General features: G+C 42.1%; 45 protein-coding genes. 4 read left to right on the forward strand and 41 right to left on the reverse strand.

Annotated features, from left to right (window positions below; all coding sequences use genetic code 11):
* On the reverse strand, positions 1–2,148 hold a 2,148-nt coding region (locus Q7S11_00050), incomplete at its 3' end, for a peptidoglycan-binding domain-containing protein (protein MDO8572146.1).
* A gap of 711 nt (positions 2,149–2,859) precedes the next feature.
* On the reverse strand, positions 2,860–3,672 hold the full coding sequence (locus tag Q7S11_00055; protein ID MDO8572147.1) for a DeoR family transcriptional regulator: 813 nt from the start codon (positions 3,670–3,672) through the stop codon (positions 2,860–2,862).
* A 341-nt stretch (positions 3,673–4,013) separates the two neighbouring features.
* On the opposite strand from Q7S11_00055, the gene Q7S11_00060 reads away from it, so the two are divergent.
* The 4 genes from Q7S11_00060 (at position 4,014) to Q7S11_00075 (ending at position 8,558) form a co-directional block, all read left to right on the forward strand.
* On the forward strand, positions 4,014–6,233 hold the full coding sequence (locus Q7S11_00060; GenBank protein ID MDO8572148.1) for a DNA translocase FtsK: 2,220 nt from the start codon (positions 4,014–4,016) through the stop codon (positions 6,231–6,233).
* Between the two features lie 126 nt (positions 6,234–6,359).
* Entirely contained in the window at positions 6,360–6,752 is a 393-nt protein-coding gene (locus Q7S11_00065) for a hypothetical protein (protein MDO8572149.1), read from the forward strand.
* Positions 6,749–7,762, forward strand: coding sequence for a recombinase RecA (recA, locus tag Q7S11_00070; protein MDO8572150.1), 1,014 nt, complete (start codon positions 6,749–6,751; stop codon positions 7,760–7,762). Before Q7S11_00065 ends, recA begins: the two co-directional genes overlap by 4 nt.
* Before the next feature lie 202 nt (positions 7,763–7,964).
* Positions 7,965–8,558: a hypothetical protein gene (locus Q7S11_00075; protein MDO8572151.1), complete on the forward strand. Its 594-nt coding sequence runs from the start codon at positions 7,965–7,967 to the stop codon at positions 8,556–8,558.
* Between the two features lie 99 nt (positions 8,559–8,657).
* Here the strand turns inward: Q7S11_00075 and rpsR are convergent, their stop codons facing one another.
* From rpsR to Q7S11_00270, 39 genes are all read right to left on the reverse strand, one after another.
* Positions 8,658–8,858, reverse strand: a complete 201-nt coding sequence (rpsR, locus tag Q7S11_00080) for a 30S ribosomal protein S18 (protein ID MDO8572152.1) — start codon at positions 8,856–8,858, stop codon at positions 8,658–8,660.
* Positions 8,859–8,962: 104 nt separating this feature from the next.
* The gene (gene ssb, locus Q7S11_00085) at positions 8,963–9,406 is read right to left on the reverse strand and encodes a single-stranded DNA-binding protein (protein ID MDO8572153.1); all 444 of its coding nucleotides are present in this window, start codon (positions 9,404–9,406) and stop codon (positions 8,963–8,965) included.
* Between the two features lie 104 nt (positions 9,407–9,510).
* A complete protein-coding gene (locus Q7S11_00090) occupies positions 9,511–10,020 on the reverse strand; it encodes a 30S ribosomal protein S6 (GenBank protein MDO8572154.1) in 510 nt (169 codons plus the stop codon).
* Positions 10,021–10,185: 165 nt separating this feature from the next.
* Positions 10,186–11,013, reverse strand: coding sequence for a TatD family hydrolase (locus tag Q7S11_00095; GenBank protein MDO8572155.1), 828 nt, complete (start codon positions 11,011–11,013; stop codon positions 10,186–10,188).
* A 3-nt stretch (positions 11,014–11,016) separates the two neighbouring features.
* On the reverse strand, positions 11,017–12,564 hold the full coding sequence (locus Q7S11_00100) for a class I tRNA ligase family protein (protein ID MDO8572156.1): 1,548 nt from the start codon (positions 12,562–12,564) through the stop codon (positions 11,017–11,019).
* A gap of 107 nt (positions 12,565–12,671) precedes the next feature.
* Positions 12,672–13,733: an AI-2E family transporter gene (locus Q7S11_00105; protein ID MDO8572157.1), complete on the reverse strand. Its 1,062-nt coding sequence runs from the start codon at positions 13,731–13,733 to the stop codon at positions 12,672–12,674.
* A gap of 130 nt (positions 13,734–13,863) precedes the next feature.
* Positions 13,864–15,132 (reverse strand): pitrilysin family protein, encoded by a 1,269-nt coding sequence (locus Q7S11_00110; GenBank protein ID MDO8572158.1) that lies wholly within the window; start codon positions 15,130–15,132, stop codon positions 13,864–13,866.
* 78 nt (positions 15,133–15,210) lie between these two features.
* On the reverse strand, positions 15,211–15,612 hold the full coding sequence (locus Q7S11_00115; protein MDO8572159.1) for a hypothetical protein: 402 nt from the start codon (positions 15,610–15,612) through the stop codon (positions 15,211–15,213).
* An 88-nt stretch (positions 15,613–15,700) separates the two neighbouring features.
* Positions 15,701–16,204, reverse strand: a complete 504-nt coding sequence (locus Q7S11_00120) for a hypothetical protein (protein ID MDO8572160.1) — start codon at positions 16,202–16,204, stop codon at positions 15,701–15,703.
* 86 nt (positions 16,205–16,290) lie between these two features.
* Complete coding sequence (locus Q7S11_00125) at positions 16,291–16,698, reverse strand: hypothetical protein (GenBank protein MDO8572161.1); 408 nt, start codon at positions 16,696–16,698, stop codon at positions 16,291–16,293.
* A gap of 29 nt (positions 16,699–16,727) precedes the next feature.
* The gene (locus Q7S11_00130; protein MDO8572162.1) at positions 16,728–18,032 is read right to left on the reverse strand and encodes a glycine--tRNA ligase; all 1,305 of its coding nucleotides are present in this window, start codon (positions 18,030–18,032) and stop codon (positions 16,728–16,730) included.
* Between the two features lie 58 nt (positions 18,033–18,090).
* Positions 18,091–20,022, reverse strand: coding sequence for a hypothetical protein (locus tag Q7S11_00135; protein ID MDO8572163.1), 1,932 nt, complete (start codon positions 20,020–20,022; stop codon positions 18,091–18,093).
* A gap of 326 nt (positions 20,023–20,348) precedes the next feature.
* On the reverse strand, positions 20,349–20,939 hold the full coding sequence (gene recO / locus Q7S11_00140) for a DNA repair protein RecO (GenBank protein MDO8572164.1): 591 nt from the start codon (positions 20,937–20,939) through the stop codon (positions 20,349–20,351).
* Positions 20,940–20,974: 35 nt separating this feature from the next.
* Complete coding sequence (locus tag Q7S11_00145) at positions 20,975–21,490, reverse strand: 2'-5' RNA ligase family protein (protein MDO8572165.1); 516 nt, start codon at positions 21,488–21,490, stop codon at positions 20,975–20,977.
* Between the two features lie 14 nt (positions 21,491–21,504).
* The gene (locus tag Q7S11_00150; GenBank protein ID MDO8572166.1) at positions 21,505–21,687 is read right to left on the reverse strand and encodes a hypothetical protein; all 183 of its coding nucleotides are present in this window, start codon (positions 21,685–21,687) and stop codon (positions 21,505–21,507) included.
* A 3-nt stretch (positions 21,688–21,690) separates the two neighbouring features.
* The gene (locus Q7S11_00155; GenBank protein MDO8572167.1) at positions 21,691–25,320 is read right to left on the reverse strand and encodes a class I tRNA ligase family protein; all 3,630 of its coding nucleotides are present in this window, start codon (positions 25,318–25,320) and stop codon (positions 21,691–21,693) included.
* Between the two features lie 84 nt (positions 25,321–25,404).
* The gene (locus Q7S11_00160) at positions 25,405–25,632 is read right to left on the reverse strand and encodes a hypothetical protein (GenBank protein MDO8572168.1); all 228 of its coding nucleotides are present in this window, start codon (positions 25,630–25,632) and stop codon (positions 25,405–25,407) included.
* A 52-nt stretch (positions 25,633–25,684) separates the two neighbouring features.
* Positions 25,685–27,322, reverse strand: coding sequence for an arginine--tRNA ligase (locus tag Q7S11_00165; GenBank protein ID MDO8572169.1), 1,638 nt, complete (start codon positions 27,320–27,322; stop codon positions 25,685–25,687).
* Between the two features lie 130 nt (positions 27,323–27,452).
* Positions 27,453–27,878, reverse strand: a complete 426-nt coding sequence (dut, locus tag Q7S11_00170; protein ID MDO8572170.1) for a dUTP diphosphatase — start codon at positions 27,876–27,878, stop codon at positions 27,453–27,455.
* Positions 27,879–27,949: 71 nt separating this feature from the next.
* Entirely contained in the window at positions 27,950–28,618 is a 669-nt protein-coding gene (gene tmk, locus Q7S11_00175; protein MDO8572171.1) for a dTMP kinase, read from the reverse strand.
* A 107-nt stretch (positions 28,619–28,725) separates the two neighbouring features.
* Positions 28,726–29,844 (reverse strand): 2'-deoxycytidine 5'-triphosphate deaminase, encoded by a 1,119-nt coding sequence (locus Q7S11_00180; GenBank protein MDO8572172.1) that lies wholly within the window; start codon positions 29,842–29,844, stop codon positions 28,726–28,728.
* 253 nt (positions 29,845–30,097) lie between these two features.
* Positions 30,098–30,520, reverse strand: a complete 423-nt coding sequence (gene rplK, locus Q7S11_00185) for a 50S ribosomal protein L11 (protein MDO8572173.1) — start codon at positions 30,518–30,520, stop codon at positions 30,098–30,100.
* A gap of 208 nt (positions 30,521–30,728) precedes the next feature.
* Positions 30,729–31,274, reverse strand: a complete 546-nt coding sequence (nusG, locus tag Q7S11_00190; protein MDO8572174.1) for a transcription termination/antitermination protein NusG — start codon at positions 31,272–31,274, stop codon at positions 30,729–30,731.
* Between the two features lie 9 nt (positions 31,275–31,283).
* Entirely contained in the window at positions 31,284–31,475 is a 192-nt protein-coding gene (secE, locus tag Q7S11_00195) for a preprotein translocase subunit SecE (protein MDO8572175.1), read from the reverse strand.
* 210 nt (positions 31,476–31,685) lie between these two features.
* Positions 31,686–32,489 (reverse strand): SIMPL domain-containing protein, encoded by an 804-nt coding sequence (locus Q7S11_00200; protein MDO8572176.1) that lies wholly within the window; start codon positions 32,487–32,489, stop codon positions 31,686–31,688.
* Positions 32,490–32,521: 32 nt separating this feature from the next.
* Positions 32,522–33,046, reverse strand: a complete 525-nt coding sequence (locus Q7S11_00205; GenBank protein ID MDO8572177.1) for a hypothetical protein — start codon at positions 33,044–33,046, stop codon at positions 32,522–32,524.
* A gap of 149 nt (positions 33,047–33,195) precedes the next feature.
* Positions 33,196–33,579, reverse strand: a complete 384-nt coding sequence (locus tag Q7S11_00210; GenBank protein MDO8572178.1) for a response regulator — start codon at positions 33,577–33,579, stop codon at positions 33,196–33,198.
* A gap of 205 nt (positions 33,580–33,784) precedes the next feature.
* Positions 33,785–35,524, reverse strand: a complete 1,740-nt coding sequence (locus tag Q7S11_00215; GenBank protein MDO8572179.1) for an ATP-binding protein — start codon at positions 35,522–35,524, stop codon at positions 33,785–33,787.
* A gap of 24 nt (positions 35,525–35,548) precedes the next feature.
* Positions 35,549–35,818, reverse strand: coding sequence for a hypothetical protein (locus tag Q7S11_00220; GenBank protein MDO8572180.1), 270 nt, complete (start codon positions 35,816–35,818; stop codon positions 35,549–35,551).
* A gap of 37 nt (positions 35,819–35,855) precedes the next feature.
* Positions 35,856–36,233 carry a hypothetical protein gene (locus Q7S11_00225; GenBank protein ID MDO8572181.1) on the reverse strand — a complete coding sequence of 126 codons (378 nt, stop codon included), beginning with the start codon at positions 36,231–36,233 and terminating at the stop codon, positions 35,856–35,858.
* Between the two features lie 191 nt (positions 36,234–36,424).
* Positions 36,425–37,750, reverse strand: a complete 1,326-nt coding sequence (locus Q7S11_00230; protein ID MDO8572182.1) for a hypothetical protein — start codon at positions 37,748–37,750, stop codon at positions 36,425–36,427.
* A 19-nt stretch (positions 37,751–37,769) separates the two neighbouring features.
* Positions 37,770–38,276: a hypothetical protein gene (locus Q7S11_00235; GenBank protein ID MDO8572183.1), complete on the reverse strand. Its 507-nt coding sequence runs from the start codon at positions 38,274–38,276 to the stop codon at positions 37,770–37,772.
* A gap of 143 nt (positions 38,277–38,419) precedes the next feature.
* Complete coding sequence (locus Q7S11_00240; protein ID MDO8572184.1) at positions 38,420–39,235, reverse strand: hypothetical protein; 816 nt, start codon at positions 39,233–39,235, stop codon at positions 38,420–38,422.
* Positions 39,236–39,253: 18 nt separating this feature from the next.
* Positions 39,254–39,676 carry an EamA family transporter gene (locus tag Q7S11_00245; protein MDO8572185.1) on the reverse strand — a complete coding sequence of 141 codons (423 nt, stop codon included), beginning with the start codon at positions 39,674–39,676 and terminating at the stop codon, positions 39,254–39,256.
* 42 nt (positions 39,677–39,718) lie between these two features.
* Positions 39,719–41,692: a peptidoglycan-binding protein gene (locus Q7S11_00250; protein MDO8572186.1), complete on the reverse strand. Its 1,974-nt coding sequence runs from the start codon at positions 41,690–41,692 to the stop codon at positions 39,719–39,721.
* Between the two features lie 13 nt (positions 41,693–41,705).
* A complete protein-coding gene (locus tag Q7S11_00255) occupies positions 41,706–42,326 on the reverse strand; it encodes a DUF2238 domain-containing protein (GenBank protein ID MDO8572187.1) in 621 nt (206 codons plus the stop codon).
* Positions 42,327–42,349: 23 nt separating this feature from the next.
* Positions 42,350–43,441 carry a DUF2914 domain-containing protein gene (locus Q7S11_00260; protein ID MDO8572188.1) on the reverse strand — a complete coding sequence of 364 codons (1,092 nt, stop codon included), beginning with the start codon at positions 43,439–43,441 and terminating at the stop codon, positions 42,350–42,352.
* Positions 43,442–43,547: 106 nt separating this feature from the next.
* Positions 43,548–44,393, reverse strand: coding sequence for a hypothetical protein (locus Q7S11_00265; GenBank protein ID MDO8572189.1), 846 nt, complete (start codon positions 44,391–44,393; stop codon positions 43,548–43,550).
* A gap of 151 nt (positions 44,394–44,544) precedes the next feature.
* On the reverse strand, positions 44,545–44,958 hold the full coding sequence (locus Q7S11_00270; GenBank protein ID MDO8572190.1) for a hypothetical protein: 414 nt from the start codon (positions 44,956–44,958) through the stop codon (positions 44,545–44,547).
* Positions 44,959–45,537: the final 579 nt, after the last annotated feature.

The raw sequence follows: 45,537 nt of genomic DNA on the forward strand, positions 1-45,537 counted from the left end.
ACCGGTGGTCAATGAAGTTGAGCCGTCATAGAGCTGACAACCTGACAAACCGGTGAATGCAGAAGTTGTAAGACCTATTGATGAGAAGCGAACATCCTCGCCAGACTGACTTGCGTCAAGCTGGTAATTTGCGAATGTTACTCCTGTACCACCAGCAACGATAAATTGTGCTGCAGGGCTCGTTGATTGAGACACCGCGAGAGCTGCTGACTTGACGGTCATCGTGTTCATTGTGACGATACCATTCGTAAGAGTAATTGTATTACCAGTAGTCTGGCCTGTTACGCTTGTCCACTGTGACGAGGGGGTTGTTGTAACAACATATGTTGAACCGTTACCAATACTAGCTGGAACTTTACCCTTTAAAGTGTAAGTGTGCTTGCCAACCGGATACGTAACCGTATCTGTGAAAGTAACAGTCTGTGTTGAGCCAGAAGTTGACAAAACAACTGCATCAACCGGACCTGCGACCACTGCGCCATTCTCATTATAAAGAGAAACGCTAGTGAGTACAGATGCTACGGTTCCAACTCCAGACGGAGTAGTTGAAGCAATAGTAAAGACATGGCTTTGAACTGAAATCGCTTCACCAGTAAGATCTGTCTCGTATCCACCGAGAACCTGATTTGCGAGGTTAATTGCAATATTCTGCGCTGCAACTGAAGTTGCCTTGGTAACTGAAGTTACCGAGCCAGCTGAAACAGTTACCGCGTTACCATTGAGTGAAGGAGTCGAAGTGGTAATTGTGCCACTTGCGATAATTCCATATCCATAGGTTTCGCCGGCAACATAGACATCGGTATTTTTCTGGATGTCAAAGTCGATCGTGCGGCCTGCTGAACCAGAACCAGTGATGTCACCCGCGATCCAAACGTCTTTTGCAAGACCTTTTGCGATCACAATACCTGAACCGAGGTTCGCAGCATAGTATTTACCATCTGCTGAAACCGTGGTTGGGTATGCGGTGCCGTCAACATAGACCATCACGTTTGAAAGATCGCCTGAACCCGCTGAACCAGCCTGGTAGAAGCGAATTGATTTCAAGCGTGTATCTTCAGCTGAACCAGCTGTGATGCGGACTCCGGTAAATTTATAACCAGTTGTTCCGATCGGCTTGGTTGCTGTTGTGCCTGGATCATATGATGAAGTCGAGCCAACTGCCGTACCAAGCGTAAGTGATGCATTGATTGTGTGCATTGCCCCTGTTATAGGGAATGAGCCAAGTATTGTTACTACTGGCGACGTATTTACGCCTGTAACAGTAAGGCTAGCAACTTGACCTGCGTAGGAAGAGAGGCTTGAGCCCATATTCCCCGCTACCGTCAAAGTTTTGGTCGTTCCAGCCTTAACGGTAAACGTACCACCGATTACTGCTTGGTGATTTGACCCAAGTGTCTTTGCGATATCAAACTGTGTACCGTCTTCATCCAAAAGGACGATTCCGGCAAACACAGCATCTTGAGCAAGACCACTTCTCTCAACATTGACACCGGTGATGGTCACATCAGATGCGCCTGCCGTTACCATAAATTTGGTGAATGGAATGCGTGATGCGCTTGTCGGTGCAAGTGAGTTTGATGGCTGTGAAGCCGATGAAACCGTAAGAGCGCCAACTGTTGGCGTCGTTGTTGGTGTCGTCGGGGTTGTTGGCGTCGTCGGGGTTGTTGCTACCGAGCACATTGCGTTAAGCTTTGCGCGTGTTGCGGCACCAACGAAACCTGTACCACTCGTGAGTCCTACCAGAGTAAGAACTTCAGCGGTGTACTTGTCCTGGAATTTTACGACTGCGGCTTTGGTTCTTGCACCAAAATAGCTCGTCTCATATCCGGGAGCTCCTGCGTCTACTCCTGAAGCTATTTGGGTAGCTGGGTCGAGATTAAGAAATTTTTGCAAATTCATAACATCTCCGCCAGTACTACCTTGTCTAAGATTTGTTGCAAAAGTGAATGTGCATGATCCAGTGCCTGTTGTTGCAGCAATTTGCGAGTTAAGCGAATTGATCTGCGCCATAAGGGCTGTGATCTGGGCTTGAAGGTCAGAAACAGCGTCTGCTGATGCGACCATTGGTCCCATCATCATGACTGCTGTAAGTAAACCGACAAAACCTGCAACTGCTTTTGCAGTTTTAGATTCTTTCAATTTATACATACTAAATAATTTACTTTTTAATTAATATAATTTTTTTCCGAATTCGCATTCGGTGGAAAAAATTATTCTGCGGTAATATGTTAGTTTCGACAAAAACCTAACGATACTTCCCGCATCTACTACTATTCCAGCGCCTCGCGATTTTTTTATAATCGTTATCACTGGACTAGCTGACAAAAAAGAATGAACGAGTACCTGCATTCTGAATAGTTCGACCACAAAGAAAACAAATTAACATTTGATTACAGTTTCTATTGCATCGAGCGAGGAGTGGCACGCAAGAATTACCTTGCATGACATCCAAGCGACGATGCAATAATAGAATTACAAATTCTATCTATTCTGTTTTCAAAGTCCTTGCTCCCTTGCTTATCACCCGTACTGAAATACTTTCTGAAATCTTTCCAGACTGACTCACCACTCCTACGATATAGAAGACGGTGTATTCGTTTTGATATGACATCCAACTTCATATTGGAGAAATCTCAAAACCTACGGTAATTATATCTGATTTCCGGAAAGACCTGCAAAATGGAGTGTGGATAACTTAAAATATGGCTTGCTTAATGCAAACCATAACTCAACCCTTATACTGCGGGTTTTTATCCACCTCAAGATAATAGCGTATATTGGGAGAGAAAACAAGCTTCATTTACGAGACAAGCTTCCAACCCTTTAAAAAAGCTATTGAAGCTCATGAAGCTCTTCTTGTTATGCCAGCGAGTATCTGCTCCATCTCCGCTCACCAACTTTTTTAAGGACATTTTTATCTACCAACGCAAGTAATTCACGCTGTATTGTTTTTTCACTGCAATCAGAGATTACCTGCGCGATGTCCTTTACGGTGAGATTATCCTTTTTCTTTAAAATCTTCAAAATTGTTTCCGAGCGGTCTCCTTTTCTTTTTGATGCGATGGAATGGAGCAAGCTTCTAGCTTCTTTAGCTTCAATAGCTTCGGGAGCCTTAGAAAGGAGCTTCATTGGCTTCATGGAAAGACTTTGTGGGTGTTGTTGGGAAGAGCTTCGGGAAATAGCTTTGTTAGGAAGAGCTTCTTTAGCTTCGATAGCTTCTGGAGCTTTTTCAAGAAGTTTGTCTTGAGCAAAAAAATCACTCGTGATAAGTATGTTTTGTCCCTTTCCACTTTTACTCAACGACTCAATAGTGTCTCTTATGGAAAGGAGTTCATTTTTGAGTACGGTAAAATTCATTCCCGATATAAGACTCGAGATATGGGCAATTTCAAAACGTACTATTAATTCCCCAATAATACCAATACTTTCTCGAAGGTAATTTTCCACATCAGACGTTTTAGTATAAAAGACAGAGGAACTTGCACCAAGAAGATCGATGCCGAGCTTCCGAACTTCCCAACGAAGAGGTTCTTTCTCGGGGAAAAAATTTGAGAGCATATAAACTGCAGTAACAAGCCTCTCCGTTTTCTTGTGAATGAAGTCTGGAGTTACAAAAGATTTATTATCGTTAGCTGTATTTTGTGTCTCTTTGTCTTGATTATTATTTTCCATAGTGTTCGTGAAGATATTCATTAGCTCCGTTGGGAAGAATTTTATGAGATTATAGGACTGTCCTTAAGGCGCAAATATTGGAGATGGTTATCAAAATCCCATTATGTCCTTTATGTATCCTGGGGAGATTTTCATCGTCTTTTATAAAAAGACATTATATAGAAGATACGGAAGAAAACAAGCTCCTTGAAATACCTTCATTGGCTTCTGGAACTTTTTGGGGGGAAGATTTGGAAGTCCTGCTTCCAAATTCTTAAAAAGCTATTGAAGCTCATGAAGCTTTTCCACGAAGCTAACGAAGCTCTCCCTGTGTGGTATTATGTGATAAACATTAAAAAACTATGGCAAAAAAAGAAAAAAATGGTGGAGATAGAAGGAGCAAGGGGAATATTATATCTGGTCTTAAACAAGAAACACGGCATGCGGTAATTTCAATAGTATTGTTTGTGGCCGCAGTTCTTTTCATTCTCGCATCATTTCACAAGTCGGGAGTTGTTGGTAACTATCTCTACACTGCTCTCTCTGCACTTTTGGGTGTAGGATATTTTATACTTCCCATACTTCTCATTCTTCTTGCTATATCTTTCCTGAAAGAAACACGTCCAAATTTTGCACTTTCAACAGGGGGTGGATCAATTCTTTTTATGCTCTCTGCACTCGGCATCATCGACATTCTCTCTAAAAATAGTTCCGGGGGGATCGTGGGGAAGATTGTTTCGGTCCCTATACTAAAACTTTTTGATCTCACCGCCGGCCTCATTCTCCTTACCGCGATTCTTGCCACTTCTTTTCTTATCATGTTTGACACGAGGCCGCGCATTGAGCCACTCGTTCTCCTCTTTAAAAAACTTTTTTCACGCACACCAAAAGTTGATGAGACAGTTTCTGAAGTTGAAATTGAAGTAACCACCGGAGAAGAAAGCGAAGAAAGGGATGAGGATGCCCCAAAGCCGGTGTTGCAGTCGGCTCAGTCTGAAAGCGTCGGAAAAATAAAAACCGTGCTCGGTATCGGCAAAAATAAGAACAAAGAAATCTCAGTTGAATTCATAGGCAAGGGAACATTTAACCCTCCCCCACTTTCACTCCTTGAGGGAGATCGAGGGAAGCCCGGTGTTGGTGATATCAAAGCAAATGCAAATATCATTAAGAGAATGCTCCAAAATTTTGGTATTGATGTTGAGATGGATGAAGTAACGATTGGCCCGTCTGTCACACGCTATGCACTTAAACCTGCTGAAGGGGTTCGTCTTTCAAAAATTTTAAGTCTCCAAAACAATCTTGAACTTGCCCTTGCAGCACATCCAGTGCGCATCGAGGCGCCTATCCCGGGAAAATCACTTGTTGGCATCGAGCTTCCCAATAATACAAAAACAACTGTCGGGCTTGGCACACTTCTCTCCGATGAGACATATCAAAAATCCGTAAAATCACTTCTCCTTGCGCTCGGGAAAGATATTTCCGGTCATGCGCACTTCGCCGACCTCGGGAAAATGCCTCATCTTCTCATTGCTGGTGCAACAGGTTCAGGAAAATCTGTCACCATACACACAATCGTCAATTCTCTCCTCTTTCGCAATTCTCCTGAAAATATGAGATTCGTCATGATTGACCCAAAACGTGTCGAGCTTACTCTCTACAACGGCATCCCCCACCTTCTTACTCCTGTCATTACTGACGCTAAAAAAGCCATATTGGCACTTAAATGGGCAGCGAAGGAAATGGAGAGGAGGTATAACATTTTGGAAGGAGAGTCGGTGCGAGACATATCTTCGTATCACAAAACAATCGTAGAACCAGCAATGAAAAAAGTCGGGAATAAGCAACCGCCAACAAATGACACGGACACGGAAAATGGCGTAAGTAGTTTGCCTGAGAAAATGCCCTATATTGTAATCATTATCGATGAACTTGCTGATATTATGACCAGCTATCCGCGGGAACTCGAGTCGGCGATCGTACGCCTTGCACAAATGAGTCGCGCGGTAGGAATCCATCTTATTCTCTCAACACAGAGACCGAGTGTTAATATCATCACTGGTCTTATTAAGGCAAACATCCCCGCACGCGTTGCCCTTCAAGTAACCTCGCAAATCGACTCGAGAACAATCCTTGACATGGGCGGAGCAGAAAAACTCCTCGGCGCAGGAGACATGCTGTATATTTCAGGCGAAATGTCTAAGCCGATACGCATTCAATCGGCGTACATTTCAGAAGCTGAAGTTAAAAATGTTGTGAAGTTTTTGAAAAGCGAGTATGGAGACGCGATACCAGAAGAAATTTCCCTTACGGCGTCTCCCGGGAAAAACAGTCTTTTTGAATCCTCGTTTGACGACGAAGAGCTTGAGGATGATGATGAACTCTATGAGGAAGCACGAGAAATTGTTATCGAGACAGGAAAAGCATCTTCTTCGTATCTCCAACGAAGATTAAAGGTTGGATACGCACGCGCAGCGCGACTCCTTGATGTACTTGAGGAGAAGGGTGTTGTGGGACCAGGAGAGGGATCAAAGCCACGAGATGTGCTGGAGAAGCGTGTGCCGCAGGAGGGGGAATACCACTAAAAAAAGGTTCGTTGGCTTCTATGGATTCGTTGGCTTCGAGAACTTTTTGGGGGATTTGGAAGCAAGGCTTCCAAATCCCCCAAATCTAACCCACTAAGTTACTAACATACTAATTCTACCAGCTCTATGCACTCTCGACGACTTCTCAAAATACTGCTGTTTTGTGCCATGGCTCTTGTGGTTATCGGCTACACATATCTAAAAACAAAAGATTATATCGCGGGACCGCAAATCCTGATTACCTCCCCTATTAGTGGGTCTTCTGTTTCAAATTCACTCATCGAGGTTGTGGGCGTAGCAAAAAACATTTCGTTCATAAGCTTGAACGATCGACCTATTTTTATAGATGAGCAGGGGAATTTCAAAGAAAAATTGCTGCTCTACTCGGGATATAATATAATAAGCGTTAAAGCAGAGGATAGATATAAACGCAGTGTAGAAAAAACAATTGAATTAATACTAACACCGCAAGAGGGCGGCGGGAATGAAAATCCCGAAACACTACAAAAGAATTCATGATCAAAAAACCAAAAAAAGAAGAAAAAACAAGTGGAGCAACGATTGACGAGACCATCAAGGCGATAGAAACAAAATTTGGCGAAGGAGCCATCATGAAGCTTGGCGATAAGCCGAGGGTTGGTATTGATTCAATTCCTACAGGGTCAATAGGGCTTGATGAAGCGTTGGGTGTTGGGGGGCTTCCCCGCGGAAGAATCATTGAGGTCTTCGGACCGGAATCATCAGGAAAAACGACGCTTGCGCTTCATGTTGTTGCAGAAGCGCAAAAAAAAGGAGGTGTGTGTGCATTCGTTGACGCAGAGCACGCCCTTGATCCGCTCTACTCGAAAAATCTCGGGGTTAAGATCGATGAATTACTTATTTCACAGCCCGATACGGGAGAGCAGGCGCTTGAGATCACCGAGAGTCTTGTGCGTTCGGGGAAAATCGATGTCATTGTTGTTGATTCCGTCGCGGCACTCACGCCCAAAGATGAGATTGAGGGAGATATGGGAGCACAACACATGGGGAAGCAAGCGCGTCTTATGTCCCAAGCGCTTCGTAAATTGACCGCAATCGTCGCTAAAAGCAAAACGGTGGTTATTTTCATCAACCAGATCCGTATGCAGATCGGTATGATGTTTGGCAATCCGGAAACAACTCCGGGAGGCAAGGCGCTCAAGTTTTACACCTCGGTGCGCATTGATATCCGCAGAATTGCGCAGATAAAAAAAGGAGAGGAGGTGATCGGCAATCGTGTGCGAGCGCGTGTCGTAAAAAATAAAGTTGCTTCGCCGTTTAAACTTGCCGAATTTGATCTCATCTACAACGAAGGAATTTCAAAAGAAGGAGAGATCATCGGACTTGGAGAGAAATTCGGCATCATCAGTAAATCAGGATCATCGTATGCGTTTGGCGAAGAAAAGATCGGCAGAGGATATGATTCGGCACGGCAGTTTCTCAAAGAAAATCCGAAGGTAACGAATCAAATTCTGAAGGCGATCAGGGAAAATTTTAAGGAGGCGGCGTAATAAGAGAGCTTCATGAGCTTCGGTAGCTTTTTAGGGATTTGGAAGCAAGGCTTCCAAATCCTCCCCCAAGCTTGCGAAGCTCATGAAGATAACGAAGCTATAGAAGCTTTCTCTTATGATTGTTGCCTTTTCCCGCTATTTAAGTAGAATGGCAACTAAAGGCGCGTTATTGCGCACTATTTAATTGTTTAGAAAGAACACCATGCTTGAATACAACGAAGTAAAACCGGGGAAATATATCATCTACAACAACGAGCCCTACGAGGTACTCGAATCTCATGTGGCGCGCACCCAAATGCGCAAACCGCAAAATCAAACAAAATTGCGCAGTATGCTTAATGGCCGTGTCATCCCCATATCATTTCACTCTTCTGAACGAATAGTTGAAGCCGATATCGACACCCGACCAATTAAATTTATTTATGAAAGTCGCGGACAGTATTGTTTTTCTGAAATAAAAGATGCGAGTAAGAGATTTTTTCTGGATTCTGCGCTCATAGGGCCACAAGTAAAATTCCTCAGAGGAAATACCGAGGTAAGCGCGCTTACGTTTACGCCGGAAGACAGCGATGAGCCAAAAATTATCGGCATCAAGATGCCGGTCAAAATGGAGCTCCTGGTGAAAGAAGCCCCGCCCGCAGTACGCGGCAACACGGTGCAGGGAGGAACAAAACAAGTCACCCTTGAAACAGGTGCGGTCATCAATGTTCCCCTCTTTGTGAATGAGGGCGACACTATTCGGGTCAACACCGAAACGGGAGAATATGTGGAGCGGGTGGATAAAAAGAGTTTATAAAGTTAAAAGTTCATAAAGTTTTTAAAGTTATTATGCCCAACTAACTTTTGTGTTAGAGGTTTCTCCTTTATAAACTTTTTACTTTAAGAACCTTATAAACTACCTTGCAACATAAGGAATAAATCCCATAAAACGGGCACGCTTCACAGCAAGCGCGAGCATTCTCTGGTGCTTTGCGCACACGCCGGTTTTCTTTCGCGCCATAATACGCGCGTGAGGATTGAGGAATTTTTTAAATGCCTCCGTATCTTTATAATCGATATGTTTTATATTATTTGCTGAAAAATGACACTGGTTCATGATAGTAAGTTTAAAAATTAAAAATCAAAGTTCAAAATTTTTGTATTCGCCTTTGGCGGATTCCGCAATTTTACATTCTGATGTTTACACTCTGATTATTGCCCTTAGAACGGGATTTCATCGGGGTTAATATCTTCTTGGGGATATTCAATGGTATCAATCTCTTCTGCTTGTTTACCTCCTTCTTTTGGCTTTCCTGCGACCGATGGCCCTCCTCCTTCCTTGCGTGGGCCGAATTGAACGCGATCGGCGATAACTTCGGTTCTGTATTTTTTGGTTCCATCCGCCGCATCCCAGCTTCGCGTCTGCATTCTTCCTTCAATCAATGCCGAGCTTCCTTTCTTGAGATATTGCGCAACGGTTTCCGCTTGTCGTCCGAATACTACAATATTGTGATAATCAACACTTTCCTGCTTTGCACCGTTTTTATCTTTCCATACTCGATTGGTCGCAAGAGAGAACGAGGTGACCTGCGACCCCGAAGGGAGCGCCTTGAGTTCAGGGTCTCGCGTCAGGTTTCCAATGATGATTGCTTTGTTGAGGTACATGATAAACAAGTTAAAAGTTAAAAGTGGAAAGTTTAAAGTTTTTGTATTCGCCTTTGGCGAATTCCACAATTTTACATTTTGATATTTGCATTTTAATATTGCCCTTAATATATTACCAGCTCTTCAATCGTTTTATCAAGCTCGGCTTCTGAAGCTGGTATTGCTTCTACTTTGGGCTTCTCGCCCTTTGTTTCAGTTGCTTCTTTCTTTTTTCCTCGTATCCCCATGAATGGACGCTTCTGGATGAGCGTGCTTTCTTTGACTGTCTTAATGATGAGGAATCTTAACACCGACTGATCTCCTTCCATATTTTTTTTGAGAGTAGCTATATGAGAAGGATCGGCGTGGAATTTGATCCATGCGAAGTAAGCGTTGGTAAAAGATTTCCTTTTCCCACTAACGCGTTTATCAATCGAGTACGCAAGGGTAATCGATTTGGGATTCTCGTCTGAAATAAGGAGCGCTCCGCACGATTCAACGACTCCCTTGATTCGACTTGCCTCTCCTGAAACGGCATTTTCGTCGATCGTGGGCACCAGAAGAAAGCCGAGCTCGTAGATTCTCGGATTGCTTTCTTTTTCATCCTCCATGTTTTCTTTTTCGGTGTTTGCCATATAAGGTTTCCATACTAACAAAACGGGCTTAAAAAGTCAAAAATTTCAAGGTTGAATAGGAAATTAGGTTCTAGGCTCTAGGAAAAATAGTTTATCCCCCCGTATGAATTTGGAAGAATTTGGAAGCAGGACTTCCAAATGTAAGGAGTGTCCTTGGAAAAGGCTCTATGTAAAGGAACTTGCGATATTCAGTGGAGAAATTTTAAATATTCTAAACGCATTTGAAACCAGGGCAGGAGCGACTGTTTCAAGCGGTTCTCTGCGTATCTCGGCTATTTTTTTGACCACCTCCTCAACATAGAGGGGTTCATTGCGCTTTCCTCTGAAAGGAACCGGTGTCGCATACGGCGAATCGGTTTCAGACATGATCATATCAAGGGGGATATATCTCACCGCATCGTCATAATCGCGCGCGAAGGTAATGACACCCGAAAACGACATACTGAATCCCAGTTCAAGATATTGTTTTGCAATATCGGGTCCGGCAGAGAAAAAATGAATGTTGCCCCATAATTTCTCTCCGTGCTCACGTTTTTTTGACGAGAGTATATCAACAGCGTCACGGTGTGCCTCACGGCAGTGAATCATCAAGGGTTTCCCGATGCGGACCGCAAACTCAATTTGGGTTTCAAAAAGATCTTTTTGCCGCTTCTTCTCACTCGCACTCGCGTCTGTTGCCCTTAGATAATCAAGGCCGCACTCCCCTACTGCCACCACCTTCCGAGACGAAGCAAGCTCTGTAAAATATTTTTCATTGAATTGCTCTTTCGTGTTATCGGTCGGGTGAATGCCGATCGATGAATACATGCCGTCGTAAAACTCTGCAAGCTCTGTAACCAGTTGCGAGCTTCTGCGGTCAGTCCCGACAGAAATCGTGAACACCCTTTCGCGAAGCGTGCGTTCGATTACCTCGATCCTGTCCTGATCAAATCGCGCATCATTTACATGCGAATGAACATCGAAAAATCGAGGGGCCTTTGATACTTCTTCCATATATTATTTTCTCTTAAACATCGGCTCGGTAACATTCTTCGGCTTGAAAGAAACCGGCTTGTCGTGTTCATCAAGAGATGCGCCTATGTGTTCCAAAATCTTTTCTGCGGTTTTTGGCATAATAGGATCAAGCATGGAGGCAGTGTAGTATAAGCCACAAAGAAGGTTCCAGATGATGTTTTCTGTTTTATCTTTGTCAGTTTTTACAAGCTTAAAGGGTTCGTAATCAGTAATGTATCCATCTAAAAGTCCCAGAAGTTTCCAAATAGTATCTGCACCGGCATTAATTTGAAATGCGTCCATGTGTTCAAAATATTTTGGAAGAATGTCGTTATGAATCACATAAGGAATACTGAAACTGTCAATTGCCCCACTTCCTTGTGTTGTTTCCAGTTTTCCCTTAAGTGGAGTATCATTTTCCCCTCGTCGTAAAATTGTACCGTCAAAATATTGCGTCGCCATAGTGAGCGTGCGTGACATGAGATTCCCTAATCCGTTTGCAAGGTTTGCATTATATGCGGCAATAAAATTCTCTCGAGTAATATCCCCGTCTTCCGTGGGTGAAATTTCACGCGCAAGAAAATAGCGAACTGCTTCACTTCCAAACTCCGTGATAAATTCATTCGCATCGATCACATTGCCAATCGATTTTGACATCTTGCGTCCGCCCGATGTGATAAAACCATGTACAAAAATTTGTCGAGGGAGAGGAACCCCGGCGGAAAGAAGTATTGCGGGCCAAATGATCGCATGAAAACGAAGAATGTCTTTGCCGATCATATGCATATCTGCAGGCCAGAACCGTTTGAAGTTTTCGTTGTCAGTCCTTCCATACCCGAGTGCGGAGATATAGTTTGAAAGCGCGTCACACCATACATACATCATTTGTTTTTGATCGTTGGGAACGGGTATCCCCCACAATACATCGCGCTCTGGGCGCGAAAAACTGATATCGTGAATATCCTCTTTCATCATCGAAAGAACTTCGTGTGCGCGGGATTCGGGGATAATATTAAGCTCTCTTGATTCGATAGCTTTTTGAATCGCAGGACCATATTTTGAAAGACGAAAAAAATAATTTTCCTCTTCTATCGTTTCCGGAACTGTGTTGTGGTTGGGACATTTTCCGTCCACAAGCTCCTTTTCGGTAATGAACGCTTCACACCCAACACAGTAAAGTCCTTTGTATACTCCTTTATACAAATCATTGGATACCAGAAGCTTTTGCCACAATGCCTGCGCGCCAGGCCAATGGTTTTTTTTGTCGGACGTGCGAATGAAGTAGTCGTATGAAATAGCGAGCGATTCATAAAGGTTTTCAAATTTTTTTGCGTTTTCATCGACAAACACCTGCGGAGCTTTCCTGGCGTCTTTTGCGGCTCGCAAAATTTTATCACCGTGTTCATCGGTTCCGGTAAGAAAAAAGGTTTCAAGCCCGCGCATTCGTTTGTAACGGGCGATAATATCTGTGAGCACGATCTCATACGCGTGTCCGATGTGGGGCGCCGCATTCGCATACGCAATTGAAGTTGTGATAAAAAATTTTTGCATCTCGATACTAATATACGAATTTATGCGAATGATGCAAATCGTGCGAATAATGAAGTGTCGTTCCTCTTAGTTGTAGGTTCGCATATCATTCGTAGATGGGCATCGCATTATCCAACCATTTCTTTTTCTTTCTGAATATCATTGGCAAGTTCCATTAATGCCGCTGCGGCAGGAACTGCGAGAATCACGCCAAGGAATCCGGCAACCTTGATACCGATAATAAGTGCGAGAATAACTAAAATTGGTGGTACACCAACAACTTTCCGCACCACGAGCGGATAGATGAGATGATTTTCAAATTGCTGAACAATCACATAAAAAAGTGTGACCATAACCCCCGTCGTAACTCCTCCCCCATCCATAAGAAAACCGAGTAAAACTGCCGGCACTGCTGCAAGTATCGGACCAAAGATAGGAATGAGCTCAAACACTCCTGCTAAAAGCGCGAGTAAGAGTGCGTAGGGAATGCCCAGTATGGTAAGCCCGAGAAATACTAAGACTGCGATTATAACAGCCAGGAGAATCTGCCCCTGCATCCAAAGTCCTATTTTAAGCTGCGAGCGCTTCCAGAGACCGATAACATATTTTTGATGTTTGAGCGGGGTAATAATTTTAAGAAAATCATCAACACCCGTCTCTTGAACTGCAAAATAAAACGATAGCACGATTATGAGAATGAATGAGAGCGCGCCACCGAATATGGAGCTTACTGCCTGGAAAAATCCGCCTGAAACACCGGCAACGGTGTTACGTATATTAGAAATAATTTCCTGAATTGAAAAAGCTTGCGATATCTTCCCTACTGCTTCTGCATTTCCTGCATTAAGAGGATTCCAAACCTTGAATGACTCTATATATTTGGGCGCAATTGATACAAATTGCGCGGCTTCATCGAGGAGTGGAGGAATAAATGCATAAAAAAGTCCAATGAGTGAGCCGATAGCGATGATATAAACAACGAGAAGAGCAAGAACTCTCGGAAATTTATATTTCAAAAACCATTTTACTGCGGGCTCAAGTGCGGACGCAAGAACAATAGAAGTTATAATCACCAACACCAGATCCCTCAAAAAATAGAGCGCGTAGAAAAGAATAAGAACGAGAACCGTCTTAATAATTGTTCCCGTGGTTATATTGATAGTAAATGTTTTTGGGTCGCCTTGGCTCATAGGAGTATTATGTACCATATTAGCGTAACGGGGGCTAGTAATCAACTGCGGACACAAAAAGCTTCCCTAGCTTCAACGATGAGAGCTTAAAAAGCTATTGGAGTTTTTTAAAGCTTACAAAAGGTGGTTGTTAAATCTTTAGAATTGAAGAGAATTTTCCCGTGTCTTTAAATGGTCCAATGAGCGCCATATTCAAACGTTCATCCTTAAAAATTTCTTGCGCAACACGAAGTATATCTTCGGGGGTGACCGCATTAATCTTTTGTGCAACCTCTTCTGGAGTAAGGATTTTCTTAGTAAGGGTTTCCTGAAGTCCGAAAAAATTTGCAAGAGAGTCCGTTGATTCAACATCGAGAAACAGATGGCCAATGAGATATTTTTTCACCTTTGCGAGCTCATCATGGGGAACTAGTTCGCTTCGCATTTTCTTAAATTCCAGAAGTATAGCTTTGACGACATCGAAAATCTTTGTATTATCGGAACCGACTGAAACTACAAGTGCACCATGATCAGTATAGGCGTCATTCCCCGCTTGCACATAATACGCCGCCCCCATATCTGCTCTGATTTTTTGAAACAATCTCGAGCTCATTCCCCCGCCCAATACTCCGGCCAAACAATCAAGAACATATGTATCTTTGTCAAAAATATCTTTTGAGCGTACGCCGATCATAAAATGGGTTTGGTCGGTATCTTTCCATTTCACCAATAGTTGTGGTTTATCTTGAGAATCTTTGACGGGAAGTTTTTCTTCTTTCTTTCTGTTCTGTATTCCTTTAAATTTTTCTTCGATGATCTTAAGAATTTTTTCTTCATTAAATCCCCCTGAAACAACCACGACCGTTGACGAGGCATGATAATGTTTGTCGCGGTATTCAATAAAATTCTCTCGGGTAAATTTCACCACTCCCTCCTTAGGTCCAGTGATATGCCACCCTGCCGGCTGATCTCCATACAGCACTTCCATAAAAATATCGTGAATATGCCGCATGGGATTATCTTCGAACATATTGATCTCTTGCACGATCACTCCTTTTTCTTTTTCAATTTCAGCAGAATCAAATAATGGGTTGACGTAAATATCAGAAATAATATCAAGGATCTGATCAAGATTATCCGCCTGCGCTTTTGCCCAATATCCGGTGAATTCTTGACTCGTAAACGCGTTTGACTGCGCACCAAGACCATCGAGTTCCTTGGTAATATCCATCGCCGTGGGTCGGTTCGTAGTACCCTTAAAACACATGTGCTCCAAGAAATGAGAAAGTCCGTTCAGGTTTTTGGTTTCATATTTTGAACCCGTCTCGACGAGCACGAGCGCTGTTATGGTGGGACTGTCTTTGAGCGGCGCGGTGATGATGCGCAAGCCGTTTGGAAGAGTTGTTTTTTTAAAATGCATAGAAATGTAGTGTACCACAAGAAGTTCTCCGACAAAAGAAAACGGGCGCATGTGGGCGCCCGTGAGAGAAATATTGAATTAAGCGGTTACAGCTTGAGGAACAGGAGAAGCTGTATCCCTTTTCCCATTGATGTGCAAAGAAACAATGATGCAAAACCCGTAGAGGCGAGATACATAACACTTGCTGATCCGCCGATATTTAATAAGCAAATCTAAATCATTTAAAAAGTTCTCGATGCCTTGAGCGTCACGTCGACGCTTGCAAGTATGGAAAAAAATGAATTCTTCCACGATCTCACTCAGTATCTTTTGCACATTTTGATCGCCTGAATTTTTGTGAAGATTTTCAAGCATCTGCCGAAATGCACCTATCTTTTCCCATCCCAACATATCTATTTCTCGATCCTGCGCCAAAAAACGTAATTCATCTTCAGCAGAACTTACCACGTGTGGATTAATATAAGATACGCCGTTATTCACAGTATAGTTCTCCTTATTTGCCCATAGCTAAAACAGTTTCCTTCTTTACAATAACCCCGCCACAAAAGAAGTCAACCCCGCCATACATTTACGAACGTATAAAAAAGAAAATGAGAAGATAGAGTGTTGCGAAGATCCACGGGACAAGGGGCTCAATTTTTTCTGACGGATATTTCCGAGGACTGGAGTGCGTATCTTCTACGATCTTCCATTCGGTTGTATAGGGCGCAAACGGCATGTGCGCCTCAATGCAATGAAGAATCCTGAATTTTACACGATTAATTTGTTTGTATACGTGCGTGGTATACCACCATGCAAATGACAAAAGAAGTCCTGCGGCAGGGACAACTGTGTGCCAAACAGCAGGATTAAAAAACTCCTCTTTGGTGAGTGACAACCCTGCTGCAGTAAGAAGAACGGTGTTGATGGTAAGAAGATAGCTGTTTGCCCTATGCTTGAGATCGCTTACGTAATTAATACTTTCAATATAGAGTCTGTACTGCTCCATCACGTGGTCTTGATATCGTTCTCCATATTTCTCCCGTGAGTTAGGAAAAAGATTTTGCTGGCAAATTTCTTTGTAGATATTCATATGCATATCATAGCAAAAACAACGGGAAAATAAAAAAGCGCGCAGATGACTCTGCGCGCTGTAAATGAATTCAAAAAAGATCAATATTACTGAGCGAGAACGTATTTTTCTGGAACGAAAAGTGTTTGTCCCACTTCCGTTTTTATTGATTTATAACCTTGTGGCGGAAGGTTTTTGAAGCGATAAACATATTCCCTGTCACCTGGAATATATAAGGTTGTGATGTGTGTCTTCTCGCCGTTCAATATGCTTATGGTATCACCGACAAAAACATACACCGTGCTTTTGTCCCCGTTGAGCTGATTAAAGGCAAACTCACTAGAAATCACTCCGAGGCTAAGCATCCAAAACCCCATAAATACCACGCCGGCGCTAGTGAAAACATAAGCACCCGCTACCCAGCCAAAAGATTTCCCTTCTTTTCCCGAGGTCCATGCAAACGTAATCGCACACAAAAGTGTACCAATACCTAATATCAGAAGACTGGTCGTCATAATCCACTCCTTGTCTAGTTTAGTCTATTTTAAATGATAGAACTTTTTAGTATTTTTGTCAACTCACCTATTTCTATACGTTCCTGTTTTCCACTATCGCGGTTGCGAAGAGTGACAGTATCCTTGAGTTCTGGATTTTCTCCAAGCGTATCAAAATCAACCGTAATACAAAACGGTGTCCCGATCTCATCTTGCCTGCGATAACGCTTTCCCACATTACCATTGTCATCCCACATCGTCTGTGGAATCTCTTTTTTAATCATTTCAAATACTTCCCGGGCTTTTTTTACCAACTCCGGCTTGTTCTTAAGAAGCGGGAACACCGCGACTTTCACGGGCGCAATGGAAGGTTTCAATTTGAGAAATACGCGCGTCCCCTCTCCGAGTTCATCTTCGGAATACGCATCGAGGAGAATCGCGAGAAGGGTGCGGTCAAGCCCAAGCGATGGTTCAATGACATGTGGAATAAATTTCTCTTTTGTTTCTTCATTCACGTAATCAAGGGTGACACCCGAGTGCTCGCCGTGTTTACGCAGATCGTAATCGGTCCGATATGCAAGACCATACAATTCTTTTCTACCGAACGGGTAATCAAATTCAAAATCAATGGTGCGTTTTGAATAATGCGCTCGTTCCCCGTCTTCGATCTCGTGCTCATGCACACTCTCTTTTTTAATGCCAATCGCCTCGATCCATTTCCACATGATATTCTTCCACATCTCAAAATATTTTTCCCATTCGGCGGGATGTATAAAATATTCTACTTCCATTTGTTCAAGTTCACGTACACGGAAAATGAAATCGCGGGGCGTTATTTCATTGCGAAACGCTTTGCCGATCTGCCCGATGCCGAACGGTAATTTTGGGTGAAACGAGTCAATGATATTTTTAAAATTCACAAAAATTCCTTGTGCAGTTTCCGGACGTAAGTATGAGGTCGCGGCACTATCTTCCATTGCTCCGATTGCCGTCTTAAACATCATATTGAACTGTCGTGATTCCCCGAGTTTCCCGTCACATTCGGGGCATTTGTCTCCTTTAACATGATCTGTGCGAAAACGGCGCTTGCATTTTACACACTCAACAAGCGGATCAGAGAATCCCGCCACGTGTCCCGATGCTTCCCATACTTTCGCATTCATAAGTATTGCGGCGTCCACTCCATACATATCTTCCCGCTCTTCCACGAACATCCGCCACCAGAGATTTTTTACGTTATTTTTAAGCGCTACGCCCAATGGTCCCCAGTCCCACGTACCCGCAAGCCCGCCATATATTTCCGAACCTTGATACACAAACCCCCTCCTTTTTGCGAGAGAAATGATCTTTTCCATACGGTCATTTTTTTCTTGATTTTCAGCCATAATTTTTTGTGGTTTTAACAATACTCGATTATGGCACAACGATGCCCTGGTTCTCAAGGAACATCGAGTCGGTACTTAGTTTGATGGTTAACGGTCGCTTGCTGTCGCGAAGGATTGTGCCAGTGAAAATATCTTTTGCAGACAAAACAATTTCAGAAGTAAGAAGCGGAATATGGTCCAATTGGCTTAAACTAGGCAGGAATGATATCTGGAACGCAACTTCTCTCGCTCCGCGAGCAATTCCCGTCCCTGCCGGAACTGTCCCTGCATTCCACGTAACCTCACCCCCAATCTCATTGTACGATACATCTTCGGAAGAAGGCGACACGACACCGAGCCATTTTACATATGTTGGAAGTGTCGTGCGCACAACCGCGGAGGAAACATCGTTAGACGAATTAGTGATTGTCCAAATAATTGTGTATGTTGTTTCTTGGTTTACTTTCGGAGGAAGCGCGCCGATGTTTTTAAAGGGTCCCGTATAATATACGGAACGTGATGCAAGATTCAGAATTGATTCAATTTTAACCTTCTTGAGAGCAACCGTATTAATCTCTTCGGGAACATTGGTATCAGAAACACGACGCCCATGGGCAGTAACCTCAATCGAAACTTCGGGTCTACCAAATGCAATTCTCCCATCTTTTGAAACCAGTGGAAGAAAGTTGAAACTGAAACCAACGCTTCCTTTTTCTCCGGGTTCTATTACCGTGAGCGGTTCGTTGCCACTTTTACTATCCCAAACGATTGTATCATCAAGAGATCGATAAAATCCCTTGTTCCCTGCCTCAATGGAGTATCGATCAATAACATCACCGAGAAGTTTTACTTGTATCTGTCCGTCTATAATTTTTGTTGGAAGATTGTTTTCCCACAACACGTCGACACGAACTATTTTCCCACTTGATGAAATGTGTTCATTGCTTGTGTCGCCGTCGATCACCATATCAATTGCGAGAAATGGTTTTTTTATGAAAATCGACTTCGAAACAGAGTTGTATGTTATACCGAGAGCTCGGGGGTCTCTTTCGTTTTGCGTCCCGGCATACACTCTGAATATTTTTTCCTCTTCATCTTGTCCCTCAAGCACTCCTTTTATTTTCACCACGTGCTCGGCAGAAGGTGCGAGATCCCCAAGAACCCACGTTTTATTGTCGTAGTGAGGTTTTGGATTAGCTTCTTTAAACTGGAATCCGAATGGGTAGTCAATCGAGAACACAAGACCTTTCAGCGGCACCGTACCGTTTGACTTCAAGTGAACAGTAATTTCTACCTCTTGTCTTGAGTTAGCCTCTTTGAGCATATCAATGGTGATATCAACAGGTGAAGAAATAATACCTATGCGATATTCTTTCTTTTTTTCCAGAGTGGCATTTGACCCTTCAAAACGAAATTCTAGGGTAATCAATATATTTTTTTCGGTATTTGACTCTCCAAATAAGACTGCGTTTGCACTTTCACGAATGGTCTCGTGTGCATTGATTTTCCCTAAGTGTTTTCTTATACGGGGGAGCGCTTCTTGGGATTCCGTTGATGTGTATGAGCCTTCCGGATATTCAATAAGAAGATCTGCTGATTCGATTGCCACGTCGTTATTGTTGGTTATAATCATGGCCATAGCAAGAACATCCCCTCCTGACAAGGAAACAGGTCCTTCAACGGAAATATCGACGTTATTGGCAGACAAAAGATTTGACCCTTTAAAGAAATATATGAGCGCGATAGATACCGCGATAATAAAAAATGAAAACGATAGGATAAGAATTTTCTTAAGCATTCGATTGTGTGATGGGTTATATGCAACAACAAACGGCGAATCTTCTTTTTTCTCAGTACTCCATGTATCGCGTACCTCATACTCCCGCTCTTTGAGTGTTTCAATAACCGGTCGATCTTTAAAATTCGGGGAGTATAATTTTTTATTAGTTTCCTCTATTCTACTTTTGGGTTTTTCGGGCATAAGGCGGATATTAAGATAATGTATATACAGTATACACTAAAGAGCTTTTAGCTTCATTAGTTTCTTAGAGCCCGTTCAACATCTAGACGTAAAATATGTTGCAAAACATTGCTTGCCTGTTAAAACTCTCGAATTTCGGCTACAAATCACTCATTCCTCCTCAACGTATCTCGCGGACTTCATGATTTTTCGCTCGAAATTCGAGAGTTTTAACGAGGCATTAGATGTTGAACCGGCTCTAAGTTTCGAAAATTTTTAAAGCTGTTCTGTTATTTGTTGTCGTAAAACATACAAAACAGTGACTTCATTTGTGTGGGGTCAAAAATTCACAGATGGCTTTCTTTAAGGGCGTTATTTATATATTTATTTGCTTCCATGCGAATCCTCGAAAACCTCTCAAGTCCTTCTCTATTCCATGTTACATCATTCAGAAATTCGTCGAATTTTTTTGTTTCTCCCCAATATCCCAGTTCATTGAGAACTCGAAGCACGATCAGGGCCTCCAGTGAACGCAGTTGTTCAGAATTTAATGATTCCTGTTCAAGAAATACGAGTCCGGAAAGAAATTCCTCATACAACTTTTCATGAGGACTTTCCCCGGGCATAAGGCGCCGAAGGAGCGATGCGAGTCGGGCATAGAGGGCAATCTTTTCTTGACTGTTCACGAGCGAAGTAAACGAATGGAGGCTCTGTGTGTTTGTCACCCGCCAAACTTCTTTTCCCCGCACCAGATCAATGTAGGTGTGGGAAAGTGTGTTGAGGCTGTAGCGCAATTTTGATTTCAATTCACGAATTCCTTGCGCCACAACACCAAGAAGGCCCAAGTCTTTGGTGAGAATAAAAAGAAAGCGGTTTGATTCGCCGATGGGGATTGAACCCAAAACAATTCCTTCTGTGTGGTATATGGTGTGCGACATAAAAATATAAATCTCACTCTATAAAAACTATGACTCTAATCCTTATTTTTTACGTGATATATAGCTTTTTTGACGCGTAAAAACTGGGGACCATTATAAGCGATTTTACTTGTATCAAAGTCTTTTTTTACAAACGCAACCGTGATATGTGGCACATATTCAAATTTTTGAAATTCCGCAAAATGAGGGAATTTTTTTAATTCTTCGTGATATTTTTTAATATTATTTTCTTTGTCTTTTACAGAAAGATACAAAACTTTGTATTCCTGGTCCATGGGAGAAAAGACGCCAACCTTATCTATTTCTATATTTTCTAAATTCATGCTATCTATAAAATCCTGAATATCATCTTTTTTATAAACAAGTTCTTCGTTAAATCCATAAAATAAGGTTAGGTGTAAATCGTCTGTCACATTACCACCATCAATTTTTTCTTTTTTTGAAATAAAATAAAAATCTCTATCTTGTATAATTTTCGACCAATCTCTAACTAAATTTTTTTCTTTATCCGCAAAATAAACGGCGATGTAACCAGTTTTTTGTTTATCCATATAATATAAATTAATTATGATAATACTAAAACTTGAGAAACGTCGTCAGAATCTTTTTTTGAAAAAACAGTGTGCCCCTTCTTGGTTTCAATGAGTAATTTTCCTGCATATTCCGGATAATTACTTAAGAGAATCTTTTCAACCCTTAAGATTTCTTTTGCTTTTTCTATGGTGGAATTTGTTGGTATTTTTTCCATAAATTATTTTCTCAAGCGCACCATGAACGTGAGATCATCGATGGTAATTCCTTCTCCCGCAGTCATTGCCGTAAACGCAATATCCTTAAGAAGACAGATTCGCTGTATGTCATGCGCAAACGACTTGATAAGGTCTCCCCCGTTGTTGTCTGTTTGCACTTCCAAAACCGCGCGGTCTTTTGTGCTCAATCCTTCTTTTTTCCGCAGGTCTTGAATATTTCTTACAAATTCACGGAATTGCCCTTCTTTCTTAAGCTCTGGGGTAATTGTTGTATCAATCTCAACTTCACTTGCGCTACGAGCATCAAAAAGGATTGCTTTTACATTCAATTCATCTTTAATCAACTGTAGCAATTCTTTATTATTTTTGATTTTTGATTTTTGATTTTTGATTTTGAGCGTAGCGATGGGTTGTCGCACCTTGATTCCCGCTTTCGCGCGCGCTTCGAGACCAAGCGATGCAATCGCCTTTGTTTCTACCATATCAACCACAAGACGTTTATCAAGAGTGGTCAACACACGTCCCTTGGGCCAGTTTTCAAGATGCACGCTTTGTGCGCTCTTTTTTTCTTTTACTTTCTGATACAGCTCCTCCGCAATAAAGGGCAAGGTCGGAGCAATAATTTTTGAGAACTCAAGCAAAACAAATCTCGTGGTCCCAAGCGCAGTTTTTCTATCGCTTGAAACATCGGACTTGAACCGATCTCGTGAACGACGTAAATACCACGTAGAAAGATCGTCAACAAATTCTCCGATAGGACGCGTAGCATTATCAAGCTTGTAATCATCAAGTGAGTGCTCAATGGATGATTTTGTTTCATTAAGGCGTGAAAGAATCCATCGGTCAAGAATATTTTTACTCGTTCCTGTCGCTTTTACTGAAGAATCGGCATACAGTTCATAAAACGAAAGAACATTGAGAAGCCGACCGATAACTTTCTTTTGAATTTCATCAACTCCTTTTTCGGAAAATTTAAGATCCTCACCACGCATAATGGGAGAAGATAGCATGTAATATCGGAGTGCGTCGGCGCCATACTTATTCACCATATCCTGCGGGTCGGGATAATTTTTAAGCCGCTTGCTCATTTTTTGTCCGTCTTCGGCGAGAATAAGGCCATTCACGATAACATTTTTGAATGGGGTTTTGCCGAAAAGCCCCACAGAAAGGACGAGCATGTTGTAAAACCATCCTCGTGTTTGATCCAACCCTTCCCCAATAAAATCTGCCGGAAAATTTTTCTTAAACTCTTTTTTGTTCTCAAACGGATAATGAAATTGTGCGTACGGCATTGACCCTGACTCAAACCAGCAATCAAATACATCGGGAATGCGGCGCATTTCTCCCCCGCACGAACAGGGAAATTTTATTGCGTCGATGTAAGGGCGATGAAAGTCGAGTTCGTAGTCGGCGTTGTGGGGAAATGGACAGAATGGAACAGATATTGCTTGGGCATTTTTAAGAAAATTTTTCCCTTCCTGTTTTAATTCAGCCGCTTGTTCTGGTGTAAAACCCTGACTTCCTGCAACAAGAGCCCATGAAGCATGGTCATGCCCAACAGTAAGAATATTTTTGTGAGAATTCTTACGATCAATTTCAAAGATAAATTCCATTACCCTTCGCTTAACATCCATGAGATTCTCACCCTCTGGAGGAGTTTTATAGAATCTCTCTAGAGGAGAAGAGAAATATCCGTTATACTCCGCGTTTGTTTTTTTCTCAAACGTGCCAGTGTTTACTTCTCGAAGTCTCGCGTCAAATATAATGTTTTCGGAAGGTATCCCAATCTCTCGAGCTACAATTTCTGCCGTTTCTTTTGTTCGATAAAAATCAGATGAATATATAGTATCAATCTTTTTATTTCTAAGACTTTTCCCAGTTTTTATTGCTTGCCGTTTACCTTCTTCGGTGAGCTTTGAACCATTTCTCGGGTCATTGCTGACAACCGCAGATACATTATTCTCCGCTTGTGCATGGCGCATCACAATATACTGATTCCCTGATACTTCCATATTGTCCTGAAGCTCTTGTATAGAACCGACCACGATTTGTTTGCCACATCCTCTTTTTCCGCGTTGTTCCGCGTCAAGTCCGCGTTGGTCTGCGTTTATTTGACATTCCCATACCGGAAGCGGCGCGCCCCAGAATCGTGAACGGGAAATCGCCCAGTCTCGTGCTCCATGAAGCCACTTACCAAACCGCCCATGTTTCATCGTCTCTGGAACCCATGTTACTTTATTATTTTCGGCAAGAAGTTTTTTCTTGATTGCTGTTACTTTTACAAACCACGATGATGCGGCGTAATTCAAGAGCGGAGTTTCACATCGCCAACAGTGCGGATACGAGTGCGTGATTTTCTGCTTATCAAAAAAAGTATTGTGCTCCTGAAGATATTTAATAACGGCAATATCTGCGGAAAGACGGGTTTTTTCGTCATCCGATTTTGGTTTCACCGACATTCCTGCAAAATCTTTAACTTCACCCGCGAATGTTCCGTCCATCCGCACATGCTGAACGAATGGAAGATGATATTTTTCTCCGAGCTTAAGGTCATCTTCGCCGAACGCAGGCGCGATATGCACGACTCCAGTTCCGCTTTCTGTTGTGACAAATGATGCAGGATAGATTTTCCAGCCATTTTCGCGGTTTTTGAGTTTAATATCGTTTGAATAGTAATCAAAAAGTGGCTTGTATGATTTCCCGATAAGCTTCTTGCTTTCAAATTCTTCGATGATTTCATATTCTTCGCTATGAAACACGTCCGCAATACGGTCTTTCGCAAGAATATAGTATTCGTTATCTTTTAATTTTACACCGTCATTTTGACTTTTGATTTTTGATTTTTTAATTTTGCTATAAACAATCTCCTCCCCCACCGCAAGCGCAACGTTCCCTGGCAATGTCCATGGCGTCGTCGTCCATGCAAGGACGTATGTTTTTGGCTCACTTGCCCCGTTAGAAGTAGGCTCTTTAGAGCCGCTAGTTCTAATGGGGTCAACAAGTTCAAATTTTACCGTGACAGAAATATCGGCGATATCCTTATATCCATCCGCAACTTCATTGTTCGAAAGCGTCGTCTCGCATCGCGGACACATATGCATCGACTTGAATCCTTTATAGATAAGTTTTTTGTCGTAGAGCGTTTTGAATGCCCACCAAATGGATTCGCTATACGAAGCATTCATAGTTTTATAGCTATGCTCCATATCCACCCATCTTCCAATGCGCGGGATCATTTTTTTCCAATCCGCATCATAGCGAAGGACGCTCACTTTTGCTGTTTCGTTGAATTTTTCTATTCCGAACTTTTCGATATCTTTTTTGTGCTCAAGCCCGAGCTCTTTTTCAACCACATTTTCAAGTGGCAGTCCGTGACAATCCCACCCCCACACACGGCGGACAAAATTCCCTTTCATGGTGCGATAGCGCGGAATCACATCCTTCATAAAGCTAGTGAGAAGGTGGCCATAGTGAGGCGTTCCTGTCGCAAACGGAGGACCATCATAAAACACAAAAGTTTTCTTGCCTTTTGTTTTTTTGAGCGTTTTTTCAAAGATCTTATTTTCGTCCCAAAATGCAAGGATTTTTTCCTCTCGTTCTGCGGTAGTAAGTTTTTTATTTTCTTGTTCCATAGAAATATTCATACATAGTATCGGTTTTCATCCTTTCTTGCAAAAAATAAAGCCACTATTATTTCGGTGGCTTTATAAAGCAAACTATGCGCGCTTGCGGAGAATACCAGATGGTCCTAATGTAATAACAACATCTTGTGGCCCTAAAGCAGCAAGTGCTTCATGGTTCGCCTGAGACATGAGTTCCCGTACGCGATGAGACAGGACAAATCCATCTTTAATCGCTTGTTGTACGGCCTCACCATAAAGCCTTTGATAGTTTTTAACGTGGCGCACAAGGTCACCGGATGCAGTGAGCGTTTCGGTTGGCATATATCACCTCGTTTGTAAATTTAATCCTACTTTAATATACCACATTTCTCTTTTACATCCTCTCCGGCGCGGAAATGCCGAGGAGTTTAAGAGATTGCACGAGAGTTTTTTTTGCAAGAAATGCGAGATCAATTGCGCCTTTATTATATGAGTCGCCTTGTATCACGCGCACATCGCGATAAAACTGACTGAATTCACTTCCAAGTTCATACGCATATGTGGTAAGTTTTTGAATCTGAAAATCTTTCGCAATAGCTTCGACAACCTCGGGAAATTCTGCAATCTTGAGCGCGAGTGCTCTCCCCCGTTCGTGATGTATTACATCTGCAAGAGAACTTGTGTCAGCCGTAAGATTTTTTGTGTTCTCGATAATTGAGTTGATGCGGGCGTGCGCGTATTGCACATAATAGACAGGATTTTTTGCGGATTGCTCTCGTGCAAGTTTCATATCAAATTCCATATGAGTGCTGATCGCTTTCTCCGTAAAAAACCAGCGCACTACATCAATACCAAGCTCATCAACCAAATCTTCAAGCCAAATGACATTGCCCGTGCGCTTAGACATTTTCTTGGTCTCTTCTCCTTCTTTAAGTGAAACGAGTTGGGTGATAAAAACAATAAGTTCTCCGTTCCATCCGAGCATTTTTTTCACTGCCTGTATGCGCTTCACGTGACCATGATGATCGGCGCCCCACACATCCACCACCATGTCATACCCTCTTCCCATTTTTTCGGCATGATACGCAATATCAGAAAGAAAATATGTTGGTGTCCCACCTGCCTGCCGCCCACCTGCAAAGTTTGCGTGGGCAGGCGCTTCGCCCGGCGCAGGCAGGTCGGAACGAACAATCACCCTGTCTTCATCATCTCCATATTCGGAAGTTTTGAGCCATATCGCCCCTTCTTTTTCGTAAGTAAAATTACTGTCTTTGAGCATCTTAAGAATTTTTTCCGCTCGCTTCCCCTGCCTGATATGCTCTTCTTCCGAATACCATGTATCAAACATGACGCCAAGTTTCTCTCGTATAAAATTTCGATTGTACGCCCCAACATGTTCGGCGAGCAAAAATCCCGCATCAATTTCGTTCATACCGGCTACGTTCATATTTTTAATGATTTCTCCAAGCCGCGGGGTTTTATATTGTTCCCCTTTCCCGAGCGCAGTCTTTCCAAGTTCCTTGATCTGATTGCTCTCTCTTGAGTCGTTGATATAAAATTCGCGGGTAACTTCCGCGCCGGCGTATGAAAGAATGCGGGAAAGAATGTCGCCGTAAAACGCTCCGCGACCATGTCCGATATGCAAATCTCCTGTCGGGTTTGCGGAGATAAATTCAATGTTTATTTTTTTGTGCTTAAGAAAATCAAAACCTTTTTTAAGGTGCTCACCAAGGGCTTCCGCTTCACTTAAAATCATTTCTTCAGTAAGAAAAAAATTTATGAACCCCGGTTTCGCAACATGTACTTCTTTAATGTAACGCTTACCTGTCAGAGATTTAAGAAGTTCTTCCTTGAGTTCTCCGGCGAGCTCCATCGGTTTTTTGCCTAATTGTTTTGAAACAATCAGAGCCACATTCGTGGCATAATCGCCAAAATGCTCTGATTTAGTAACTTCAATACTACTTACATCAACGGTAAGAGAACAATTCCGAAGCGCCTGTCGTACTTCTCCTTGGAGAATTTCCTTGATCATAGAGTGATTCTAGCATGTCATGGCTTACAAACAAAAAGACGAATTCGTAAATCAAGGTTACTTAATTCACTCCCCCAATTTATTATATATTTCAAGTCATGACTTGAAATATATAATAATCGAGAAGCAATTACTTCCCCGTACTGCCAAATCCTTTTTCGCCCCTATGCGAATCTCCGAGCTCTTCCACTTTTTGAATAACAGGCGATTCTATTTTTTGAATAAGAAGCTGCGCTATTTTGTGTCCTTTTTCTATCGTATAATCCTCACTTGAAAGATTCACAATCCCTATTATTATTTCTCCGCGATACCCTGCATCGATCACTCCGCCCAGCGTTTTCAATCCATGGTTTATAGAAAGTCCGCTTTTATCCCACACAAGTCCGACATACCCATCGGGAATTTCAAGCGCAATACCGGTCGGGACTTTTCCCCACTCTCCCTTTCTGATGTGAACGTCTTCCGACGCATACATATCCATCCCCGCGTCTCCTGCATGAGCATAGCTTGGTACTGTCGCGTCCGCTTTTAGTTTTTTGATTTTAATAGCGAGCATATTTATAATACGATTTTACCATATTTTACAAAAATAAATCCCGCGTAATCAACGCGGGATTTAAAAAATTGTTATTCTTCAGAAAATAGGGTTGTGCATACCACCCGATAAACCTCCTCTAGGACTTTTTTGTGATCTCTGCTCGCATCTATCACACAATGAGGTTTTGAAGACAAATAGGCAAATAAACCGTCACGGACTCGCTCGTGAAAATCAGAAAGCTTGTCTTCAAATTTATTCGTGTCTCCGCGTCTCATGCTTCGCCCAAGACCGATTACGGGATCTATGTCCATAAGGATATAAAGATCGGGTTCAAGTCCATCCACAAGTTTTCCTTGCTGTACTTTTGCCCCACGGAAAATTTTATCCAAAAAATAAAAAATTCCCTCAAGATCTTTTCTTCCTGACGCAAAAACTTGGTATGCATATGTACTGGCACTAAACCGATCACAGATCACATGTATTCCTTGTGCGAGAGTCGGCTGAATAAGCCGCTCGATGTGTTGAATACGAGCAGAGCAAAACAGTCCCATTTCAGCCCTCTCATCAAGAGGATCCCCCGATTGAACCTTGCGTGAGATAACTAAGTCACGAATTTGCTCGGCGGTCGGCGTCCCACCTGGCTCACGAGTAAAAACTATTTTATGTCCCGAAAGCTCTTTTTTTAAATACTCCTGTGCAGATGTTTTGCCAGAACCTTCTCCTCCTTCAAAAACAATAAATTTACCTTTCTTGTTCATGGTGTCCTCCGGTTAATATTGTCTTCCGCAGTTCTATCACACACACCGCCAAAAGAAAAGCCCCGCATCATCCTTGATGGGGGGCTTTAACAGTACCTATAAATTGTCTATTTTGAACACCAGACCGTTTCCTTGTCTTTGAAATGTTTTGATAGCGACGGATTAGGGCTATAGTAATTTGATCCTACGCTTTTTCCATAGAGTTTGTCGGGGATTTCCGCTGTTTTCTCAAAAAACATCCTACAAACACGTTGGTTATGAAAAAACCGACGTGGTACATCTCGAGGGCGCACCTCAAGCACAGCATGTGTTCCCCCATCTTCAAACCCGAAACCGTTATCAAAAAATCCGGCATAATGACTTCTGTATTCTCCCGCAGAAACGTCATACACCATTAATTCTGCACAACAGGTCTCGGGCATCTTGATGCGTTCCCTTGTTGCGAAAAGATAAAATTTATCTGGTGAAGTAACAAGTTCCTTATTTTTAGGCCGTTTTATGGGAACCCAGAAATCTTCCACTTCGTAGAAATCTTTTTTGGAAAGATCAAGGGACGTTACCGCATTTGAGCGGGACTCGAAACCCACGATGTCTCTATCGAGATCAATATGAAAATACACACTATCGCTAAACATATCAATTTCGTCGTGATTAAGAGGCCGCCCGTCTTTGTCATAAAGTATCCCTTGCTGTGAGTGCATCAGATAAAATTCCGCGCTTTTTACAAGACACTCTCCAGTTCGTACGCGAAACTGTATCATCTCCAACAGATGAGTAATGTTAATATCAAATGAAAGTGGAACTACTTCCAGGTAAAGAGGTCCTTTGTATCCGTGGTCTGCCCGGTCATATTGAGTATGCCGATCAATAAGAGCACGAACAAAAGTATCCGTCCTCCCTATTGAACTTTTGGGAGAGAAGTTCACTTGATAGTTACTGCCAAGTGCAAACGACTCATTGAGTGGTATCAAATAACACACCCCTTTTTCAAGAAAAGCACCCTTAGGCTTGATCTCAAAATCATAAGCACAGAAACGATCAATAAGACTCATGACCGTTTCCCCGGAAGAAGGTAGTGCTGATGCTTTCATTCGATAAACCACATTACCAAGAGAGGTGTCCACGGTAGCCATTTGAATCTGCTCGTCTCGTATTTCTTGTGAAGAAGTAATCATGGGGACTTTTCCGTTTATGATTGCCCTCAGGTGTTGAGTAGGAAGTATCATGTCGTATATCCTCATTTTCAGTGGTTATTGGTGCTATAAAAGATCAACTGCTTACTAGTTTCTATCTTAATTAGAATCATAAGTAAAGCCCCCCTCCGCCTCTAGGGCGGAGGGGGGCTTTACAAAATACTCTACATTACAGGCTCTATGGTTCACTACTTGACTTCAATTCCTTACAGGAACAGTACACCTTTTGGATATTTTGTTCGAATTTAATTCTTCAAAATATCTCAAAAAATCGATTGAGGTTGCACTACTTCACCTCTATCCCCATACTTCGCGCACTTCCTTCAATAATTTTTGATGCCGCGGCAATGTCGTTCGCATTGAGATCTTTCATTTTTCGTTCCGCGATTTCTTTCACTTGAGCTTTGGTGATGGATCCCGCCTTGGTTACCAAATTCGTGCCGGAACCTTTTTCCACTCCCGCCGCCTTGAGAATAAGATTTGATGCGGGTGGAGTTTTTGTCACGAAATCAAATGTTCGATCTTCGTAGACGGAAATTTGCACGGGAATAATGTCGCCGATCGAATCTTTCGTTGCGGCATTAAAACGCGTGACAAATTCACCGATATTAACTCCCGCTTGTCCCAATGCAGGTCCAAGTGGGGGCGCAGGGGTTGCTTTGCCTCCCGGAACCTGCAGTTTTATTTTTTTAGTTATTTTTTTTGCCATAATTGATAGATTTTCTTAATGAGCGTAGCGAGTTTTGAAAATCATCACCCAGCACTCAGTATTATTTATAAATTAGTGTATCAGTATATTACTTATATTAGTCTTTTTTGCAACTCATTGTAACTGAATACTGAGTGCTGGGTCAAGAAAATATACTTGCTTTGCCTGCCTGCCACGATGCTCGTGGCGCAGGCAGGCTCGTTATTTTCTACGACTTTTTTACTTGCAGGAAATCAAGCTCCACAGGTGTCTCGCGGCCGAACATTGAAACCAAGACCTTGATCCTTCCTCGCTCCTCATCAACTTCGCTGATCTTGCCCTCCAAATCCTTAAACGGACCGTCAACAATGACCACTGGATCTCCTACATCTAGGTCGATTTTGTGCTTCACCGTATCCGTATTCATACGTTTGAAGAGCGCATCAACTTCATCTTTGGAAAGCGGGACCGGGTTAACGCCTGCTCCGACAAAACCGGTAACACGGGGTGTGTTCCGCACCACATACCATGAATCATCGGTCACGATCATATCCACAAGAACGTATCCCGGATATATTTTCTCCTCCACCTCGACGCGCTTTCCACCCTTGATCTTTATTTTTTTCTCTATGGGAACAATAACATTAAAAATTTTGTCTTCCATGCCAAGTGACTCAATGCGCTGTTTAAGATTCCTCATTACCGCGTTTTCATATCCAACATAAGTGTGGATAGCATACCAATTTCGTTCCGTAGTTCCTTCTTGTTTTGACATGGTACTTAATTATTTAGCAATAAACAGTCGAAGCCACTTGAAAAGTGTCGAGAAGATAGTATCAAACAATCCGAGAAATAATGCAGTAAAAACAGAAATAGCGATGACAACAACCGTAAAGGAGATCGCCTGCTTTCGCGTCGGCCAACTGACGTGCTTGAGTTCTGCTTTTGTTTCTTTGAGATATTCAATGAGAGCCATGGTATATTTTCTGTTCTTACTAAAAACCGCCCTTGCGGGTCGGTTTTTATATAGTACGCCCTTCGGTAAAAAAGTCAACCATGTGTATCCCGAGTTCAACAATGAAATGCAACGCCCTGGGGTAGCATAAACAAGCTTAGGTAATTTCTAGTTTCGATGAAGCTTTAATCCGGGGAAGCTTTTGAAGTTCGCGAAGCTGCGCTTCCTAGCCTACCGTATCTCGTAGGTAATTGTCACATTTGATGTGATGGTATTTTCACCAGCCGGAATCTCCGGAACAGGGGCACTAGCCTGTGCGCCCGCCATATCTAACCCCATTGCTTTTCCGTAATAGATCGGGTAATTTCCTGATTCGGAAAAGCTCACGATGCGCACGAGGCTCACGCCAAGTTGTTTTGCAAGAACCTTTGCTTGTGCTTGCGCGTCATCTATCGCCTTTCCTCGCGCATCATTTTTTGCGACATCTTCCTTATCGATTGAGAATGTGAGCCCGCTTATATCAGACACTCCTGTTTCGCCGAGTTTGGAAAGTATTTTCCCTGCATCGGCAATTTTGCGTATCTTGATGGAAACATTCTGAGAGACTTGGTATCCCGTGAGAATCTGCTTCCCCGGTGGACATCCCCACTCTGTACACGGAACGCCGATTTTCGAATATTCATAACGAGGAGAAATATTGTATCCCGTTGTTTTAATATCTTTCTCTTCAACACCAAAACCGCGAACAGCCGCGATTGCCGCATTCATCTTTTTTGTAGCATTTTCTTGGACATCAGAAACAACGGTTCCTTCGGTGATGACCGAGAAAGAAACTGTCGCAATATCGGGAATAACCATTATTTCCCCTTTTCCAGAAACAGATATGGTAGTTTGGGGCGAAATATCCTTTCCAATAAGACCGTAGCCCTTGATTTCCCCAAGTGTTTTCATGGCCAAAAACAATGCCAGAACTACGCCAACCGCAACGAGGGTCATCACAAGCTTTTTTTTCTGATCTAAAAGTTCTCCGTTCATGTTTTTATAATTACACTAATAAATAATTTAGGTTATTCAAACTTAAGTTCAACAATATCTCCATCCTTCATGTGATAGTTTTCAAATTCCAGATTTTCCTTGCCATTCACCGACATGGTTACGTTCCCTTCCGTGCCCGCCCCGTACCCCAACAAAGAATCTTTTGAAAAATCTTTTCCCCATGCGTCAAAGAATTTTTTAAGCGTCGTGTCTTGTTCGGTCACACGCCCCTCGAATTCCAAGTGAATGACGCCGTCAGGGTCGTGAGTGTGGATCGGGTTGTGCACTGCTCCCGAGAGGCCTATCCCCGCGGGAATGGGTACTGCTTCCCCCTTTATGATTATATTCAAATGCGGGTGCCGGTGTATTCCAGAACGTGAAATAACTTCATTCCCTGACGCGCTCTCGGTCGTTCCTGATTGAACATATACCCATATAATTCCTCCCAAGATAGCAAAAGTGGCGAGCGAAGGGACGATAACATTCATCGTTTTTTTAAAATCTTTTCGACGAATTTGCTCTTCTCGTTTAGATACTGTTGGTCTGTCATTTAACATTGCATCATCTTAACATGGCGCAATAATTCGTCCACACCGCATAAAATTTTCTAGGATAAACAACGAGAGAAGTACTTGCTTTACCCATAGTAAAAGCCGTTCTTGGACTTACTTTCTTACAAGTACGTCATGGTAATAATTCTTTACCGTTACCCTTCTTTATTCAAAATATTTTCTACTTGCTTGATGATATTATCAAGACTGAAATCTGATTTAACAATGTATCCCTTAACACCAAGCTCAACGCTTTCGCTAATCTTTTCGACATCCATAAGTTGTGAACCAACGATCACGGGAATTTGAGGAGTTATATTAAACAACTTCATTTTTTTTAAAAACTCGATTCCTCCCACTTTGGGCATCATCATGTCAAGAATAATAAGGTCGGGTCGTTCCTGTTTCACTTTTTCGAGCCCTTCTTCACCATCGTGCGCTACGGTAACCTCATGCTTAACACCCCCCTTCGTCAATCCATCCTTGAGGATCTTTGAGAAAATTTTGTCATCGTCTATGATAAGTATTTTTTTTGCCATAATTTCTTGCAAATGCACTGGGTAGCTAAACCATGAGCACCCATGCACTTTTTTACGATTAATCTGCCCTGTAGAGCACGTGCACGAATGGCACATGCGTTGGGGGAGCGAAATGTCCCGCTTGATGTATTATACCTCGAATCTCTACAATAACATCATTTTCTCATCTATTGTGAAAAATATGGATGGATGAGATGCATATTACTCAGAGTTTTATAGTAAAATAAAACGTACTTCCGATTTCCTCTTCCGAAGCAACACCAACTATTCCGCCATGCGCTTCAATGATACCTTTTACAATAACGAGTCCCAATCCTGTACCCTTTGGCTTATCTGCCCTGTTGCCGGTGCCAAATTGCTCGAATTTGTTAAAAAGTTTATTTAGGTTTTGCTTCGAGATCCCCTCCCCGGTGTCTGTTATGGCGACAACAAGCGCGTCTTCATAATCATCGGGCAATTTAGTTTCCTCGCTTTTAAACCATACGATTCCTGATTCCTTCGCCTCATGTTCAACTTGCTGCCCCTTTCGGTGCACAAATAATTGTACAAACACTTTACCTCCCGGGCGAGAAAATTTTATGGCGTTTGAAATAAAATTTCCCAATACTTGAGAAATACGTAACGGGTCAAGTAAAACCTCGCCCGGTATGTCTTTCCCAAAAACTCCTCCCAACTCTATTTTAGCACTCTGCGATGTAGAGTCAAAAAGCTTCATACTGTCTTCGGTAATTGTCTTAATGCTTGCTTTCTTCTTACTTATTTCAAATTTTCCTGCTTCTAGTTTTGCTATATCCAAGAGGTCGTTCACAATATTAAGCATATCCGCGGAGCTCTGGTAAAACATCTGTACATATTCGTCGTATAAAATCTTGTCCTGTCGAACAGATTCCCCTTTCATAATTTCTCCTATTTTTTTCATATTTCCCAAAGGTGATCTCAACTCATGGACAATCATGGAAGTAAATTGGTCGCGCATTTTTTCTACCTGACGTTCTTTGGTCACATTATGAAAGATCACAACCCCTGCAACCGTTTCACCTTGAATGCCCCCTTGGTTTGTTTTCACGGGAGCAACAATAACTTGATAAAAACCACCACCAATCTCCACTTCGTCGGCTGAATATATTTTTCCAAGTGCAATACTTTCTTCAAGTTTCCCCCTGATGTCAAATTTTCCCTCTAGATGATCTATGAAGTCGAAGATTGTTATGTCGTTTTTGTCAGGAAGCCCTATCATGGTCTTTGCCGCAGGGTTCACCACCGCGACACGATAGTCCTTATCGGTCATTACGATGCCATCGCTCATACTCTCCACCATGGCGTTTAATTTCCCTTCCTCTGTTTTAACAACTTCTTCAAGTTTGGTAACAGCACGTGACGCTTGGCCAACAATCTTATAAAGAATTGTCATTTCCTCTTCTTGGTACAATCCAGGCTTTGTGTGAGCAACGGTGAGAACCCCTACGACATTGCCACCAATGACCAGTGGTATGTTGAAAAATGACCGTACGGGTTCGCTTGTTTCTCCCGTAATTGCACCTGTCATAGATTCATCAATGGGTATGGTGTCAAGCTTTTTATCGATGAGCGCAGAAAGAGAATCTCGCATCCGCATTTTAATGTCATCAATAAATGCGCGGGAAACAGGAGCTTGGAGATCAGCCTTAAACACAATCTTGCCAGGCTCAAGAAGCATGTAGGAAACGATACTATAATCAATGAGTTGATTGAGTGAGCCAGTAATTACATCAACAATCTTTTGAACGTTGAGTGAATAGCCTATGCGATCGCCAACCTCCTTGAGAACAGAGATCTCATACATGCGACGCTTAAGTTCGATCTCACTTGCAATGATTTCCCGAGTAAGTTTCTTGCTTTTCCAATAAGAATAAGCCCCCACTAGGATTACAAACCCTCCGACAATTATGACTAGAGCGTTTTGCATTGAGTCGTTCGTACAAAAAGTTTCTTATGTAATCCTTTCCACTTGAGGATATCTCGAAAAAATTGACCCGAGAGCGTTTTTAACAATTTGACCTGAAAGTTTTACGTACTCATCAACCAAATCCTGCAGAGCTTTTCGTGAATCTTCCTTAATGTCAGTCACACGACCGTCATCACTAACCACAATCGAGAGTACGTTGCGTGCTTTAAGAATAGAGATTTGGGGACCTAAAATAACCGATTGCTTTTGTATAATCTCGGTCATGAGTGATTTATAGAGTTCTTTTTCGTTCATAGTGTTGTTTCTAGGTGAAATAAATACCCTATCTCAATTATTTTTGCTGAGCAACTCGCGATAATTTGTCGGCAGCGAGAGCCATGGTAATATACCCAAGAATAAACAAGATATTATTCGCAGTTCTTACAAATTCTCCAGTTCCAAAAACATCAAGCGATATAACCACGGAACTTCCTAAAATAAAAATCATCCCGACAGCGAAGTAACCGAGTACGGTTCCAAAAACTCCCCCTTTCATAGATCGTGCATTCACAAACACCATAACACTCGCCGTAATAGCAATAATGATGCCACTCCACAAAGAAAGTCTGGGAGCCAGGTCATTCACTAATGAATCTATGTAACCATTTTGCATTGCAAAAAGTAATACGGGGGTAAAAAAAAGTGTGATGATTAATAAAATTTTCTTCATGATTGTATTCTACTCTATATTATTAATCTATGTTACTACATAGGAGCGCACAGAGCGCCAAATCAGAAATCAAAGATATTGATGCTGGTATTGTATCAACAAAGAAGACAAAGAAGAAATGTTTTTATCCACACTACAGTAGCTTCTCGTCAATTTCTTCAGTAAAGAACATGATAATATAAAGAACGCATTTATTTAGCTCCGAGTATCTTTCTTGTTTCCGCCTTGTATTCCTCGACATTCGGCTGGTCAAACGCATTTACACCGAGCAAGTGGGCAAGATACATGGTTTCGAGCATCTTCCATTGAACAAACGCGCCAAGGGTTTTTGCGGATACTTCGGAAAATATGACTTCCGTAAACGGTAGTGCACGATTTTTATATGCCACAAGAACGCCCCCATAAATCGCATTGGTTATTTCTGTAAAATTTTTTCCTGCAATTCTGTGCGAAAGGTCAGAAAAAATTGGTGTTGGTGAAACTTTTGCGTTATTGCTCCCATGCTCTCTGTTTACAAATGTCGTGAATATGTCTTTCGGTCCGCCAAGATATAGTTGTGCGACAGAATGAAGGTCGTTTGATCCTATGGAAACAATCGGCATAATACCAATGTGTATAATGTCACCACTTCCAGAAATCTTCTCTTTTCCAAGACTCTCCCCCGCAAGCTGGCGATACCATTTACCCAATGATTCAAGCTCCGGACCAAATAAAAAATTATTGTGTATAGAAATTCCTGATTGGTAATGATGATAAAGCACCGAAGCGGAAATTATCGCCACGTTCTCCGCTATGTTATCTTCGAGACAAATCTCGCGCATCAATGAAGCGCCCTCACGGAACGCATGTGTATCAATCCCCACAAGCGAAAGCGAGAAAATTCCTGCAGCACTTACAACAGAATATCTTCCGCCAACAATTTTGGGGATTGAGATACAAGTAAACCCCTCTTTCTCCCCCACTGCCCACAAGGTTGAACCCTCGTCAGTGGTTACCACAATACGATCTTTAACATCCCCAAAACGTTCCTTGAGAAATACATGGATGATTTCGAAATTTGCTATTGTTTCGGTGGTCATGCCTGATTTGCTCACCATGTGTATCAAAACCTCTTCCTTTCCTTGCACACCACGAATACATTCTTGGATCACATTAATTGTCCCTGAATCATTGGTGTCGGCAAAAATTATTTTGGGATATCGACGAGGATTAAGAGCGTCATAGCTTCCCATGAGTGCATCATATATTGCCTGCGTGCCCAGACTGGAACCCCCGATTCCGATATGAACAACGTACTTAAGCGAAGGTGTTTTAAATGTTCTAGCGATTTCATCTATTTTGCTATGCATTACCTCGTCAACAGGAAGATTGATTGACGACTCGAGCGCATCATAACCCCCAGTATCCGCAATTATGCGAAGTTTCTCTCGATAACCCTTGAGTGACCCAATCACCACCAAAAGGTCATTTAAAGGGACACCGCATGTTTCTTTGTAATTAAATTTAACAGTCTCCATGTTCTTAATAAACTACTCTTTATTGCTGTGGAGATGATGCTGGTTTGATAGTGCTGTTATCCTTATCTTTTTTTATTATGAACCACGCAATGAGAAATGCAATGAGATAGATCATGGAACCATAAAAGCAGGGAGTAAGAAACGGGTTGTCTGTCGGTATGCCTGAGCATGTCACCTTCACGTCGACGGCACTCGTATAATACTTAAAAAGTGAGAACCCGAAATTAACCCACCCAAACGCCGTACCCGCGAGCAGAATGAGCCAGAGTCTTTGCTGTTTGACCGCTCGCGAAGAAAAAAGTTTATCGCGTAGAACATATATTGCCCAGACAAACGCAACTAGAAAAACAATCGCTCCATAGAAACAGGGTGTGATTACGGGGTTTGGATACACGCAGTCTTTGATTTTAAACAGCGTTCCTTCGGTGTTATAGAAGCGAGTAAAATCAGCGTACACCGTGTACCACGAAAACAGCACGCCTCCGAGGAGGACAAGTACTTGGGTGATGTATAGTTTCTTGATCATTAGATTAATTTTTATGGAATATAATACTTCCCGAGACTAAATTCTTCTCTTGAGATTACCATGATTCACCACTCGTATCCATAGCCCTTCGTGATTTTCGTATCTTGTTTACAAAACTGGATGTTAAGTTTCATTGATTTATTTTATCCGCAACCAAAAAGCGGTGTACAATTATTTTGATATGTCCTTCCTGGTTCAATAGGCACGCGCAATTGAAAAATATTTTCAAACACCCCTTCAGAATAATGCGCATTTGGTTCTATTGTTTTGAAATCAGGACTAAGTTTGAAAAACTTAATCTTGTAATTAAGGAAGCACGCTTTGTCTATATCAAAATTACCATCTTTTGCTCCAATGGTATCGCGACTTACTGCGGGTTGCACCACTTCCTTGATTGACGCGTAGTCAACAACACCTATGATGTTGACCCCGAAGCGGTACAACGGCGCCCATGTGAATGAAATGTTTTCATTTATAAGCCCTGTATCTACTGGATTTACGGTCATCGGCGGCCATGTATTTTCAATTGTTTTGGGGATACCAATCTTTCCTAGTGGGATTTCAATATCGCGATAACGCAAGAAAGCATTGACTGTTTGAATTTCAGGAATCGTGCAATTTTGGTCTTTTATCGCCATGCCTCCCTGTGGCAGGGCGTCAGTAATAAAAAGTACGTCTTCCCCACCTGGTAGTGCAATATTATCGATTGCGTGTTTCCCCTCTCCCCACGGCAGAGTGTTTGATTGAACCCCTGTGTTTGAATACGTATCACCTCTTTGTTCAAGTAACTGCTTTGCTTTTTCTGCTTCATTGATCGCTGAAAGACCTTGCTCCATCGGAGTTTCACCCCCATTGTTTGGTTTTGAGAATGAAGAAAACATCGCCCCGCTCGCAAGCGCAATAATTGCAAGTGTGATGAGAAGTCCAATGAGTCCAAATGCTTTTTTGTGATTATGCATATTTTTATTAATTCCTCATTACTGTATCACCATAAGAATCGCCCCCGCGGCGATCAAGAAAGCTCCAATGGATGATTTCCACGTGAACTGCTCGCCGAGAAAAAGAAGTGCGAGAGCGAGCACAAACACGACACTCAAACGATCGAGTGCCGCAACGCCCGAAGCCGGACCATTTTTCAGCGCGGAGAAATAAAACAGCCATGAGAGTGCGCCGGCAATCCCCGACAACGCAATGAATGTGAATGCTTTTCCTCCAAGTTGTGTGTGGAAATCAAGTTTTCCCAAAGCAAGAGAGGTTATTACTAAAAACGCCGCCATAATAATAGACCGCAATGTTGTGGCAAACGTCGCATCAATTCCCTTAAGCCCGATTTTTCCGAAAATCGCGACGAGTGCAGCAAAGAATGCGGAGAGAAGTGCGTAAATAATCCAGGTAGTCATGATTATAAAGATTGAGTAATAAAAAAAACAAATAATTGCTTTCTACGGACCTGATGTTAATAAAAGGTCTTTAAACAGGGTATAAGATGGTTTTTTTGTGAAATTATATTGTACGAGACCAAAATTCCATCCAATTGACTTGAGGTTTCGAAGTGAAAACCAGAATAATCCTCCGATGGTGTTTCTTTCTTCAAACATTTTTTGTATAAGCGAGTCTCGAATACTATCATCAGATGTTCCATATTCATTAAACCAAATCTCCTTTCCGACATCATTATTCGTCGAAGCAATCCCTTGAAGTTCACTCGCGACAGAAGCAAACCGTCCCCCTCTTCCGTAAGGATGAAAAGCAAGTACATCAAAACATTTCTGCGCTCCATACCCATAAAGGCTCGTCAAAAAATCTTTATACGGCATCCCCTCGGGTGAAAGTCCCCCCAAAACTACAACCGCAGAACTATCAATGGCACGAATATTTGAATTTCCTATGGCAAGCAACCCAACATATTCAATCAAAAATTGACGAGGGTCCTGTCCTTGTGAAAGCCATCCGTAGCCGGGAAGATTGGGCTCATTGAAAATTTCCCAATACTGTATACCATAACTCTGCCAACCTTCAGCCTGCGCAAATGTTCCCCCCTGTTTATAGCGCTCCGCAACTGCACCGGAAAACTTTGCAAATTGGGTGCGGGCAATATCCCATGTAGTGATATATTTGGGTATATAATTTATAACTCCAAGAATCGAAATACCTCGGCGATTCATTTCTTTTACAAAGATATCGTATGCGGTCCAATCGTATGTACCATCAGATCGTTCGATTTCACTCCAATAAAATTCAGCGCGTACCCATTTCACACCCAAATCACTCAAGAGATCAAAATATTGCTGTGAATATGAAGGAACAATACTTAGACCAAAGACATTTTTCTGAATAGGCGTTTTTGTCAATGCGCACTGCCTCACATATTGAGCAATAGGACTATCGGGAACTGCGCTTACGGTGGGCGGGGTATAGATAATTCCAATGGATTGTGACGTCGTGTTTCCCGCCCCATCATGCACCGCAAGAATAATGGTGTTCGATCCAATTACAAGCGTTATATTTTCAATAGTCCAATTGCTCATTCCAACAGCAACTCCGCTTGAGGATCCGTGTAGCCATGTTATCGAGGTAACGCCAGAGCTCGACTGCCCCGCAATTTGAGGATCGTGCGCACTACCCTGAATTGAAATTATTTGGCTTGACGTTGCACTCGAAAGAGCTGTAGTTACTGTAATCACGGGAGAAGTAACGTCGGGAAGTAGTGTTTGTTGCTCTGAAGTTGGTGTGCTTAGCGTCGTAGTATCACTGGGTAGCTCAACCGAAGATTGTGTCGTTTCATTTAAAGTATTTGTGGTTGATGCGACACCAACCACAACAGTAGGATTCATGGGAATAGGGTCGACAGAAGTGGTGATTTGAGTAGAACTAGAAGCTGGGGGATATGTTCCCTCGGATGCAACTGGTTGTGTGATAAGAGCAACATTCTGTTTCATTACTATAATTCCATTTAATTTTGCAAGGGTTTTGGGACCGACGGTTCCTACGGGATCGAGATCATTCTTTCTCTGAAATCTCTGAACCGCCCGAAAAGTAGCGGAACCAAAATATCCGGTAATAAGACCCTCGGGATAAAGTGTCGGATCTTTTGCAAGAATCTCCTGAATAACTCTGACATCGTTCCCGCTCATACCGATTCCAAGCTGACGCATAAGTATCGCCACGTTAATGTCAACGGTTCCCAAAACTTCGCTGCCAGTGAATTGAGATTGTCGAACTACTTCGATTTTTTCTTTGAGTGCTTCCACTTGGGCAGTGAGTGTTTGGACAATCTTGAGGAGTGCCTCAATATCTGCTATCGATGTCGGAGCAACAACATTTTTTTGTTGTGCAAAAATTAATTGTGGAAAAAGAAACAAAGTCAATATGTTAAGTAATAATATGAATATGGTTGATAGTGTGATCTTTTTCATATAAAAATTACCGCTAGTTAATTGTAGAATCTGTTCTGTTTTTTTTATGAAGTAAGAAAAATAATACTGTTGCGACTAACGCCCCGAGCGTATCCGCAAGCATATCTTTTTGCGCATCCCAAACATCACCTTGGCTTCCGAGATACGCAAGCCCTGCTTCAGGATTCGTGCTGATTGCAAATATCCATTCAATGAGTTCGTACCCCGCGGCAACGGTCGCGATCACAAATACTGGATAGGTGAAAAGTATGAAGCGGGTATTTACAAGTCCCTTAACCCAGAGCCATTCCGCGACAGCATATGCATAAAACCCCACCGAAAAATGCGCGATACGGTCAAAGTGGTTGCGTTCAAATCCAAACGTGTCAGTAACCCAATCAAAAGGAACTTTTGCGAATGTGTAATGCCCGCCAATGGTATGGAGAAAAATGAGCACGCTCATAAGCGCGTATGCGGTGTTGGAAAATCGGATTCCCCGCCAGTACAAAATACCGAGCACGCCGACAATGATCCACACGGTCGCATTTTCAACCCACCACGTGGGTCTATCTAAAACATTAAATGCTAATGTAATAAAAAGAATTAGATATGTTACTAGCAAAACAAAAGGAAATGTGTGGCTTGTGCGCTCCATATGTATATTGTACCACCTTCTTGTTATTTTTTTTCCACAAAAAGAACGGGAGGATATTCAGCTGCAAAAATAGTAAAATTAACCCTCCCCACAATCTGGCCACGCGCGGTCACAACATCAACACGCCATTCCCCGCGAAATACACCGTCCTTAAACGAATACCCGCGATACCCCTCATCTCTCCCGCCAGTAATGGGAAAAGGAATATCGTTTTGTATTATCCACTTCTTCTTTATTTCGTCAAAGTATTGCCAGCGGTGAAAAATTTGCGTGTTTAAATCTGTCGGCGCAAATACGGAACTGTACACATATATCCGTTCGTTGGGGACACGATGGATTGTGGTATTCCACGCTTCTAAAATTTTCAGTTGGGACTTTTCTCTGTAAACAAGATACCCGCCTCCTTCCCCCTTCTTAATGTTGTGATATACGCCTATATCTTTAAGTGAAAGCGGAATGGGGGGGATTATATTCGCAAAATATAGTATGTTGATAAAGATAAAAATACCGCCAATACTTTTAAAAAGCGCGGTCTTCGATTCTGTTGCGCGAATAGAAGTAATGCGAAAAAGCCCATATATCAAGATTGCAATCAACAAAAGACTTATCCCTCCGCTTAGAAGAAATACTTGCACGCCCATGGTGCTAGTAAGTATGGGGATGAAAAAGATGACAAACGAAAACAATGCCGCGTAAAAAACACTTATCTGGAAAACAAGTTTTTGATACTGTGTTCGGAAAAATTCATTCCCTATGAGAAGCGCGAGAATGAGGATGAGGAACAAAAGACTCCCGGTAAGCGATCCGCTTAGGGAATAAAAAACGAAGTAGCCGCTAAACAGGGCGCCAAAAGAAAATTGTATAAGAAGTGGAAACAGGGGTGCAATATTTTGAAACCACCGTGAAGATACCCGCCCACTTTTATACAGTTGCGCAAATGCAATTCCTCCACCAGCGATTATTAAATAAGAAAAAAGCACAAGATTCCCTAAAAGAAGGTCTGCGTTCCTTAAGGTGATGTTATCAACGATAAATCCGGTTAAAAGCGCGAGAGCGGAAAGATACCGCTCGTATTGTTGATAGAAAATTTTTGTTTTTTCAAAAAATGATGTCATGTCGTCAACAGTATTGATTGTCCACGTTATCAGGTAATTTAGCCAAGAGAAAATTAACGCTGGGTGTTGTTTACAAATAAAATCAAAGATTCTGAGAACTCACCTTTTATATCCCCGAAGTATTTATAATATAAATAAAGTCATCTTCCTTTCCGGGCGTTATTGCTTGAAAGAAAAAATTCATCCTGTTATTCATTCCAGTATCTTGGACATAATGCTCTTTCGCATAATGCAGATGCTCTTTTGTAAACAGTTCCTCCCCTTTCATGCCGAAATAATTTTTAAGCTGAGACATCCTTTCAGCTAGTTCTTCGGAAGAAAATAAGTACATAAAGAGGTCTTCTTTTGCCTTTTCATATGTCACATCACCCAACATGGGTAATTCCTGTTTATAATCCTCTTCTCGATACAAAATCGCAGATGAATCAAACCCTTTAGCAAAATATTCTGCTATTGGATCTATTCGACCGAAATGCGGGAAATCTCTGACGACGTGACCTTTTTCATGGGCCTCGATTATCGACAACTGTTTAACTGTTGGTTTCTCGCTATTGGGCAATCTCCAATTTAAATCAACAGTGTTTTGCCCTGGTTCTTGACCAGAAAAAGTTATTTTGGTTATTTTTTCAACCTCATCTAACTTCGCATCAATATTCTTTTCAATTTCTTCTCGCGTGATAGGGATAAAAATACTCTTTTTTATCATCATTTTCCCGTTAGTATCTTTTACGGGTTTCGTTGTGATTTCATCAACCACAACCTCTGAAACAAGTCTCCCGGTAGCATCTCGAGCCTCATACGCATTCTGAAAAAGATTAATTAATTGTTTTTTTATGTTAGGATTCCGTAATCGTTCAATAAAAAGCACCGCGTCATTACCCTCATAATTTGCCATCAATTCAATATTATCGGGATTATCCTTACCCTCAATAGACACATCCAAAGATTCCATACCACAAAGCATATCAAAGTTTGAACTGATTTTACAGCCTAGATAAAAATTATTGATCTTTAACACTGAATGCCGTCACAAAGTATACCTGCCCCTTATTCACTCGCAATAGAAAGGGGTCCTCTGTTGAGAGGACCCTCTGTTGAACTTTCTATAGAGATAAAATTTGTATCTTCCCACCCGGAACAATCCGTTTTACTTGATGCCAGTCTTGCACCCAATTGAGAGATCGGTTATGAAAGAGGTAGAATCGATTTTTTGTTTTTACGGAAACGAGCTGATTAACCACAAATGGAACTTCCCCACGGCAATGTACAAAAAAAGTGACCGACCCTTCTATGCTACTCATTCCAAGAACTTTTACTCCTGGAGGTATCAGTCCTTGTGTAAGTCCGATTTCCATAACACCTAAAGAAAGTTGTTTGATTGAACTAACCCTTCCTTCGATAACTTCCGCGCCTTGCATTTTTGTGAAAAATGGCAAGGGAAACCAAAATATACTGGCGATTGCTGTGGTAAAAATATAAACACTAACCAGAATAAGGGCGACGTTTATCAGGTTCATTCATTAATCCTCCAATGTTGACAATCTATACTATACGTTACCCTATCACGTTCTTTTGTCAATAACCCGTAACCTTGAATTCAGGCGGCACGAATTAATTATGATTCCTGTTTTTTAATACTTGTTCCTTAATCTCGTTAATCTTTTTCCTGATCTGATTACAAAGATCCTCTTGGTGGAATTGGTAATACATTTTTTATTGGGGTGCTTATCGGGACGCTTCGCTATCTCACTCCTGGGAAACACCACAAGAGTACTTCTATTTCACTAACACCGAATACGGTGAAGTGAAATAGGTCGCCCGCGGTTTTCCCAATCCTTCCTCCACGGGGAAACAGATGTTTCCCCGACCCCCTTCCTGTTCGATTACCGATGTACAATACTCATAAAATAAAAATACCCCGCTGAGTATTTCTCATCGGGATATTTTTATTTCTAGGGTCAGGCACTGTCCGGTCTTATAACAGTGCTCGAGGATAAAGAGTATATGGTTACTTTACGCGAAAAAATGAATAACATCAAGAAAGTTGCCAAGTTTTACAACTACGACCTCCTCCTAGCCAAAAAGTAAAACGTTGT

The sequence above is a fragment of the bacterium genome (assembly GCA_030648955.1).
GTDB lineage: Bacteria > Patescibacteriota > Minisyncoccia > Phycocordibacterales > JAUSHB01 > JAUSHB01.

Excerpts from the sequence above, each read along its gene's own strand:
- Q7S11_00125 (MDO8572161.1), bottom strand. The coding sequence starts at position 16,698 with ATGACGACCAGTCTTCTGATATTAGGTATTGGTACACTTTTGTGTGCG.
- Q7S11_00160 (MDO8572168.1), bottom strand. The coding sequence starts at position 25,632 with ATGCCAACCGAAACGCTCACTGCATCCGGTGACCTTGTGCGCCACGTT.
- Q7S11_00210 (MDO8572178.1), bottom strand. The coding sequence starts at position 33,579 with ATGGCAAAAAAAATACTTATCATAGACGATGACAAAATTTTCTCAAAG.
- rpsR (MDO8572152.1), bottom strand. The coding sequence starts at position 8,858 with ATGAACCAGTGTCATTTTTCAGCAAATAATATAAAACATATCGATTAT.
- Q7S11_00100 (MDO8572156.1), bottom strand. The coding sequence starts at position 12,564 with ATGCAAAAATTTTTTATCACAACTTCAATTGCGTATGCGAATGCGGCG.
- Q7S11_00265 (MDO8572189.1), bottom strand. The coding sequence starts at position 44,393 with ATGGAATCTTTGGATGTGTCTATTGAGGGTAAGGATAATCCCGATAAT.
- Q7S11_00260 (MDO8572188.1), bottom strand. The coding sequence starts at position 43,441 with ATGACATCATTTTTTGAAAAAACAAAAATTTTCTATCAACAATACGAG.
- secE (MDO8572175.1), bottom strand. The coding sequence starts at position 31,475 with ATGGCTCTCATTGAATATCTCAAAGAAACAAAAGCAGAACTCAAGCAC.
- dut (MDO8572170.1), bottom strand. The coding sequence starts at position 27,878 with ATGCTCGCTATTAAAATCAAAAAACTAAAAGCGGACGCGACAGTACCA.
- Q7S11_00235 (MDO8572183.1), bottom strand. The coding sequence starts at position 38,276 with ATGATCAAGAAACTATACATCACCCAAGTACTTGTCCTCCTCGGAGGC.
- recO (MDO8572164.1), bottom strand. The coding sequence starts at position 20,939 with ATGTCGCACACCATATACCACACAGAAGGAATTGTTTTGGGTTCAATC.
- Q7S11_00065 (MDO8572149.1), top strand. The coding sequence starts at position 6,360 with ATGCACTCTCGACGACTTCTCAAAATACTGCTGTTTTGTGCCATGGCT.
- Q7S11_00105 (MDO8572157.1), bottom strand. The coding sequence starts at position 13,733 with ATGAGCCAAGGCGACCCAAAAACATTTACTATCAATATAACCACGGGA.
- Q7S11_00120 (MDO8572160.1), bottom strand. The coding sequence starts at position 16,204 with ATGAATATCTACAAAGAAATTTGCCAGCAAAATCTTTTTCCTAACTCA.
- Q7S11_00245 (MDO8572185.1), bottom strand. The coding sequence starts at position 39,676 with ATGACTACCTGGATTATTTACGCACTTCTCTCCGCATTCTTTGCTGCA.
- Q7S11_00135 (MDO8572163.1), bottom strand. The coding sequence starts at position 20,022 with ATGCCCGAAAAACCCAAAAGTAGAATAGAGGAAACTAATAAAAAATTA.
- Q7S11_00095 (MDO8572155.1), bottom strand. The coding sequence starts at position 11,013 with ATGGAAGAAGTATCAAAGGCCCCTCGATTTTTCGATGTTCATTCGCAT.
- nusG (MDO8572174.1), bottom strand. The coding sequence starts at position 31,274 with ATGTCAAAACAAGAAGGAACTACGGAACGAAATTGGTATGCTATCCAC.
- Q7S11_00220 (MDO8572180.1), bottom strand. The coding sequence starts at position 35,818 with ATGAACGAAAAAGAACTCTATAAATCACTCATGACCGAGATTATACAA.
- Q7S11_00145 (MDO8572165.1), bottom strand. The coding sequence starts at position 21,490 with ATGGATAAACAAAAAACTGGTTACATCGCCGTTTATTTTGCGGATAAA.
- Q7S11_00155 (MDO8572167.1), bottom strand. The coding sequence starts at position 25,320 with ATGGAACAAGAAAATAAAAAACTTACTACCGCAGAACGAGAGGAAAAA.
- Q7S11_00090 (MDO8572154.1), bottom strand. The coding sequence starts at position 10,020 with ATGGCAAACACCGAAAAAGAAAACATGGAGGATGAAAAAGAAAGCAAT.
- Q7S11_00250 (MDO8572186.1), bottom strand. The coding sequence starts at position 41,692 with ATGAAAAAGATCACACTATCAACCATATTCATATTATTACTTAACATA.
- Q7S11_00225 (MDO8572181.1), bottom strand. The coding sequence starts at position 36,233 with ATGAAGAAAATTTTATTAATCATCACACTTTTTTTTACCCCCGTATTA.
- Q7S11_00075 (MDO8572151.1), top strand. The coding sequence starts at position 7,965 with ATGCTTGAATACAACGAAGTAAAACCGGGGAAATATATCATCTACAAC.
- Q7S11_00240 (MDO8572184.1), bottom strand. The coding sequence starts at position 39,235 with ATGCATAATCACAAAAAAGCATTTGGACTCATTGGACTTCTCATCACA.
- Q7S11_00130 (MDO8572162.1), bottom strand. The coding sequence starts at position 18,032 with ATGGAAAAGATCATTTCTCTCGCAAAAAGGAGGGGGTTTGTGTATCAA.
- rplK (MDO8572173.1), bottom strand. The coding sequence starts at position 30,520 with ATGGCAAAAAAAATAACTAAAAAAATAAAACTGCAGGTTCCGGGAGGC.
- Q7S11_00230 (MDO8572182.1), bottom strand. The coding sequence starts at position 37,750 with ATGGAGACTGTTAAATTTAATTACAAAGAAACATGCGGTGTCCCTTTA.
- Q7S11_00165 (MDO8572169.1), bottom strand. The coding sequence starts at position 27,322 with ATGATCAAGGAAATTCTCCAAGGAGAAGTACGACAGGCGCTTCGGAAT.
- ssb (MDO8572153.1), bottom strand. The coding sequence starts at position 9,406 with ATGTACCTCAACAAAGCAATCATCATTGGAAACCTGACGCGAGACCCT.
- Q7S11_00150 (MDO8572166.1), bottom strand. The coding sequence starts at position 21,687 with ATGGAAAAAATACCAACAAATTCCACCATAGAAAAAGCAAAAGAAATC.
- Q7S11_00205 (MDO8572177.1), bottom strand. The coding sequence starts at position 33,046 with ATGTTAAATGACAGACCAACAGTATCTAAACGAGAAGAGCAAATTCGT.
- Q7S11_00215 (MDO8572179.1), bottom strand. The coding sequence starts at position 35,524 with ATGCAAAACGCTCTAGTCATAATTGTCGGAGGGTTTGTAATCCTAGTG.
- Q7S11_00110 (MDO8572158.1), bottom strand. The coding sequence starts at position 15,132 with ATGCATTTTAAAAAAACAACTCTTCCAAACGGCTTGCGCATCATCACC.
- Q7S11_00255 (MDO8572187.1), bottom strand. The coding sequence starts at position 42,326 with ATGGAGCGCACAAGCCACACATTTCCTTTTGTTTTGCTAGTAACATAT.
- Q7S11_00270 (MDO8572190.1), bottom strand. The coding sequence starts at position 44,958 with ATGAACCTGATAAACGTCGCCCTTATTCTGGTTAGTGTTTATATTTTT.
- recA (MDO8572150.1), top strand. The coding sequence starts at position 6,749 with ATGATCAAAAAACCAAAAAAAGAAGAAAAAACAAGTGGAGCAACGATT.
- Q7S11_00055 (MDO8572147.1), bottom strand. The coding sequence starts at position 3,672 with ATGGAAAATAATAATCAAGACAAAGAGACACAAAATACAGCTAACGAT.
- tmk (MDO8572171.1), bottom strand. The coding sequence starts at position 28,618 with ATGAACAAGAAAGGTAAATTTATTGTTTTTGAAGGAGGAGAAGGTTCT.
- Q7S11_00200 (MDO8572176.1), bottom strand. The coding sequence starts at position 32,489 with ATGAACGGAGAACTTTTAGATCAGAAAAAAAAGCTTGTGATGACCCTC.
- Q7S11_00180 (MDO8572172.1), bottom strand. The coding sequence starts at position 29,844 with ATGATACTTCCTACTCAACACCTGAGGGCAATCATAAACGGAAAAGTC.
- Q7S11_00060 (MDO8572148.1), top strand. The coding sequence starts at position 4,014 with ATGGCAAAAAAAGAAAAAAATGGTGGAGATAGAAGGAGCAAGGGGAAT.